This window comes from Alphaproteobacteria bacterium (assembly GCA_005883305.1).
Taxonomy (GTDB): domain Bacteria; phylum Pseudomonadota; class Alphaproteobacteria; order Sphingomonadales; family Sphingomonadaceae; genus Allosphingosinicella.
The window spans coordinates 338966-396636 of sequence record VBAC01000001.1 but is presented as its reverse complement, the minus strand read 5'-3'; the positions used below and the strand labels follow the sequence as shown (position 1 = coordinate 396636).

The following is a 57671-nucleotide window of genomic DNA, read 5'->3' as shown; positions in this document are numbered from 1 at the left end:
CAGAGCATGTACCTCTATCAATCGGGGTCGGCCGGGACGGTGGTCGTGATTCTCGGCGACCATTCGGAGACCTTCACCAGCACCGGATCCGGATACACGTCCGCCCAGGGCAATGGAGCGAGGCTGACCAGCGCCAGCCAGGGCGACTATACCTATACCCGCGCCGACGGCGCGACGATCGCCTTCGGGGCGCCCGTCGACGACCGGAACGGCGCCTCCAACCTGTGCAGCCACGTCAACGCCAACCAGAACGGGTGCTACTCGCTGGCGCTGAGCCTGGCCCAGCCCGACGGCATGACGGTCACCTTCGGCTGGGACGTGAATCAAAATTGCGCGACCGTGTTCAATCCCGACGGAAGCCTCGACTGCACCTATGCCTGGCGGCTCGACACGGTCGCCAACAGCTTCGGCTACGCGGTCGATTTCTCCTACGCCTCGAACAGCGTCCCCCTCCACCAGAACCCTTCGCCGACCTGGTACAAGCGCAGTGGCGAGGTGCTGAGCAACGGCAGCGCGACCCGCACGGTCAGCAACAGCTTCGTCTCCTCGACGGTGACGGACGTGACCGACGCCGACGGCCGGACCTGGCGGATCACCAACGGCACCAACGCGCTCGGCATCCGCCGCCCGGGCTCGACCTCGGACGACATCAGCGTCACCTTCTCGGGCGGGATCGTGACCCAGGTGGTGCGCGACGGAATCACCACCGGCTATTCGCGGAGCGTCAGCGGCAGCAGCGCGACGACGACGATCACCGACGCGCTGAGCCATACCTCCACCGTGGTGGCCAATACCGCCATCAGCCAGATCACCTCGACGACCGACCAGCTCGGCCGCACGACGAGCTATACCTACGACACCAACGGCCGGCTGACCCGGGTGACCCGGCCGGAGCTCGATTACACCGCCTATACCTATGACGGCCGCGGCAACGTGACCGAGGTCCGCCGGGTGGCAAAGCCAGGCTCGGGCTTCGCCGACGTGGTGACCAGCGCCACCTATCCCGGCTCGTGCGCTACGCCGGCCTGCAACCAGCCGCTGACGACGACCGACGCGCGCGGACACACGACCGACTACACCTATGACGGCACCCATGGCGGAGTGCTCGCCGTCACCCGGCCGGCGCCGTCGGGCTCGGGCACGCGCCCGGAGATCCGCTATAGCTACACGCTGACCAACGGCGAATATCTGCTGACCGGCATTTCGAGCTGCGCGACCGGCGCCGCGCCGTCCTGTCTCGGCACGTCCGACGAGTCGCTGACGGTGATCGGCTACGACGCCAACGGCAACGCAACGTCGGTCACGCGCCGGGACGGAACCGGCACACTGACGGCGACGAGCACGATGACCTATGACGGCCTCGGCAATTTGCTGACCGTCGACGGGCCGATCTCGGGCACCGCCGACACCACGCGCTACCGCTACAATTCGGCGCGGCAGGTGATCGGCGTGGTCGGCCCCGATCCGGACGGCACCAGCGCGCTGCATCACCGCGCGCTGCGGGTGACCTACGGCGCGGACGGCCAGCAGACCAGGGCCGAGCGCGGCACAGTCAACAGCCAATCCGACGCCGACTGGGCCTCGTTCAGCCCGCTCGAAGAGGTGCAGACCGAATATGACACCCATCACCGCCCTTGGATCCGGCGGCTGGCATCCGGAAGCACGGCCTATGCGCTCGCGCAGACCGGCTATGACAGCATGGGCCGAGTCGAGTGCGTCGCGCAGCGGATGAACCCTGCCGAGCTGGCCACGACGTCGCTCCCGACCGACGCCTGCTCGATCGACACGCAAGGGAGCTACGGCCCCGACCGGATCACCCGAACGACCTACGATTATGCGAGCCAGCCGACGCAGGTGCAGACCGGCTATGGCGTGAGCGGCGTCACCGCGAACGAGGTGACTAGAACCTATACGGCCAACGGCCTGCCCCAGGCAGTGACCGACGCCAACGGCTATTCGAGCTATTTCCACTATGACGGGCTCGACCGGCTGCAATATTGGGTGATGCCGAGCGCCACCGCCACCGGCACCTGGAACTGGTCCGATTACGAATATTACGGCTACGACGCGGCCGGCAACAGGACCCTGGTGGTTCGCCGCGACGGCTCGCAGATCGCCTTGCAGTATGACGATCTCAACCGGGTCACGCTCAAGAACCTGCCGGGCTCGGAGCTCGACGTCAGCTATGCCTACGATTTGCTCGGACGGCTGACCGGCGCTTCGCAGACCGGACAGAGCCTGACCTTCGCCTGGGACGCACTCGGCCGAATGACCTCCGCCGGCACCGGCCTCGGCGGAACGACCAGGACGCTCTCGTACGAATATGACGCGGCCGGGCGCCGCACCCGGATCACCCACCCGGACAGCGCCTATTTCACCTACGGCTACGACTGGGCGGGACAGGTGACGATGGTCCGCGAAAGCGGAGTCAACTGGCTGAACGCCTTCGCCTACACCGACCGGGGCACGGTTTCGGACCAGTCCTACGCCCTCACCTTCGTTTCGAGCTACGGCTACGACGCGGTCGGGAGAGTCAGCGCGACGACGCACAATCTGGCAGGCACCGGCCAGGATCTGCAACTGACCTTCGGCTACAATCCGGCGAGCCAGATCGCCTCGCAGACTCGATCGAACGACTCTTATGCCTGGACCGGCCATTACGCGATCAACCGCAACTACACGGCCAACGGGCTCAACCAATATACCGCGGCGGGCGGCGCCAGCTTCACCTACGACGCCCGCGGCAACCTCACTTCGGACGGCTCGACCACCTACGTCTACGATTCGGAGAACCGGCTGGTCTCGGCGAGCGGTGGGCATTCGGCGACGCTCGCCTACGATCCGCTGGGCCGGCTGTCGCAGGTGACGAGCGGCGCCGGCACGACCCGCTTCCTCTACGACGGCAACGCGCTGGTCGCCGAATATGACGGATCGAACGCGATGACCCATCGCTACGTCCACGGGACCGGGATCGACACGCCGGCCGTAAGCTACGACACGTCGAGCCTTTCCTCGCCGCACTTCCTGCTCGCCGACGAGCGCGGAAGCGTGATCGCGATCTCGGACGCCAGCGGCAGCGCGAGCGCGATCAACAGCTACGACGAATATGGAATCCCCGCCGCGGGCAATAGCGGCCGGTTCCAATATACCGGCCAGGCCTGGCTGCCCGAGCTCGGCATCTATTATTACCGCGCGCGGATGTACTCGCCGACGGCGGGCCGGTTCATGCAGACCGACCCGATCGGTTTCGCCGGGGGGATGAACATCTATGCCTACGTCCACAACGATCCGGTGAACTTCATCGATCCGACGGGGCTCGACGAGGACGACACGATCACCGTTACCGGCCGGCGCCTCTGCCCGCGTGGAACGGCCGTGACCTTCAATGGCGGCTGTACCCAAGACAATAAGGATCTGATTCCGACTCAGCAGCCGACGTCCTACACCAACCTGCCGAACGGCGGCGGTGGGCCTCCTGCCCGACCGCCTCAGCCGCCCAGTCCGCCCAGGCCTGCGTCGCCGCCGTCTCCGCCGCCGCCTGAGAATCCGAAATGCAAACAGATCTCCGACCTCGGAACAGGCTTGCAAGGAGCCGCTGCGATAAATGAAGTTGGGGCGGCACTGACAGGGGAGGTAACGCCGCCAGCGATCGCTTTTCATATTTCGGCGCTTGTCACGGGCGGACTGGGCATAGCCTTGAACATCTATGGAAGCATCTATTGTAGATAGAGGGACGCCATGACAGATATCCTCGATTCCCCGATACTTTCCTTCGCTCTCGGGATTCTATTTTTCGTTTTTTCCTACATAAATTATCGAAACAGACGGCGATCGAAAATAATAAAGGCCTGTTTCGTGGGCTTTGCTATTATCGGCGCCCTGATTTTCTGTAATTTAGTCTATCAATCGGTCTAGACAGGTTCATGCAGGCCGATCCGATCGGAATGCGCGGGGGGGGGCCAGAATGGAAAGAAAATGAATTTGGAACCTGGCCGATGGACGAATGCGATAGCATGTGTGCTATTCATTGGACTTGGGATATTATTTTCATCGGTATTTTTCCAAGCAAAGCTGGCCGCCATGTGCGGATTCTTCGGCGGCTATTTCGCCTCCAAAATCGAATTCCGGGGATCGCGGTGAGTCATGGAATTACCTGGCCGGCGCGAGAAGCGACGCCATTGTCACTCTCAGTTACGCCGCGCCTGGATGAACTGACGTGAAGAAAAAAAGCTCGGGGCCGCAATGCGTCCCGGCGCCCCTCGGGGCATGAACGTCCCCGGCCGCGCGGCGACCCCCGGGCGGATCAGGCCGCCGGGTCGGGGAGCGAGAAGTCGACGCCCTGGGCGAGCGGCAGATCGCGGCTGTAATTGACGGTGTTGGTCGCCCTCCGCATATAGGCGCGCCACGAGTCCGAGCCGCTTTCCCGCCCGCCCCCGGTCTCCTTCTCCCCGCCGAACGCGCCGCCGATCTCGGCGCCCGAAGGACCGATATTGACGTTGGCGATGCCGCAATCGGAGCCGGCGGCGGAGAGGAACAGCTCGGCCTCGCGAAGATCGGTGGTGAAGATCGACGAGGCGAGGCCCTGCGGCACATCGTTCTGAAGCGCGATTGCCTCCTCCATGTCGCGGCATCGCAGGACGTAGAGGATCGGCGCGAAGGTTTCCCGGACCATCACCGCGCTCTGCGCCGGCATCTCGACGAGGGCCGGACGGACGAAACAGCCCCGGATCGGCTGTCCCCCGTGGATCGTCCCGCCCTGCCCGGCCGCCTCGGCGAGCGCCGCCTGCATGGCTTCGACCGCGGCGGAATCGATCAGCGGCCCGACGAGCACGCCCTCCTGGAGAGGGTCGCCGATCGCCACGCCCGCCCAGATGCGGATCAGGCGGGGCACCAGCCGGTCGTAGACGGCCTCGTGGACGAACAGGCGCCGCAAAGTGGTGCAGCGCTGCCCGGCCGTTCCCATCGCCGCGAAGGCGATCGCCCGCTCGGCCAGGCCGAGATCCGCGGACGGGGCCACGATCATCGCATTGTTGCCGCCGAGCTCGAGCAGCGAGCGGCCGAAGCGCCGCGCCACGCGTGGACCGAGCGAGCGCCCCATGGCGGTCGATCCGGTCGCCGAGACCAGCGGCACGCGGGGATCGTCGGCCAGCGCCTCGCCGACTTCGCGCCCGCCCTGGATCACCTCCAGCAAGCCGGCGGGCGCCTCGTCGAATCCTTCCGCGGCGCGGGCGAACAGGCCGGCCACCGCCTCGGCGCATATCGGGGTCTTCTCCGACGGCTTCCACACGACGCTGTCGCCGCAGACGAAGGCGAGGCAGGCGTTCCACGCCCAGACCGCGACCGGGAAGTTGAATGCGGAGATCACCCCGACGGGGCCGAGCGGATGCCAGGTCTCCATCATCCGGTGGCCGGGCCGCTCGGTCGCGATGGTGAGGCCGTACAATTGGCGCGAGAGTCCGACCGCGAAATCGCAGATGTCGATCATCTCCTGAACCTCGCCGAGGCCTTCGGAGAGGATCTTGCCGCACTCGCGGCTGACGAGGCGGCCGAGCGCCTCCTTCTCGGCGCGCAGAACGTCGCCGAACCGCCGGACCAGCTCGCCCCGGCGCGGCGGCGGGACGAGGCGCCAGGCGAGGAAAGCCTTGTGGGCGCGGCCGACGGCGGCGGCGACGGCCTGCGAGTCCGCCGTCTCGACCGCGCCGAGGATCGAGCCGTCGATGGGAGAGAAGGATTCGAGCTTCACAATCGCCTCGCGAGCGCCTCGGCGGCGAGCGGATTGCGTATCTTCGCCGCGCTGATGAAAAAGACGAAGGCGTCCCGGGGCACCGCCTCCGCGGGGACGTCGCCATGATAATCGAGGCCGGCCGGACTCTCTCCGGCTGCCCATCCCGTCGCGACCTTCGCCCAGCGATCGAGCGCGGCCTCGCCATAGCCCAGCGGCTCCGCCTCGCCCGCGCACTGCAGGCGCGCATAGACGAAATCGGCGGTGAGATCGGCGATCTGCGGATAGGTCTCGTGCTCGGCAATGACGATCGCCACCCCTGCGGCGCGCGCCAGGGCGACGAACTCGGCGCACTTGAAGCTTTCGTGCCTCGGCTCGAGCGCGTGGCGAAGCGCCACGCCGTCCTGGCTCGCCGGAAGCAAGGCCAGAAAGGCGCGAATGTCGTCCGGATCGAATGGCTTGGTCGCCGCGAACTGCCACAGGATGGGGCCGAGCTTGCCGCCCAGCGCGCTGAGGCCCTGGGCGCAGAATTTGCCGACCGCCTCGCCCGCCTCGCCGAGCACCCGGCGGTTGGTGCAAAAGCGCGAAGCCTTGACCGCGAACTTGAAGCCCTCGGGCACCATGGCAGCCCAGCGCTCGAACAATGCCGGGGATTGCAGCTTGTAGTAGGTCGCGTTGATCTCCGTGGCATTCAGTCGCGAGGCGAGATGCTCCAGCTGCCGCGCCTTGGGCAGCCCCGCAGGATAGAAGGTTCCGCGCCAGGGATCGAAATCCCAGCCGCCGACTCCGACGTATATGCTCCCGCGCTCTTCGCCGCTGTCCATGGCGTCGCTCTAGCAGGTGCGCCGGCCCTGCACAGCATCCGCGGCGGGGGCCGGGTTGAACGCTTGGCTGGGGCGGCAGGATTCGAACCTGCGAATGCCGGTACCAAAAACCGGTGCCTTACCACTTGGCGACGCCCCAGCAGGCGTGTCGACGCGCGGCTATATAGCTGGCCGCGGCGGAACGGAAAGCCGTTAGCTGTTGGATATCCGGCGGTTGACCAGATCGAGATAGTCGCTCCTCAGCTGAAGCGTCAGATCGCCGATCTCGAAATTCCACGGGCCGGCCGAGGCGACCGGAGCGACCTCGACGGCGCTGCCGGTGATGAACATCTGCTCGAAGCTCTCCAGCTCCTCCGGCCAGATCGCCCGCTCGATCACCGGAATGCCGCGCCGCCTCGCCAGGTCCATCACGGTCTGGCGGGTGATTCCGTTGAGGAAGCAATCGGGCGTCGGCGTGTGCAGCGCGCCGTCGCGGACGAAGAAGGCGTTGGCGCCGGTCGCCTCCGCCACCTGCCCGCGCCAATCGAGCATCATCGCGTCGTCAAAGCCCTTGGCCTGGGCGCTGTGGCGGGCGAGCGTGCAGATCATGTAGAGGCCGGACGCCTTCGATGCGGTCGGCGCGGTGTAGGGCGCCGGGCGGCGCCAGGAGGAGATGTCGAGCCTGAGGCCTTTGCGGACCGATTCCTCGGTGAAGTAATTGCCCCATTCCCAGCAGGCGATGGCGAGGTGGATCTTCGTGCGCTGCCCGGAGACTCCCATCTGCTCCGACCCGCGCCAGGCGAGCGGGCGCATATAGGCATCGCGAAGCCCGCTCGAAGCGAGCACCTCGCGGCAGGCCGAGTCGATCTCGTCGGTGCTGTAGGGGATTTCGAAATCGAGCAACTGGCCGCTGCGCCGCAGCCGCTGGCTGTGCTCCGACAGCTTGAAGATCTCGCCGCCATAAGCGCGTTGCCCCTCGAACACCGAGGAAGCGTAGTGAAGGGCGTGGGTGAGGACGTGGACATTCGCCTCGCGCCAGGGGACGAGACGGCCGTCGAACCAGATCGTGCCGTCCCGATCGTCGAACGTGCGCTGATCGGTCATGGCGGGCGGGATAGGTCCGACCGATCGGTCGGTCAATCGCGCTTACTGCGCGCTTCCGCAGCCATCTCCAGCCCTCGAGTCCGCGACGCCGCCAGGGTGCGCTCGACCAAGGCGAAGAGCGCCCGGTCGGCGTCGAGTATCTTGAGGCCCGCTTCGGTCGTGCCGCCTGGGCTGGCGACGCGCCGGGCGAGGCGCTCGGGGTCGTCGTCGGATGCCGCTGCGAGCGCGGCGGAGCCCTCGACCATGCAAAGCGCGAGGCGCTGCGCCTGATCGAACGGCAGGCCGAGCCGCTCGGCCGCGGCGGCCAGAGCGTCGATGAAGCGGAACAGGAAGGCCGGGCCGGCGCCGGTGAGGTGGCCGGCGAGCTGGAAGCCCAATTCCTCCTCGAACCATTCGGCGTGGCCCAATGTAGCCATGAGGCCGGTCAGCAGGGCCTTGGCGGCGAGGTCTTCGCTGTCGCTGGTGAGGCAGACCACGCCCTTGCCGACCCTGACCGGCAGGTTGGGCATGGCGCGGATGATCGTGCGCGGCCGCGCGAAGCGGGCGCGGAGCGAGGCGAGCTCGACCCCGGCGAGGATCGAGACGAGGATCGTCTCCTCGTCGAGGATCGGAGCGAGCAGCGGCGCCACTTCGTCGAGCTGATAGGGCTTCATGCCGAGCAGGACGATCGCCGGCACTTCGTCCTCGGGATAATCGGTGGTCACCCGCACGCCCTCGCCCGCGGGGCGGCCGCTGGGGCGGATCACGCTGACATGGGAGGGATCGACGCCCTGCTCGATCCAGCGAGCGAGCATCGCCCCCGCCATGTTGCCGCAGCCTGCGAGCCAGAGGGGGCCGGGAAGGAGCGGATCAGCCATGGCCGCCTCCTTAGCGGATCGCGCCCAAAAGAGTCATCCCGGCGAAGGCCGGGACCCATGAACACCGTGATTGGAATCAGGGCGACAGCCTATCGCCTAGCCTTCGAGCTCCGTGTTCAAGGGTCCCGGCCTTCGCCGGGATGACCCGCGCTTAGGCTTCCCCTTGGGTCTCGATCAGCGCCGCGGCGATCGCTTCCTGCGGGGTCTTGTCGGCCCACAGCACGAACTGGAAAACCGGATAGAAGCGCTCGCACTCCTCGATCGCCGCCTCGACCAGCGTCTCGGCCTGCTGCAGGCTCAAGGTGCCGCTGTCCTCGCCGGTCTCGAGCAAGGCGGCGTGGCGGAACAGGACCAGGCCCGAGGCGGACCACAGCTCGAAATGGCCGAGCCAGAGCTGCTCGTTGATCAGCCCGATCGTCTCGTAGGTCGCGGCGCGGCGCTCCGCCGACACGCGGATGTCCGGAAGGGCGAGGAACTGGAGCACCTGATCCTCGGCGCGCCAGATCGCGCGAAGCTCGTACTGGGTCCAGCTCCCCTGGAAGCTGGAGACGATCTCGTCCTCGCCGTTGCGCTCGAACGCCCAGCCGAGCGCGCTGAAATAGGTTTCGAGCATGTCGATGGGGGCGCTGGCCTCCCGCTCAAGCTCATACTCATCCATGTCCATGAAGCGGTCCCCGGTCCTCTTCCGTTCCGCGCGAATCTGCCGTTTCCCGCGTAAAAGCGCAAGGAAGCGGGTTAGGCGCGATCCACAAAGTTGTGGATAGTCAGCCCGCCGTCCCCGGCTTCGGCCTTTTGGGGGCGGCCGTTTTGCGCGCCGTTTCGAGCGCCGCGATGCGGGCGGCGAGCCGGTCATTCTCCTCGCGAGCGAGGACGGCCATCGCCTTCACCGCCTCGAACTCCTCGCGCGAGACCAGATCGAGCCCGCCGATCCATTCGCGCGCGCGCTCGCGCATCGCCGCCTCGGCTTCGCGGGTCATCCCCGCGATCGTTCCGGCGGCGCCGTTCATCACCTTTACGAAATCGTCGAACAAGCGGTTCTGGGACTGCATCGCGAGTCCTTTCCTAAAAGCGAGGTCAGAGCGGGATATCGGTATGCCCGGCCTCGGGTGCAACCGTGGAGGCCTCAGGATTGAGGGTCATGATCTGGAAGGTGAGCGTCCCTGCGAACGTCAGCCAGGCGAGATAGGGGTAGAGCAGCAGGCCGGCGAGCGGCCGGATCCGCCAGGCGACGAGGATCAGCGCGAGGGTGCCGACCACCATGGCCGCGATGATCGACAGCGCCGGGCCGATCCGGTGAAAGGCGAAGAAGACCGGCGACCAGGCGAAGTTCAGGGCGAGCTGGGCGGCGAAGAGCGCGAGCGCGCGGCTGCGCCTTTCCGCCCCCCGCGCGTGGAGAAGCATGGCCAGCGACAGACCGAGGAGGATGTAGAGGATCGTCCAGGCCGCGCCGAACACCCAGCCGGGGGGCATGAGATCCGGCTTGCGCAGAGCGTCGAACCAGGGATTGCCGTAGCCCGAGCCGGACAGCTGCCCGGAAAGCGTCCCGAGCAGCAGCACGCCGGGGACGGTGAACAGGGCGTAGCGAAGGAAGCTCATGCGCAGCTGCGATTTGGAGGCGATCCCGGTCATGCTCTCTCCTTATTCGGCCGGCTGCGGCTGTTCCGGCCCGGCCAGCTGTCCTTCGAGCCTGCGGGTCACGGCCAGCGGCGAGCCCGTGTAGCGCGCCAGCCTCGAATAGAGGAGCGGGATCAGGAACAGGGTGATCACGGTCGCGATCGAGACGCCCCAGACGATGACCACGCCGATCGCGGTTCGCGCCGCGGCGCCCGCCCCGCCGGCGAGCATCAGCGGGACCGCGCCGGCGACGGTGGCGATCGAGGTCATCAGGATCGGCCGCAGGCGCCGGCGCGCCGCCTCGCGCACCGCGGTGCCGATGTCGCGGCCGGAGTCGCGCAGCTGGTTGGCGAACTCGACGATCAGGATGCCGTTCTTGGCGGCGAGGCCGACCAGCATGACGAGGCCGACCTGGCTGTAGAGATTGACCGTCTGGCCCATCACCGCGAGCCCGATCAGGCCGCCCGCCACCGCCAGCGGCACGGTGGTGATGATCACGCCCGGGTGGACGAAGCTTTCGAACTGGGCGGCGAGCAACAGGTAGACGACGAGGATGGTCAGCGCGAAGACCAGGTAGATCGATCCGCCGGCCTCGCGGAAGGCCTGGCTTTCGCCGCGATAGCCGACCGCCATCACCTCGGGCGCCTGCGCCGCCTGTTGCTCGAGGAAGGTGAGCGCCTCGCCGAGCGAATAGCCGGGCGCGAGGCCGCCGGAGAGGGTGATCGCCCGCAGCTTGTTGTAGCGGCCGAGGTCGCGCGCGCCTGCAATGCCGTTGGTGGTGACGAGGTTGGAGAGCGGGACGAGCGTTCCGGTGCGGCTGCGCACGTAGATCGCGGCGAGATTGTCCTCGGTGGTTCGGGCGTTTGCCTCGGCCTGGACGACGACCCGATATTCGCGGCCCCGGTCGACATAGGTCGAGACCCGCCGCGAGCCGAGCAGCGTCTGAAGCGCGTTGGAGACGTCGGCGACCGAGACTCCGAGATCGCCGGCGCGGGCGGTATCGACCTGGATCCGAAGCTGCGGCTTGTTTTCCTTATAGTCGCTGTCGAGGTTGACGATTCCGGGGTTGCTCGCGGCGGCGGCGATGATCCTGTCTCGGGCGCGGGCGAGATCGGGGTAATTGGCGCCGGCGATGACGAAGTTGACCGGCTGGCCGCGGCCGCGGTTGAGCGAGCTCCTGATCTGCGCGTTGCCGCGGATCGCGGGAATCTGGGCCAGCTCGCGGTTGATCCGCGCGGTCATCTCGGCGGTGGTGATCGTGCGGTCTTCCCAGGGCCTCAGGAAGATGCTCATCGCGCCGTTGTTGAAATCGTCGCTCGGGCCGAAGCCGCCCGGCGTGCGGATGATCAGCGAGCGCACCGCGCCCTGGCCGACCATCGGCAGAAGCCGCGCCTGGACCTCGGTCATGTAGCGGTCCATCTGATCGAAGCTGGTGCCTTCGGGCGCGGTGATGCTCGCCTGGAGGATGCCCGTATCCTCGCCCGGCACGAGCTCCGACTTGAGGAAGGCGAACAGGACGCCCGAAGCGACCAGGAACAGGCCGACGACGACCAAAGGAACGAGCGGCTTGCGCAGTGCCCAATCGAGCCGGCGGGCATAGCCTTCCTCGATCCGGCGGAAGATCCGGTCGATGCGCAAGGCGAGGCCGCGCCGCTCGACATGCCGAAGCAGCTTCGAGCAGAGCATCGGCGCGAGCGCGAGCGCGAAGAAGCCGGAGAAGGCGACCGCGCCGATCATCGCCGCCGCCAGCTCGCGGAACAGGAGGCCCGTCTGGCCGGCGATGAACATGATCGGCACGAACACCGCGCAGACGACCATCGTCGTCGAGATGATCGCGAAGCCGACCTGTCGAGCGCCGTTGAAGGCCGCGGCGAGCGGGGGCTCCCCCTCCTCGATGCGGTGGTAGATATTCTCCAGAACCACGATCGCGTCGTCGACGACGATTCCGATCGACAGGACCAGGGCGAGCAGGGTCAGCAGGTTGATCGAGAAGCCGACCGCCCACAGGACGGCGAAGCTGGCCAGCAGGCAGAGCGGCACGGTGACCGCCGGAATGAGCGTCGCGCGCCAGCTCCCCAGGAACAGGTAGATGACGAGCACGACGAGGACCGCCGCCTCGGCCAGGGTCCCCCAGACCTTCTCGATCGCCCGGCTGATGAACTGGCTGTCGTCGGAGCCGACGGTGATCTCCATCCCCTCGGGCAGGGTCGGGCGCACCTGATCGGCCATCGCCTTGGCGGCGTCGGCGACCGCGAGAGTGTTGGCGCCCGACTGGCGGATGATGGCGAGGCCGGTCGCCGGATTGCCGTTCATCCGGAACGAGGCGTAGGGATTTTCCGGCCCCTGCTCGACCCGGGCGACGTCGCCGAGCCGCACGAGATAGCCGTCCTGCCCACGCCCGACGACAAGGGTGCGGAACTGCTCGGGCGTGGCGAAGGACCGTTCGACCCTGAGCGTGACATTCTGCTGCGCCTCGAGCCGGCCGGCGGGAAGCTCGACATTCTGCCGGGCGAGAGCGCCTTCCACGTCGCCCGGAGTGAGACCGAAGCCGGCGAGCCGCTCGGGCTGGAGCCAGACGCGCATCGCCGGGCGCGCCTCGCCGGCGATGAACACCTGGGCGACTCCGTCGATCGCCCGGAAGCGGTCGGCGAGGTTGCGGTCGACCCAGTCGGTCAGCTGGAGCGGCGACCAGCCGGGCTTGGAGATGACCAGGAACATGATCGGCGAAGCGTCGGCATCGACCTTTCGCACCACCGGGGGATCGATCTCCTCGGGCAGCGAGCGGGCGGCGGCGCCGACCCGGTCGCGCACGTCGTTCGCGGCGCTGTCGACGTCGCGGCCCGGCGTGAACTCGATGGTGATGTTCGATTGGCCGTCCTGCGATCGCGAGGTGATCGTCTGAAGGCCCGAAATGCCTGCGAGCTGCTCCTCGAGCACCTGCGTGATCCGGGTCTCGACGATGTTCGCCGCGGCGCCGATATATTGGGTCTGGACCGAGACGACCGGCGGATCGACGTCCGGATATTCGCGCACCGACAAGGCGAAGAAGCCGATGATCCCGGCGACGGCGACGAGCATCGCGACCACCGCCGCGAAGACCGGCCGCTTCACCGACAGATCGGAAAGCTGCATATCCTAACGCCCCGCGGCCCGGCCGCCGCCTTGCCCCGCGAGCCGCACCTGCATCCCGTCGGCGACCTTGATGATCCCCTCGGTCACCACCTTCTGGCCCGGCCTCAGCCCGGCGAGGATCTCGACCCGCCCGCCGAGATGGGCGCCGGTCCTGACCGGCATCCGGTGGACCCGACCGCCCGGGCCGATCGCGAATACGTAGCGCGCGTCGCCCTCGCCGAGCACTGCGAGCTCGGGCACCGACAGGCCCGATCGGCTGGCGCTTTGGATCGCCACCCGCATCATCATCCCCGGCCGAAGCAGCCGATCGGGATTGGGCAGGCGGGCTCGGACGGTGACCGCGCGGGTGTTGGGATCGATCACCGGGTCGATCGTCTGGATGATTCCGTGGAAAGGCCGGCCGGGATAGGCGGCCGATAGCGCCTCGATCGTCAGTCCCTCGCGGATCGCGGCCAGCATCGTCTCGGGAACGGTGAAATCGAGCTTGATCGTCGAAAGGTCGCTGACCGTCGCGATCTCCGTGCCCTGGCCGGCGATCGCTCCGACCGAGATGGTGCGAAGGGAAACCCAGCCGGAGAAGGGCGCGCGGATCACGCGGTCGCCGATCTGCGCCTGGATCGCCTGCTGCTGGGCCCGCGCCGCGGCGGCGGTGGCGACCCTCGTGTCATAATCGGAGCGGGTGGCGAAGCCGCGGCCCTTGAGCTGCTCGATCCGCTGGAGCTGCTGCTGCGCCTCGCGCGCCCGAGCATTGGCCTCGCTCAGCTCGGCGGTCTGCTCCGCCTGGCGAAGCACGGCGATCACCTGGCCCGAGCGGACGAAGGCGCCGTCGTCGAAGTTGAGGCGGACGATCCGCTCGGTGACCGGGGCGGAGAGAGTCACCTGCTCGTTGGCGCGGGCGGTGCCGACCGCCTCGATCCGATCGACGAAGGTCATCGTCGCCGCCGGCTCGGCCTTGACCAGCGGCGCCTGGCGGTCGCGCTCCTTGGCGCCGCCGCCGCTGCACGCCGCGGCGAGTGCGGCGAGGAGGAAAATGAAGACAGTGCGAGTCACGCTTGAACCTTCTTTGCGCCGCTCAATCACGAATTTTCGGCGGCTGTCGAGAGGGGGCTTGTATCAAAGTGTCTCAGCTTGCCCGCCTTTTCGCGCCGCGATCAGGAACTCGACATTGCCTTCCGGGCCGGTGATCGGGCTCGGCACCACGCCCTCGACCTCCCAGCCGCGCGATCGGAGCCAGTGCGCGACCTCGGCGCAGACCCGCTCGTGCACCGCGCCGTCGCGCACCACGCCGCCCTTGCCGATCTCGGCGCGCCCGGCCTCGAACTGCGGCTTGATCAGGGCGATCAGCCGCCCGTCCGGCCTGGCGAGATCGAGAGCGGTGTCGAGCACCTTGGCCAAGGCGATGAAGCTCGCGTCGCACACGATGATGTCGACCGGCTCGGGGACCGTCTCGGCCGTGAGATAGCGGGCGTTGGTCTGCTCGTGGACGCTGACTCGCGGGTCCTGCCTAAGCTTCCAGGCGAGCTGGTTGGTGCCGACATCGACCGCGAACACCTTCGCCGCGCCCTTGTGCAGAAGCACGTCGGTGAAGCCGCCGGTCGAGCTGCCGACGTCGAGCGCGGTCGCGCCGGAGACGTCCCAGCCGAAGTGATCGAGCGCATGAGCGAGCTTGATCCCCCCGCGCGAGACCCAGGGATGCTCCTTGCCGCGCACCTCCAGCGGCGCGTCGGCGGCAAGCGGCTGCCCGGCCTTCTCGATCTTGCGCTCGCCCGAATAGGCGAGCCCCGCGAGGATCAGCGCCTGCGCCTTCGCCCGGCTCTCCGCGAGGCCGCGGTCGACGAGCAATTGATCGGCGCGATGCTTGACCACGGCCGAGCCTATCCGCTTCCGGGCGAACTCGGCAAGCGTTGCCGCGGTCAGGCTTCGTCGGTCGAGAACTTACCATTGCTGCCCAGGAGGTAAGGCTTCACCGTCGCGGGCTGGACATTGTACGGCGGACGCCTCACGGCGCGCAGCCGCGTTTTCGCAATCTCGGCGAAAGTCACGGTATCGGAGGTGTTTCCGCCAAGCACGTGAAAGCTTGCCTGGCTCTCGCCGATGTAGAGGCCGACATGGCCCCCTTCCGGCCGGATGAACGTCAGCACGTCCCCCAGCATCGGCTGCCCGGCCTTGGTGCCGAAATGGCCCCAGTTGAGCGCCCACAAGGGCTTTTCAACGCCAGGCTTCCCCGCTCTCTTGGCGACGACGGCCATGAACAGGCCGCACCAGGCGACGGAATCTGCGGTGTAGACCGACTTCACGTCCGGGTCGCCAAGCTCTTTGACCCACGCCATGATGACGGGATTGTCTCCCGGACCCGGCTGTTCGTCCGTGTGATACAATTCCAGGGCCTTTTGGATCATTTTGGGAAGAGGATCGAGCTTATTCAGGAAGTTGTACTTGACGTCCTTACCTACGAAGTCGGTCATCGTTCCGCCCTTTCCCGAAGATGGAGAAACCACCGTAACAGAATTTATCGGCTGCGGGCAGGAATCCCAGTTCGCTCTACTATGCCCGGCGGGTTTGAGCAGCCAGCCGACGCCACCGTTGACTCCCGCGCCGCAGGGCGTGGCATAGTCGCGCGCCGTGGTTCGCTTTGACGTGGCGATAGCCGCCCCGGTCAATATTCCCCAATAGAAAAGGCGGCCCGGATCGCTCCGGGCCGCCCGATCTGTGTCGTCCAGAACGCCTTAGCGCTTCGAGAACTGGAAGCTGCGGCGGGCCTTGGCCTTGCCGTATTTCTTGCGCTCGACGACTCGCGGATCGCGGGTGAGGAAGCCCTCGCGCTTGACCGTCGTGCGCAGCGCCGGCTCGTAGCGGGTGAGGGCGGTCGAGATTCCGTGGCGGACCGCGCCGGCCTGGCCGGAAAGGCCGCCGCCCGAGACCGTGGCGACGACGTCGTACTGGCCCTTGCGGTCGGCGATGTCGAACACCTGGTTGATGACCAGGCGAAGCGTCGGACGGGCGAAATAGACCTCCTGGTCGCGGCCGTTGACGATGATCTTGCCGGTGCCGGGCTTAAGCCAGACCCGGGCGACCGCGTCCTTGCGGCGGCCGGTGGCATAGGCGCGGCCCTGCTTGTCGAGCTGCTGCTCGCGAAGCACCGCCTGGATCTGCGGGCCTTGGGTGAGGACTCCGTCCTTGTTCTCGTCCTCGGGCTTCTCGCGGCGGCCGCGGCCGTCACCGCGATCGTCGCGGCCTTCGCGGGCCGGAGCGGTCTCGGCGGCGGCCGGCGCCTCGGGAGCCTCGGCGGCCTCGACGGGCGCGGGGGCCTCGGCAGCCTCGGCGGCGGGAGCGTCGGCGGCTTCGGCCGCGGGGGCCTCGGCGGCGGGCGCCTCCGGCTCGGCCGTCAGCTTGGCGAGGTCGGACAGGGATTGACGATTGTCGGACATCAGGCACCCACCTTGTTCTTGCGGTTCATCGCCGCGACGTCGAGAGTTTCGGGGTTCTGGCCGCCGTGCGGATGCTCGGTGCCGTTGTAGAGATGAAGCGCGCGCATCTGGTCGCGCCCCAGCGGCCCGCGAGGGATCATCCGCTCGATCGCCTTTTCGAGCACGCGCTCGGGGAAGCGGCCCTCGAGCACCTTGCCGGCGGTGATCGACTTGATTCCGCCGGCATAGCCGGTGTGCTTGTAATAGATCTTGTCCTGCAGCTTCTTGCCGGTGAAGCGCACCTTGTCGGCGTTGACGATGACGACATGGTCGCCGCAATCGACGTGCGGGGTGAAGCTCGGCTTGTGCTTGCCGCGCAGGATGTTGGCGACGATCGAGGCGAGACGCCCCACGACCAGCCCGTCGGCATCGATCAGATGCCATTTCTTCTCCACCTCGCGCGGCTTGGCCGACTTGGTGGTCTTCATCAGCGCCTTCATGGGGCCAGACCTCTTTTGAAATGAGCAGCGCCGCTCGATGCGAGCGGCGCGGACGGCGGGCATTTGGCTAAGGAGGGGGCGAAAGTCAAGGAAAAGCGGGCGTTTCGTGAGAGGTATTATGTTACCCTATGCTTTCGATCACCCAATCGCGATAGTCGTCCGGCGCCTCGCCGACGGGCCAGACCACCGCGGCCGGCACGTCGTAGCTGTGAAGCGCGGCGAGGCGGGCGATCAGCGCTTGCGCCCCGTCGGCGGCGGTCTTGAAGATCGCCGCGACCTCTCCCGCCTCCTCGATCTTCCCCTCCCAGCGATAGATCGAATGGCAGGCGCCGAGAATGTTCACGCAGGCCGCCAGCCGCTCCTCGACCAGCGTCCGGCCGATCCGCTTCGCCTCCTCCTCGCTGGGGAAGGTTGCGTAGACGCTGACGATCGAGCCACGCGCGAGATCGCTCATGCCCGCGCCTCCCCGAGCCGGTGGGCGGTGACCAGGGTCATCGCCAGCAGCAGCACGGCCATCGCCTGGTGGCTCACCGCGATCTCGATCATCACTCCGGAAACGAGCGTCAGGATTCCGAGCATCACCTGCGCGGCGACGGCCAGAGCCAGCGCGGTCGATTCCCACGCAAGGCGCGCTTTCCAGCCCCTGATCGCCAGCGCGATCGCCAGGGCAGCGACGGCGAAGGCGAGCCAGCGGTGGACGAACTGGACGGTGATCGGGTTGTCGACGAAGTTGCGGATCGCCGGGCTCATCCACTCCGCGCCGGCCGGATAGAGCGCGCCGCCCATCGTCGGCCATGTGTTGAACGCGTAGCCGGCGTCGAGCCCGGCGACATAGGCGCCGAACATGAACTGGAGAAACAGGGCGCACAGCGTCCAGATTCCGAGCAAGGGGATCCGCGAGCGCGCCTTCAGGTCCAGGGCCACCCAGATCAGGCCGGCGAAGATCGCCAGCGCGGTGAGCAGGTGGACGGCGAGGCGGATGTGGCTCACATCGGGCCGGTCGACCAGGCCCGAGGCGACCATCCACCAGCCGATCGCCCCCTGCAGCGCTCCCAGAGCCAGGATGCCGCCCAGCTTCCACGCCGCACCCGGCGGGATTGCGCGCCTCCAGGCGAACCAGGCGAAGGGCAAGGCGAAGGCGAGCCCGATCAGCCGGCCGAGCAGCCGGTGGAGATATTCCCAGAAATAGATCGCCTTGAAATCGCCGAGGCTCATCCCGCGGTTCATCTGCTCATATTGCGGGCTGGCTTTGTAGCGGTCGAACTCGGCCTGCCACTGCGCGCCGTTCAGCGGCGGCACCGCCCCCGAAACCGGCTCCCAGCGGACCATCGACAGCCCGGATTCGGTGAGCCTGGTGATCCCGCCGACGACGACCATCGCGAAGACCAGAGCGGCGACGATCAGCAGCCAGGCGGCGATGGCGCGCGGCCGGGGAGCGGGCGTATCGGGGCGTGCCAACATGCGCCGGCCTATGGCCGAGCGCCCGGCCCTTGCCAACCGGAGGCACGCCGTCCTCATTCAGCCAACCCCGCTGCAACCAATTCGAAAATGTAATGTTGTAACGTGCGTCGCCTGGCCGTATAGGCGCGTCAAGGATTCGAAAACGCATGTTCGCAAGCCTCACCGCCAATGGAAGGATCGACCGGCTGGCCATCGGCCTGTCGGGCCTGTGCCTCGTCCACTGCGTCGGAACCGCGGTTCTGGTGATGATGCTCGCCTCGGCCGGCGGCCTGCTGGTCGATCCGCGAATCCACGAAATCGGCCTGGTCATGGCCATGGCCCTCGGCATGATCGGCCTCGGCGGCGGAGCGATGCGCCACGGCTTCCTTCTGCCGGTGGCGATCGGAAGCCTCGGCCTCGGCACGATGGCCGGTTCGCTGACCTTCCCCCACGGCCTCGAGGAGATCGTCATCTCGGTGATCGGAGTCCTCGTCCTCGCCCTCGGCCACGACCTCAATCGCCGCGCGGTGATCTGATTCAAAGACGCGCGGTGATCTGATTCAAAGAAGAGTCATCCCGGCGAAGCATGTCCTGAGCGCCTGCCTTGGCAGGCAGTCGAAGGGGCCGGGACCCATAAACACCGTGCTCGAAGGAGAGACGCACACCGCCGTGCCGTCCCTCGGCCGCTTCGGTTCATGGGCCCCGGCCTTCGCCGCGCGGTGATCTTATTTAAGGGAGTCATCCCGGCGAAGGCCGGGACCTATGAACACCGAGTTCGAGGAAGAGACGCAAGCCGCCGTGCCGTCCCTCGACCGCTTCGGTTCATGGGCCCCGGCCTGCGGGGTCCCCGCAAAGTAATACTTTGCGGGGTGCCCCTTCGCCGGGGTGACTCCTATGATGCAGGAAACTCAGGCTACGCCGCTTGTTCCACCCCCCCTCAGCGACTACATTCCTCCTCCATGGCCCACGTCCACCACAGCCACTCCGGCGCAGACCTGTCCAACGTCGCCCAGGAGACGATGGAGAAAGCCGGCGAGCAGTGGACGGCGATGCGCTCCGCGGTGTTCGAGGCGCTGGCGAGCTTCGACAAGCCGGCCAGCGCCTACGACATCGCCGAGAAGGTGTCCGGCGATCAGGGCCGCCGAGTCGCCGCCAACAGCGTCTACCGGATCCTCGATCTGTTCGTCGGCGCCAATCTCGCCCGGCGCGTGGAGAGCGTGAACGCCTATGTCGCCAACGACCACCCCGATTGCCTTCACGATTGCATCTTCCTGATCTGCGACAGTTGCGGCCAGGCCAAGCATATCGACGACGACCGCCTCTCCGGCGGCGTGCGCGACGCGGCCAGGGCGGCCGGCTTCAAGGCCCAGCGCCCGGTGATCGAGGTCCACGGCACCTGCGGGGAGTGCGAGGGGGAATAGGCCTTCGCAAGGCCGTATCGACACGCAATTTCCATCGTCATTCCCGCGAAAGCGGGAATCCAGCTTCTGTAGGGCCAGGCGGGAGGAGGAAAGCTGGACCCCCGCTTTGGCGGGGGTGACGGAAAGGGAACGCCCCATTTCCACACAGAGAGCCGGCGGCTGAACATCCATTAGACCTAGGGTCGAGGCGCCCCGCCCAGCGCCCCCAGCACGATCGGACGGTTCGGGTCGCCCCCTTCGAAGGCGACCATCACCACGTCCTTGAGCTTGTAGGCGGGCGCCTTGCTACCTCCCGCCCGCAACGTCTCGGCCCAGAGCGAGGCCTCCCCGGTCATCTCTGGGACGACGATCTTCACCCGCCCGCGGCCGGCCGGGTCATTCGTGTCGACGATCTGGGCGCGAACGAGGTCAACCATCTCGGGGCTCCATCATGATGCTCGGCCGCTGACCGACGCATAGCGCATACACGCTTCGGCAGCTTTCCCCCAATCGTCATGCCCCGTCTCACCCGGCCAGCCCCCGCGTTCGTGCATGACCGGTTAAAAATTCTCACGCGCCTCTTGCCGATATCAACCTTTATGGTTCATAATATCGAATGACCGAGAACCGATTCGCATCTGACGATGCATCCGCCTTCGAGGCGGCGGCCGATGAGCCCGCCTCTCCTCCCAACCGATCCGGCGCGGACGCCCGCGACGCGCTCGCTTTCGCGCCCGTCCCGCTCCGCTATCGAAGCGACGGCCTCACGCCCGCAAAGCAGCGCGAGTTCGTCGAGGCGCTGGCGGACACCGGCCTGATCCACGTGGCTGCGCAGCGGATCGGCGTGTCCCCCCAGGCGGTGAACCGCACCCGCCGCCGCGCCGACGCCCGCTCCTTCGATCTCGCCTGCGCCGCCGCCCAGCGCTTCGGCGCCCGCGGCCTCCACGCCACCGCCTACGAGCGGGCGATCGAGGGCACGATCAAGCGCCATTATTATCATGGCGAGCTGAAGAGCGAGGAGAGGGTCTTCGACAACCGCCTGCTCATCTACCTGCTGGGCAAGACCGAGCATCTGCTCGACGAGCCGCCGGAGGCCGCCGCCGTCGCGGCCAATTGGGAGCCTTGGGTCGAGGCGATGGAGCACGGCACGCCGCTGCCCGACATCCGCCCCGCCTGGCAGAAGGAGCAGGACGAAAGGATGGCCGAGGACGCCGCCGCCGAGGATGAGGAGGAGGACGAGACCGGCGACGACGACGTCTGGGAGGACGAGGACGGAGGCTTTTGGTGGACCCGCTTCCCGCCGCCCGAGGATTTCGACGGAGTCGAGGACGGGGTCGTCGGCGAGGAGGAGTATCGCCGCTCGCTGACCGAGGCCGAGGAAGCCGCGATGAAGGGGCGGAGCGAGGAGGACGCTCGCGAGCGAGCCGAAGAGATAATCGGCGCCTGCGCCCGGCGCGATAGCTATTTCGGCTTCGCCGGAGGCCTCGACACCTCGATGCTGGACGAGGACATTCTGGAAGCGACGCTGAAGGCGGAGCAAGGCGGTTTTTTCTTCGCCAGGGAAGCGGAAACTTCGGAAACTTCCGCGCCGGACGCGCCGAACCCGGAACCCGATTCAGGGTCGTTCCAGCATCCAGCCACGAGCCTCGCGGCGGTGGAGAGCCGGGCCCCGAAACGCGTTCAGGCTGAGGGGAGTGCGCGAGGCGCGGGCGGCGACGGAAATTGCTCAGCTTTCCCTCATGACTTCGATGGCGGCGGCGCTTATGTGGGCCGGCAAGAGGAACAGCCATGAGCGATAGCCCCGCAACCCCGCTGCTCGACCGGGTCGAGACTCCGGCCGATATCCGCAAGCTCGACAGGGAGCAGCTTCGCCAGCTCGCCGACGAGCTACGCGCGGAGACGATCTCGGCGGTGTCGGTGACGGGGGGCCATCTCGGCGCCGGGCTCGGCGTGGTCGAGCTGACGGTCGCGCTCCATTACGTGTTCGATACGCCGGCCGACCGGCTGGTCTGGGACGTCGGCCACCAATGCTATCCGCACAAGATCGTCACCGGCCGCCGCAATCGCATCCGCACCTTGCGCACGGGCGGCGGCCTGTCGGGATTCACCCGGCGAAGCGAGAGCGAATACGACCCGTTCGGCGCCGCGCACAGTTCGACCTCGATCTCGGCCGCCTTGGGCTTCGCCGTCGCCAACAAGCTCGCGGACAAGCCGGGCCGGGCGATCGCGGTGATCGGCGACGGCGCGATGTCCGCCGGCATGGCCTATGAGGCGATGAACAACGCCCAGGCCGCGGGCAACCGCCTGATCGTGATCCTCAACGACAACGATATGTCGATCGCTCCGCCGGTCGGCGGCCTCTCCCACTATCTCGCCCGGCTCGTCTCCTCGGGCAAATATCTGACTCTTCGCGGCCTGGCCCAGAAGTTCGCCCGGATGCTTCCGCAGCGCCTCCACGTCATGGCCCGGCGGATGGAGGAATATAGCCGCGGCATGTGGACCGGCGGCACGCTCTTCGAGGAGCTCGGCTTCTATTATGTCGGGCCGGTCGACGGCCACAATGTCGAGCGGCTGGTCAAGATCCTCGAGAACGTGCGCGACGCCGACGAAGGGCCGATGCTGGTCCACGTCGTGACCCAGAAGGGCAAGGGCTACGCGCCGGCCGAGGCGGCGGCCGACAAATATCACGGCGTGCAGAAGTTCGACGTCATCTCCGGCGAGCAGGCCAAGGCCGAGCCGGGCCCGCCATCCTATACCGGAATCTTCGCCAGGGCGCTGGTCGCCGAGGCGGAGCGCGACGAGACGATCGTCGCCATCACCGCGGCGATGCCGGCCGGCACCGGGCTCGACAGGTTCCAGGCGAAATTCCCCGATCGCACCTTCGACGTCGGAATCGCCGAGCAGCACGCCGTGACCTTCGCCGCCGGCCTCGCCGCGCAGGGGATGCGCCCGTTCTGCGCGATCTACTCGACCTTCCTCCAGCGCGCCTACGATCAGGTCGTCCACGACGTCGCCATCCAGAATCTGCCGGTGCGCTTCGCCATCGACCGCGCCGGCCTGGTCGGCGCCGACGGCGCGACCCATGCCGGAAGCTTCGACGTCACCTACCTCGCGACCCTGCCCAATTTCGTCGTCATGGCCGCCGCCGACGAGGCCGAGCTGGTCCACATGGTCCACACCATGGCGCTCCACGACAGCGGGCCGATCGCCGTTCGCTATCCGCGCGGCAACGGCACCGGAGTCGCTCTTCCCGAGGCGCCCGAGCGGCTCGAGATCGGCAAGGGCCGGATCGTCCGCGAGGGCAAGAAGGTCGCCATCCTCTCGCTCGGCACCCGGCTCGCCGAGGCGCTCAAGGCCGCCGACGCGCTCGACGGCAAGGGCCTCTCGACGACGGTCGCGGACCTTCGCTTCGCCAAGCCGCTGGACGAGACGCTGATCCGCCACCTCCTCGCCACCCACGAGGTCGCGGTCACCGTCGAGGAAGCCTCGATCGGCGGCCTCGGCGCCCACGTTTTGACCATGGCCAGCGATGCCGGCCTGATCGACGCCGGCCTCAAGCTGCGCACCATGCGCCTCCCCGACGCCTTCCAGGACCACGACAAGCCCGAAAAGCAATATGCCGAAGCCGGCCTGGACGCCGACGCGATCGTCGAAACGGTCCTGAAAGCCCTGCGCCACAACAGCGCGGGGATGATCGAGGGGGCGCGGGCCTAAGGTGAGCGATGGCCTGGCCCGGCTTTCGGAGCGCGAACGCCAGGTTCTTCGGCTCCTGTCTCAGGGGCACGACGCGAAGAGCGCAGCGCGAAGCCTCGACGTCTCGGTCCATGCCGTGAACGAGCGGCTGCGCGAAGCACGGCGCAAGCTCGGCGTTACCAGCAGCCGGGAGGCCGCCCGCCTATTCGCGGCTGCCGGGCACGACCTCCCCAAATATTCTGTAGCCAAGAAAATGGAGGTTGGCAGCGAAGACGCCTGCGGCGTTGATGGAGTCGGGCCTGATCGAGAGGCCGCGAGCGGAAGCCGCTCGTTCTCTCCATGGAGCTTGGGGGCTTTTATGATCCTGCTCTTCGTTGCGGCCATAGGAGGCTGGACCATGATTGATGGTGAAGGGGCGACCTCGCATTCGCTGCCGGCCTCGCCGAGAGTGACTGCGACCTCGCCCGCGCAGGGCGCCGCCATAGCGCCGGGGCCGTTCGAGCTCTCGGTGACGTTCGACCGGCCGATGCAGGCTGGCAGCTATTCCTTCGTGCAGGTAGCGCCCGAGAGCTATCCGGACTGCGGCTCCTCGCGCCCCGCTCAGTCACGCGACGGTCGCACCTTCACCCTCCGCTGTGCCGCCGTTTCGGGCCGCTCCTACGAGGTCTGGCTGAACAGTCCTCCCTATATGAATTTCAAGAGTGTCGAGGGTGTGCCCGCCGGGCCTTACCAATTGCGGTTCCGGGCGGGGCGTCGATAGCCGTGACAGGGTCAACTTTGCCCGTCGAGACAGTCGGCAATTTGCTTGCGAACTGCCGCGAGCAGGTCCCCGCCCACGTCCAGCTCTTCGCTACGGACGCCCTAGTTTCGGTCCGAGAGTGCGTGAGAAAACAGAGATCAAGGTGTCTTCCCAGCCTCCCTGATGATAGTCAAACGCGTAGCGGGGGATTTTCTCCAGGTCGTCGGCGTCCAGATCGATTTCCCCAGTGGCGGTGTTCACCTTCTCCTGGAGGCTCACCAGGAGCTTTTGCCATCCCCCGTCCGACCTGGTCGAGGGGTCCTGCTGAAAAAGACGGGCGGTCTCAGCCGAGTTCAATGTGACTAGCATATCCACTCCCAAAAAGATGCGGCGACCCCGTTGTACTTTTCGCGAATCTGCGTACCGTGGGAAGCCCGCAGTGAAAGGGCACGCCATGGACTGGGAAGATCGTATCGCCAACTATGCCACAGAGACCGGTTTTCCCAAGTGCTTGTTCGTAGGCCCGGAGGGGCGCGTTGTCGGCACGTGGATCATGGGCAATGACTACCGGGTCAAATCCACTTATTATGGCGGCTACCCGGCCGGCTATCTGAAGCGGGTCAAGGCTCTTTTTCCCGATAAAAAGCGGGTGCTCCACCTGTTCAGCGGAATGGTCGACACATCCGTCTTTCCCGGCGACACGGTGGACATCAACCGGGAGCTCAAGCCCACCTACGTCGATGACGCGCAGACCCTTACCCGCGTGCCGCTGGAGGAATACGATCTGGTGCTCGCCGACCCGCCTTACAGCATCGAGGACGCGAACCATTACCAAACCACGATGATCAAGCGCAACGTGGTCATGCGAGCGCTTCAGCGCCTCCCGACGGGCGCTCACGTCGTATGGCTCGACCAAGTGCTTCCGATGTATCGAAAAGACGCCTTCGAGCAGGAGGCGACGATCGGCATGTGGAAATCGACCAATCACCGCTTCCGCGGGATCACCATCTTTCGGCGGCGCGATGCGCAGATGTCGAGAATCGTCGCTTCGGCTGCCCGGAAGAGGGAGCGTGTCGTCGCAATGAGCGATGTCTCCGTTCACCACGGATCAACCCCGTTCGGCTAGAGTCCTTAGCTTATGCGTACCCTTTTCCTTGCCGCTCCCCTCGCCCTGCTGCTCCAGGGCTGCCTCGCCCGGACGGCGATCGACGTGGTGACCCTGCCGGTGAAGGTCGCCGGCGCCGGGGTCGACGCGCTGACCACCAGCCAGGCCGAGGCCGACCAGCGCCGCGGCCGCGAGATCCGCGAGGCCGAGGAGCGCGAGGGGCGGATCGCCCGGCGCTGCGAGCGCCACCCGGACCGCGCCGAATGCCGCGGGCGGACGGCCCGCACGGGCGAGGCGCCGCAAGGCCGATAACCCCCTCCCCCGGCAAACAAAATCTTAAGGCGCGTGCGCTATGTGCGTCGCGCATGCCAGGCAGCCGAAGGTACCGAGATTCCGCACTGAGCGAGGCCGGGGAGACTCTCTCCTTTGCCGGGCTTTTCGTGCGCGACTTCCGCTCTCTGGAAGACGACGAGATGGGGGCCGCGCGCGAGCGAGTCCGGGCCCTCGACCAGGTTCCGTTCTTCGTGCTTCTCGCGCATCTCGTCGCCGCCGCGGCCATCGTGTACGATCTCGGAAGCGGAATTCCGCCGCTGGTCGCGGTGCCGCTGTGCCAGATGATCGGGCTCGACCTCTTCGCCTGGCTATGGTTCCGCAAGCGCAAGGTTTCGAGCCTCGTCCCCCACGTCGCGACCCGCGGGGCGGCGGCCTATGTGATCCTCGCCAACCTCCTTTGGGGCGCGGTCGCCTGGGCGGCCCCGGGCGCGGCGAGCGACCCGCTCGTCCTCGACATCGCGCTGGTCGGCGGGATCATCGCGCTCCCGGTAGCCTTCCTGACCTTTCCCGGCCTCACTTTGCTCGGCTGCCTCGGCTGCGGCCTCAAGATCTTCCTTCTGTCGCGCGATCCTCAGGCAGGAGTCGTGGCCGCGTCGCTTTCGGTCTGTCTCATCTGGCTGAGCCTCAAGCGCACCTGCGACCAGGCCGCCCTGCTGAAGCGGCGGATGGAGGTTCACTGGAACGCCCGGCGGGCGGCGCGCTTCATCGAGGAGTTCGAGCAATCGGGCCGCGGCTGGTTCTGGGAAACGTCCGGCCGCGGCGCGCTCTCCTACGTCTCGGAGCATCTCGCCGCCCACTTCAAGACCAGCGCCGACGACCTCATCGGCCGGCCCTTCACCGAGCTGATCGGCACCGACGACCGCGCCGATACCGACGCGTCGGAGCGGACCCTGGGCTTTCACCTTTCGGCGAGGCTGCCCTTCACCGACATCACCGTGCCGGCCAATACCAGCGCGGAAATCTGGTGGTCGCTGTCGGGCACGCCGAGCTTCGACGAGCACGGCCGATTCCTCGGCTTTCGCGGCATCGGCACCGACCTTACTCAGCAGCGCCGATCCGAGGACGAGATCAACCGGCTCGCCAAATACGATTCGCTGACCGGCCTGCCCAACCGCGCGCTGATGCGCCGGACGCTCGACGAGGCGCTGCAGAACCAGAAGCCGACCACCGCCGGCGGCTGCGCCCTGTTCCTGATCGACCTCGACCGGTTCAAGAACGTCAACGACACGCTCGGCCACCCGATCGGCGACGCCTTGCTCAAGCAGGTTGCCCAGCGCCTCACCAACGTGATTGGCGAGAAGGGGCAGATCGGCCGGCTCGGCGGCGACGAGTTCGAGGCCGTGCTTCCGACTTTGAGCGACGCGAGCAGCCTCGCGGCCCTGGCCGAGCGGCTGATCCAGCAGGTGTCGATGCCCTATTCGATTGAGGGACATAACATCTCGATCGGCGCCTCGGTCGGGATCGCCATCGCCCCGGCCGAGGGCTGCTGCGCCGACGCCCTGATCCGCAACGCCGACCTCGCGCTCTATTCGGCCAAGGCCGCCGGGCGCGGCACCTTCTGCTTCTTCGCGCCCGAGATGCACAGCGAGGCGCAGGACCGGCAGATCCTGGAGAACGACCTCAGGAAGGCGATCGGTCGCGGCGAGCTCCAGCTCGTCTACCAGCCGGTGGTCAACGCGCAGACCGAGGCGCTTTCCGGCTTCGAGGCCTTGGTCCGCTGGCACCATGCCTCGCGCGGCGTGATCAGCCCGTCGCTGTTCATCCCGCTCGCCGAGGAAAGCGGCCTAATCCCGCAGATCGGCGAATGGGTGCTTCGCACCGCCTGCACCGAGGCGAGCAAGTGGCCCGAGCATATCCGGATCGCGGTCAACCTCTCGCCGATCCAGTTCGTCGATCCGAACCTGCCGGCGATCGTGATGAGCGCTCTGGCCAATTCGCAGATCCAGCCGCGCCAGCTGGAGCTGGAGATCACCGAGGGCGTGTTCCTGGTCGAAAGCGAATCGACCGACGATATGTTCGCCAAGCTGAAGCAGCTCGGCGTTCGCCTCGCTCTCGACGATTTCGGCACCGGCTATTCCAGCCTCGGCTATCTCAAGAAGGCGCCGTTCGACAAGATCAAGATCGACCAGAGCTTCGTCCGCGGCGCCGCCAAGCAGGGCAGCCGCAACGCCGCCATCATCCGCGCCATCGTCACCCTCGCCGAGAGCCTCGGAATGGACACGACCGCCGAGGGCGCCGAGACCCACGACGAACTGACCCTGATACGCGAGCTCGGCTGCAGCCACATCCAGGGCTATATCTTCGGCCGGCCGATGCATTGCGACGAGGCCGGCAAGCTCGCCGCCCAGAACGAGGCGGTGACCGCCGATGGCTTCCAGTTCAATCGCCCGCCCCGCCAGGGCCTGCTCAAGGTCGCCAGCCTGCAGTGGAACGGGATGAACATCGGCGTCCGCGTGCGCAACATCTCGACCGGCGGCGCCCTGCTCGAGGGCGACCGCGTGCTGCCGCCGGGCTCGCAGGTCCAGCTCGATCTGCCTGGCTGCGGAAGCCTCGGCGCGGAGGTGCGCTGGGCCGAGGGCAAGCGGATGGGCATCCAGTTCGAGCAAGAGTTCGACCTTCGTCGCCTCGCGCCCGGCAAAGAGCGTACCTTCGGCGCCCGCCTCTCGGGCCAAGGCTATACCAACCTCAAATATGCCGACGGCGCCGCCGACAAGAAGGCGCTGAGCGCGAGCGACCTGCGCTACCGCTAGAGCGAGTCCACTGCGTGGATCGCTCTAGCTTTCCCGATCGCGATTTCCGAGCCGCCGGCTGTCCCAACCGGCTCGAAATCGCTCGATGCTTGCCGTCCGCGCGGCCCTTGCCTAGATGAAGGACGAAGCGGGTGTAGCTCAATGGCAGAGCAGAAGCTTCCCAAGCTTACGACGAGGGTTCGATTCCCTTCACCCGCTCCAGCGCGCTTCTCCAACCCAGCACCGTCATTGCGAGCCCCGTAGGGGCGCGGCAATCCAGTGCGGTCTGGATTGCTTCGCTACGCTCGCAATGACGAATGCCTAGCGCCGCCTGAGTAGGGATTCGACCGTCCGGCTGGCCTTGCGCTCCTTGTCCTTGCCGACGCCCGCTTCCTTCTCCAGCGCGCCGCGAATCTCCTCGAGCTGCTTTTCCGACAGATGCTCGATGCCGATGAACTCACTGCGCGCCCTGGTCACCGCGCGAAGCAGCTCATCGAGCTTGGCCTGCATCGCCGCGGCGTCGCGGTTGGTGCTGTTCTGGATGAGGAAGACCATCAGGAAGGTGACGATGGTCGTGCCGGTGTTGATCACCAGCTGCCAGGTGTCGGAGAAGGCGAAGAGCGGGCCCGTGACACCCCAGACCAGGATCGTCAGGACCGCCAGCACGAAGGCCAAAGGCTGGCCGGAGAGGAAGGAGATCTTGCTGGAGAACCAGGTGAAAGCGCGGTCCATGGAAATACCTTAATCTGTGTTATCGTCGCCCTAAACGACTTCGGCGACGACTTTTCTCCCCCCGGCCTCGAGCCGCCCTTGCAGATCTTCCCGGCAGGCGGCGATCAGCGCCGCCTCCACGCCCCGGATGACGAAATTGGCGCCGACCTGCCCCTCGCGGAAAAAGGGGTAGGAGCCGATCTGGCAACCGGGATGGGCGGCTTCGGTCTCGCGAAGCACGTCGGCCACCTCGCTCTCCGGCGCCCAGCAACCCACCGTCACCGAAAGCAGCGGCTTGCCGCCCTCAAGCCGGCCCGACAGCGCCTCCAGCATCAGCCCGGCGATATAGGGCACGCCCGCGAGGATGAAGATATTGCCGAGCCGGATTCCGGGCGCTCCGGACATCGGATTTTCGATCAGTTCGGCGCCTTGCGGCACGCGCGCCATGCGCAGCCGCGCCTCGGTGATCCCGCCGCGGCTTTCGTAATAGGCTTCGAGCGTCTCCCGCGCCTTGGGATGGACGATCACGTCGACTCCGAGCGCGGCGGCGATCGCGTCGACGGTGATGTCGTCGTGAGTCGGGCCGATGCCGCCGGTGGTGAAGACGTAATCATAAGCGGCGCGAAGCGCGTTCAGCGCATCGCCGATCCGCCCCATCTCGTCGCCGACGACTCGCACCTCGGCGAGCCTGATCCCCTGAAGGTTCAGCCACTGGGCGACCTGGGCGACGTTCCTGTCCTGGGTGCGGCCCGACAGGATCTCGTCGCCGATCACGAGAAGCGCCGCCGTCCAGATCCGCTCGGAAGTCATGACCAACCTCTAGCGGGTGGGTGCAAATTTACCACTCGCGGATTATATAGGCGGCATGGACACCCACCTTCTCGACACCGAATCCGCCGTCGTCGGCCGCCACGGAGCGATCAAGCTGCACGGTCCCGACGGCTTCGCGGGGATGCGCGCCGCGGGACAGCTGGCGGCATCGATCCTCGACGCGCTTGTCCCCCACGTCGTTCCCGGAGTCACCACCCAGGAGCTGGACGACATCGTCCACCGGATGACGATCGAAGCCGGCGCGGTTCCCGCGACTCTGGGCTATCGCGGCTACACCAAGAGCTGCTGCACCTCGATCAACCATGTCGTGTGCCACGGCATTCCCGGGGACCGGGCGCTGAAGGACGGGGACATCGTCAATATCGACGTGACCCCGATCCTCGACGGCTGGCACGGGGACACCAGCAGGATGTACCTGGTCGGCGACGTCGGCATCAAGGCGCGCAAGCTGGTCCAGGCCACCTACGAATGCCTGATGCTCGGAATCGCGCAGGCCAGGCCCGGCAACCGGCTCGGGGACATCGGCCACGCCATCCAGACCCACGCCGAGGCGCAGCGTTATTCGGTCGTGCGCGACTTTTGCGGCCATGGCCTCGGGCGAGTCTTCCACGACGCTCCGGAGGTGGTCCACGCCGGCCGCCCCGGCACCGGGCCCGAGCTTCGGCCGGGCATGTTCTTCACCATCGAGCCGATGATCAACATCGGCAAGTCCGCCTCCAAGATCCTCGACGACGGCTGGACCGCGGTCACCCGCGATCGAAGCCTTTCCGCCCAGTTCGAGCATTCGATCGGGATCACCGAGGACGGCTGCGAGATCTTCACCAGGAGCCCGGCCGGGCTCGATTCCCCGCCCTACGCCTGAGGCCCCGCGCCTTTCGCGACGCGGCGCCAAGCTCTCGCCGAGGCCTTGGGTGGGGTGAAGGTCCAACGCCGCAGGTGGCCGGTCCTTCGATACGCGTCTTCTCTTCGCCGGGCTCAGCCGCTACTCAGGATGAGCGGAATAAATAGCCCACAGCCACTCTAAAGCGCGGCGGCCACCGCCTCGGCCAGGTCGAGCGGGCCGTAGGGCTTGGAGATGACCTTGAACTCGCCCGCCGCGCCCTTGAGCAGGTCTTCGCTGTAGCCGGTGGCGAGCAGCACCGGCAGCCCGGCATGTTCGGCGCGGACCCGGCGGGCGAGCTCGATCCCGTTGGTGCCCGGCATGACGATGTCCGAGAAGACCAGATCGGCGCGGTTGCCGCCGAGCCAGTCGAGCGCCTCTTCGGCCGAACCGACGCTGGCGACCTCGTAGCCGAGATCGGCGAGCACCCCTTCGGCGAAATTGCGCACCAGATCGTTGTCCTCGACCAGAAGGATCGCCTTGCCGTGAATCCCGGCGGCGAGGGCGCGCTCCGGCTCGGCGGCGCCGGCGGCCTTTTCGGTGCTCGGCAGATAGACCCGGACCGTCGTCCCCCGGCCCGGCGCCGATTCGATCTCCGCCCTTCCCCCCGTCTGGGCCGCGAAACCGTGGATCTGGCTGAGGCCGAGTCCCGTGCCCTTGCCGACCGACTTGGTGGTGAAGAAAGGCTCGAAGGCGCGGTCGAGCACCTCCTGCTCCATCCCCTCCCCGGTATCGGTGACCGCCACGCAGACCTCGCCGGCCTTCTCGCAATTGGCGGTCGAAAGCGTGATCGTTCCGCCTTCAGGCATCGCGTCGCGGGCATTGATCGCAGCGTTGAGCAAGGCGGATTCGAGCTGCGCCGGATCGGCCTCCACCCGCCACAGGTCGCGCGCGAGATCGAGCTTCACCTCGATATGGCTGCCGAGCATCCGGCCGAGCACCTCGGCCAGCGCGTCGAGCCGGACGTTGAGGTCGATCACTTCGGGCTTGAGCGCCTGGCGGCGGCCGAAAGCGAGCAAATGGCCGGTGAGGGACGCCGCCCGATCGGAGGTCTCGACGATCGCCTCGAGATATCGCTCCCGCTTTTGCGGATCGAGATCGGGGCGCTTCAGCATTTCCGCGGACCCGCGGATGACGGTGATGAGATTGTTGAAATCGTGGGCGATGCCGCCGGTCAGCTCGCCCAGCGCCTGGAGCTTCTGCGACTGGAACAAGGCGGCGCGCGCCTCCTCCAGCTCCTCCTGGGCGCGCTTCTTCTCGGTGATGTCGCGGGTGATCTTGGCGAAGCCGGTGAGCTTGCCGTCGCCGTCGAAGATCGGATCGATGACCACGTGCGCCCAGAAGCGCGTGCCGTCCTTGCGCACGCGCCAGGCCTCGTTCTCGTATTTTCCCTCCCTCAGCGCCGTTTCGAGCGCGCGCTGCGGCATGCCGTCGGCGCGGTCCTCCTCGGTATAGAAGCGGGAGAAATGCTGGCCGACGATCTCCTTCTCGCTATAGCCCTTGATCGCCGCCGCACCGGTGTTCCAGTTCGACACGCGCCCGTCGGGATCGAGCATGTAGAGCGCATAATCGCGCACGCCCTGGACGAGCATTCGAAAGCGCTGCTCGCTCTCGAACAGGGCGCGCTGCGCGTCGAGCCGGTCGGTGACGTCGCGGGTGATCTTGGCGAAGCCGAGCAGCGCGCCGTCCTCCGCCCGGATCGGATCGACCACCACCTGGGCCCAGAAGCGAGTGCCGTCCTTGCGCACGCGCCAGCCTTCGGATTCGAAGCGGCCTTCCTCGGCGGCGGTGCGCAAAATGTGCCCGGGCAGACCGTTGGCGCGGTCCTCCTCGGTGAAGAACTGGGAGAAATGCTTGCCGATGACCTCGGCCGCCTCATAGCCCTTGAAGCGTCGCGCACCCGGATTCCAGGTCGCGATGTGGCCGGTCGGCTCGAGCATGTAGATCGCGTAATCGCTGACCGCGTTGATCAGCAGCTGGAAACGCGGATCGGCGACGTGCTGGTCAAAGCCTGGGCTCTCGGCCATTCAATATTCCGTCCTGCGCCGACAGTGCAGCCGGACGCGAATACAAAGCCACCCCGCGACGGCTCCTAGCGCGTTGAGATCGTGCGTCAACAAAGGCGCGGCCCGGCGCGGCTCGATTTGGGAGGGATCGGCGCTTGCTTGGGTCCGTACTGAACGAGAAAGTCCGGCTGCAGCTGCAAATCCAGGGAGTCATCCCGGCGAAAGCCGGGATCCATGAACCGAAGCGATCGAGGACTGGCGGCGGCGATCTCGCTTCACCTCGAATACCGTGTTCATGGGTCCCGGCTTCCGCCGGGATGACTCTGGTAATCGAACGAAAAACAACCCAGCCTGATTGATTCCGGACCCTAGCGGACGTCGCTGGTCTGGACCCGGCGGTAAGGCACGAAATCGCCGAGGAAGAGGATACCCGAATAAGCGTGCGATCCCTGCTCGATCAGGTCGACCGTGTCGGTGTTGCACAGCTGGGACGTGTAGAGCCGAGTCACCAGCATGTCCCACCGGTCGAGCGAGTCGGCGCCCGAATCGGGCCGGTTCACATAGAGGATGCTTCCGGCGTCATAGATCACCGCCGTTCCGGGAATGATCGTGCTGCCCCGGACCCGGTGCATGTCGATGCAGTGGACCGGCTCGCCCGCCACGCGGCCGTGGAGCGCACGCTCCAGCTCCGCCTCGCGGTCCGGCGCCGCCGCGGGCGCGGAGGCGGACAAAGCGGCAAGGCTCGCTGCAAGCAGGATCGACATCTTGCGCATGGCGCGGCTCCTCATATCTCTCGTTCGAATTGGCTCCTGCGGAGCCATTTACCGGCGCACCGATGAACGAGGCCTGACGCCTCTTTTTTATTGCGCGCGGAGACGCGGAGACCGCACAGAAGAAGGGATTGGAGATTCGCGTGAAGAAGATCGAGGCGATCATCAAGCCGTTCAAGCTCGACGAGGTGAAGGAGGCGCTTCACGAGGTCGGAGTGTCGGGGATCACGGTGATCGAGGCTAAAGGGTTCGGCCGCCAGAAGGGCCATACCGAACTCTATCGCGGCGCCGAATATGTCGTCGACTTCCTGCCCAAGGTGAAGCTGGAGGTGGTGGTCGAGGACGGGCTCGCCGAGCGCGTGGTGGAGGCGATCGCCGGCGCCGCGCATACCGGGCGCATCGGCGACGGCAAGATCTTCGTCTCGGCGATCGAGGAAGCGGTGCGGATACGCACGGGCGAGCGGGGGAGCGACGCGATCTAGTGTTTTCGCCGCCCCCGCGAAAGCGGGGGGTCCAGCTTGGGCACAGCCTTGGAGATGAAGAAGCTGGATTCCCGCTTTCGCGGGAATGACGAGTGTGGGTAAGCAAAAGCCATGGAAGACCCCCGCCTCGCCTCAATGTCCCCGGCCGAGCTGAAGGCGGCGATGCGCACGCTCGGCTACGAGACCCAGGCCGACATCGCCAACGCGATCGGGGTCAGCCGCTCGACCGTCAGCCTGTGGCTCGACGGCAAGGTCGGCGTGCCGCGGCCCGTGGCGATGCTTCTTCGGATGCTCGTCGCCGCCCGCCGCCGCCCCTACTGAGCTGTTGAATTATTCACCCGCCGAGTCGGGCGCTGGACGATGACGGCGCGCCGTCGGATGGAAGGCGCCATCACCAGGCATCCATCCGGGGGGCAGACGACATGGCGAACGACGCGGGCAAGATCCTCAAGAGCATCAAGGATGGCGAGATCGAGTGGGTCGACCTCCGCTTCACCGATCCCAAGGGCAAGTGGCAGCATCTCACCATGTGCGCGGGCGTGCTCGGCGAGGACGAGCTGACCGACGGGCTGATGTTCGACGGCTCCTCGATCGCCGGCTGGAAGGCGATCAACGAGAGCGACATGGTGCTCAAGCCCGATCTCGACGCCTGGTACGTCGATCCGTTCAGCGCGACCCCGATGGGCATCCTCTTCTGCGACATCGTCGACCCCGGCACCGGCGAGCTCTACGCCCGCGATCCGCGCTCGACCGCCAAGCGCGCCGAGGCCTATTTGAAGGCGACCGGAATCGGCGACGAAATCTATGTCGGCCCCGAGGCCGAATTCTTCATGTTCGACGACGTCCGCTTCGAGGACGGCTACGCCGCCTCCGGCTTCTCGCTCGACGATATCGAGCTGCCGACCAACACCAACACCAAATATGAGAGCGGCAATCTCGGCCACCGGCCACGCGCCAAGGGCGGCTATTTCCCGGTCGCGCCGGTCGATTCGGCGCAGGACATCCGCGCCGAGATGGTTTCGACGATGCTCGAAATGGGGCTGCCGATGGACAAGCACCACCACGAGGTCGGCGCCGCGCAGCATGAGCTCGGCCTCACCTACGGTTCGCTGGTGACCACCGCCGACCGGATGCAGGTCTACAAATATGTCGTTCACATGGTCGCCCAGGCCTATGGCAAGTCGGCGACCTTCATGCCCAAGCCGATCAAGACCGACAACGGCTCCGGAATGCACACCCACATGTCGATCTGGAAGGGCGGCAAGCCGCTCTTCGCCGGCAACGGCTATGCGGGCCTTAGCGAGACCTGCCTCTATTTCATCGGCGGCGTGATACGCCACGCGCGGGCCTTGAACGCGATCACCAACCCGACCACCAACAGCTACAAGCGCCTCGTCCCGGGCTACGAGGCGCCGGTGCTGCTCGCTTATTCGAGCCGCAATCGCTCCGCCTCGTGCCGAATCCCCTATGGCACCGGCGAAAAAGCCAAGCGCGTCGAGTTCCGCTTCCCCGATCCGCTCGCCAATCCCTATCTGGCCTATGCGGCGCTGCTGATGGCCGGGCTCGACGGAATCCAGAACCGTATCCACCCGGGCGATCCGATCGACAAGAACCTCTACGATCTACCGCCGGCCGAGCTCGAAACGGTGCCGACCGTCTGCGGATCGCTTCGCGAGGCGCTGATCGCGCTCGATTCCGACCGCTCGTTCCTGACCAAAGGCGACGTGTTCAGCGACGACCAGATCGATTCCTACATCGAATTGAAGTGGGAGGAGCAGATGCGCTGGGAGACGACTCCGAGCGCGGTCGAATACGACATGTATTATTCGAGCTAATGAACAGATCTCCACCGCTCATCCTGAGGAGCCCCTTCGACTGCCTGCCAGGGCAGGCGCTCAGGGTAAACTTGCGAGCTTGTCGAAACGGCGTCTCGAAGGACGGTCCTTCGAGGCGGGCCTTCGCGGGCCCCATGAAAGTATTACTTTCATGGGAACCCTCCCAGGCTCAGTCCCTCCTCAGGATGAGCGGTAGCCATAGTCCGAGCCGCCCCGGACCCTCCCAAGGAACATCGCGCCAACTCCTTGGTTTAACTGGCTGACAGCGATCGAGGGCGTCCCTTTTCGGTTCCCGGGGCGCCTCCTCGGATCATCGTCCGCCGGCTTCACCAGCTTCCGCGAGGCCGTACGGGCCAGGCTCGTCAAGAGCCGAACGTGGCCGCCCGGCCCTCCCTGACCGGGCGGCCATCGGCGTTTGGGAGCGCCCGCGTCAGTCCTCCGCGATCAGGCTGTGCCGCCTGGTGTCGCGCATCGTCACGTAGACGATCAGCGACAGGCCGATCATCGCCGTTACATACCAGTAGAACAGGCTCTCGACGTGGCGGTTTTTGAGCCACAAGGCGACCGTCTCCGCGGTGCCCCCGAAGATCGTGTTGGCCAGCGCATAAGGAAGCGCGACTCCGAGCGCTCGGATGTGCGCGGGGAAGAGCTCGGCCTTCACCACCGCGTTGATCGACGTGTAGCCGGTGACGATGACCAGCGCCGCCATGACCAAAGCGAAGGCCGCGTAAGGATCGCGCACGTGCGCCAGAGTGCCGAAGATCGGCACGGTGAAGAGCACCCCGAGCACGCCGAACGCGGCCATGACCGGCTTGCGTCCGATCCGGTCCGACAGCGCGCCGCCGAGCGGCTGGAGGCACATGAAGACGAAGAGGGCGGCGGTCGAGATACGGTTGGCCGTCTCGCGGTCGAAGCCCGACGTGTTGACCAGGAATTTGGGCAGATAGATGGTGTAGGCGTAGAAAGCGAGCGTTCCGCCGGCGGTCAGCGCCATCACCAGCGAAGCCTCCCTGGGATGCTCGCGGATCAGCCGCCAGCCGCCCGATTTGGGAGCGCCGGCCGCCTTGGCGTTCTTGAAGCTTTCGGTCTCGGTCAGGCGGCGGCGGATGTAGAAGACGACGAAGGCCAGCACCGCGCCGATCGCGAACGGAATCCGCCAGCCCCAGCCCTCCAGCGCCTCCTCCGTCATGGCGAATTGCAGGACGAGCAGCACCGCCGAGGCGATCAGCTGGCCCGAGATCAGGGTGACGTACTGGAAGCTGGAGAAGAAGCCGCGCCGGCGCTCGCCCGCCACTTCGCTGAGATAGGTCGCGCTCGATCCATATTCGCCGCCGAGGCTGAGGCCCTGCGCCATCCGCGCGAAGACCAGCAAAGCCGGCGCCCAAGCCCCAATCTGCGCGTAGCCTGGCGTCAACGCGATCATCAGCGAGCCGAGGCACATCAGGGAGACGCTGAGCGTCAGCCCGGCCTTGCGGCCCTTATGGTCCGAGTAGACGCCCATGATCCACGCGCCGACCGGGCGCATGACGAAGCCGACCGCGAACACCAGGGCCGCGCTCAGCAGCTCGGTCGTGCGGTTGCCGCTCGGAAAGAAGGAGGGCGCGAAATAGAGGGTGAAGGCCGAATAGACGTACCAATCGTACCACTCGACGAGATTGCCCGCCGAGCCGCCGATTATGTTGCGGATGCGATGCTCCTGGCTCACGCGCCCTCCCCTCAATAATCCCGCGAGACGCGGACGTTGACGCTTTCGCGGCCGATCGTCGAGATCGAGGAGAGGATCGAGAGCCAGCGGGTGATCTGGTACTCGACCGTGGTCGCCGAATAGCCGCGGCCGTCGGTGATCACCTCCACATAAACCCGGCGGCCGAGATATTTGCCGGCGGCGACCTGGGTGCCGATCCCCTGGGTCACGTCGGCGGGGAGGATGCGCAGGCGATCGAGGCCGATTCCGCGGCGCAGGGCGTTGATCGGGTCGAGCCCGCCGCGGGGATCGTTGAGGCTGGCCACCGCCGAGGCGAGCTGCACGGCCTCGGGCGCCGAGAGATTGGTGATCGAGGTGCCGAACAGGATTCGCGAGAGCAATTCGTCCTGCGGCAAAGCCGGAGTCGAGGTGAAGGCGATTTCGGGGCGCTGGCTTCGGCCGGTGACCCGGATCTGGGCGGAAAGGCCGCGCACGCGCGCCTCGGCGGCGATGTCGAGCTGCGGGTTGACCGGGGATTCGCCCTGGAAGCGGATGTTGCCCCGGATCAGATCGAAGCGGCGGCCGGCGAAATCGTAGGTGCCGTGCAAAAGGGTGGCGTCGCCGGTGATTCGCGGCTCGGTCACCGTGCCCGCCACCTGAAGCTCGGCCCGCCATTCGCTGTTCATGCCGAGGCCGGTGACATTCATTCGGTTTGGCGCGACGACTCCGAGCGCGAGACGCCAGGGCGCGACGTGGCGGACGGTGGGCGCGAGGTCCGCGGCCGCGCCGCCGACCTCGCGCACGTTGAGGCGGGCGATTTGGGCGGTCGAGGTGGCGCTGCCGAGGCGGAACCGGCCCGAAGTGACCCGGACGTCTCCGCCGATCGAACCGCCGGCGCCATCGGAGCGTATGGCGAGATCGCCGGTGACCGCGGCCTGGATGTCGTCGCGGTCGAGCAACCGGGCGTTCTCGGCACGGACGTCGAAGTTCATGCCGACGCCCTGCACGACCGCGAAATCGAGCGCTCCGGAGCCGGACACGGCTCCGCCGCCCGCGGTGCGGCCGCTGAAGCTGGTGATGCGCAGCTGCGAGCCGCCGAACTGCCCCGACATTGCGAGATTGTCGATGACCATGCCGGTCACCGCGCTTTCGAGGCGCGCACCGGTGGTGCGCACCGAGCCGTTGATGACCGGAACCGCGAGCGTCCCCCCCATGTTGGCGGCGATCGCGGCCGGGCCGGAAAGGTCGATCAGCTCGATCCCGGTCAGCCGCCAGAGCGTGTCGGCCGGTCCATTGTAGCGGAGCTGCGCCCGCATCGGCGCGTAGCTGAGGCGGGTGAGCAGGTCGCCCGAATTGCCGACCGACGCGATCCGGGCCTGGAGGCGGCCGATCGTTCGGCCCTCGCTGACCGCCACGGCCCGCAGCGCGGCTTGGCCGCTGTCGAGACGCGCGTTGAGGCCGAGATCGACGGGGCGCGAGGTCAGCACCAGGCCGGCGCGGGTCAGGCCGCGAACGCGAAGGTCCGCCGCGCCGGACGGCGGCGCATCGGGCGAGGCCGAGCGGTAGCGGACGCTCCCCGAGGCGATGCCCCCGAGGCCGAGATCGGGCCAGGCGATGTCGAGCACGGAGAGCGGCATCGCCTGGAGCTGGGCGTCGATCTCGGTGCGCAGGCCGAACAGGCCGGCGAGGCTTGCGCTGCCCCCGGCGAAGCGGAATTGGGTCGGCGCGAGCCGCCAGCCCTCCTCGCTCGCGGTCAGCATGGCCGGCGTGACGAGCTCGAGCGGGCGCCGGTCGAGCGTTCCGGAGCCGCTGACGCGGAATCGTCCCGGGGCGATGTCGGCGAGCGCGTCGAATGAGAAATCGCGGCCGCGCGAGCCGGCGATTCGGATTCGCGCTTGGCCGGTGCCGCCGCGCAGACTCGCCTGGGCGTCGAGGCTGGCGATCGACAGCGGCCCCCGGCTGACACCGCGCGCGACGATCCGTCCCTCGACCGAGGTTCCGCCGGGATCGAGCAGAACGACTCCCCGGATCGTGCCCCGCCGGATGACGACCGGCGGCGGGCCGACGAAGGCCGCGTCGTTGGCAGTGAGGTCAACGGCGATCCGCTGATTGCCGCCAACCGGATTGAACAGCAGGGTGCCTTCCAGCCCGCCGCCCGCGACCGCGAGCCGCCCGGTGAAGCCGTCGGCGTCGGAGCGCAGAGCGCCACTCGCATGCGTGCCGGAAACGTTGAGCGCCGCGACCTGGACGATCGCCGGCTGGCCCGGCGGGAGCAGGATCGAGCCCGCGCCGTTGAACGGACCGAGCGTCGATCCGCCCTCCGCGCGCCAGGCGAAGCCCGACGGATTGGGCTCGAGATTGAGCAGGACGTTGGCGAGGCCGAGCGAATCGACCGGCCGCTCAAGCCGGATGGCGAGGCGCGGCCGCTCGATCCGGCCGTCTAGCCCGAGCCGGAGCGGGCCGTAATCGGCATGGCGCCCCGCCCCCTCGAACTGGAACGTGCCGTCGATCCGCCGGATTCCGCTTCCCGTCAGCGTCAGCTTGGGGGCGACCAGGCGCAGGTTGGTGAAGCGGATGATCCGGTCGGGGCCGCGCGTCAGCTGGGTCTCCAGCCGCGGCAGGCCGCCCGCCACCCACCCCAGAAAGCGGTTGTCGAGCCGCCGGACCCAGGCCCGCGCCGTCCCCGTGACCAGGGTCCCGCGGCCGCCGGGCCCGGGCACCGCGCGAAGCTCGGACAGAACGTCGACCACACCGAAGCCGGGGATGACGTAGGTCCGCATTCCGCCGACCATCGTCACCGCATAGACGCCGCTGCGCAGGTCCACCGACAGGCTGAGCAGGCCGCGCAGCTTGTCCGAGCTGAGCATGAGATTGTCGCCGCTCAGGCGAGAAGCGGTGACGTCGAGGATGCCTTGAACCCGTAGGTTGGCCAGGATCCCGCCGGCGACTTCGCCGACGCCGGTGACTCGCCGAGCGGTGGCCAGGATCGGCACGCGGACCGGCGGACGAGACAGGCTGCCGCGCCCTTCGAGGCGGATGTCATCGAATCCGGTCTCATCGAAGGCGATGTGCGGGCTGGTCAAGCGATAGACGAAGCGCGCGCTGCCGAACGCGCCGTCCAGCATGGCCGCCACGCGGACCTGGCGCCCGGTCATATTGGTGAAGAGCGCCGGAGGCCGAAGGAGTTGGGCGGCGACCTGGACGTTCTCGTAGCGGCCGCGCCTGAGATCGACGAGGCCGCGCGCTTCAAGCCGAAGCGCGGGCGACAGCAACGATAGGCGGCCGTCGAACCGTCGGTCGGCGAAACGGCCGCTACCGCCGACGAGCACGCGCGGGGCGGTGAGCCGCTGCAGCTTGCCCGTCAGGAAGGGTGCGGGCGCTGCCCAGCCGCGCAGGCTGAAGCGGCCAGTTTCCATCCTGAGCTGAATCTCCGAGGTCCGGCGGCCCGAAACGTCGAGCTGGGCCGAGCCTAGCCAGCGGCCCCAAGTGCCGTCGCCGTCGAGGACGAGCCGGACGGGCCGCGCGGTCCCGAGCATCGCGCCGAGCACCGAGTTCGCCGGAGCGTCGATCCGCGCGTCGAGATCGAAGCGGTTGCGATCCGGCTCGGCGTCGAGCCGGACAAGGATCCGGTCGCCGCCGTCGCGCAACGCCGAATCGAGGGCGATCAGAGCGCGGCCGCTGCGGATCTCAGCCTCGCCATGGAGGCTGCCCGAGCGCTCGCGCCCGGTCACCGCGCGGCCGATGCGCAGCTGGCGGACGTCGAGCCTGCCGACATGGACGTCGTAGCTGGGCAGGATCGGCCTGGGCTCGCGCGAGGGGACGAGCTGAGGCAGGCGGTGGAGGATGACGAGGTTCGATTCCAGCCGGTGGATGCGCAGGCTGTTCCAGAAAAAATCGATCGGCCGCCAATCCATCTCGATCTCGGGGGATTCCGCGAACAGGCCGTCAGGATCGTAGAGCCGCACGTCGCGCAGCCGGGTTTCGCTCCAGATCGAGCCGTCGATGCGGCCGATGCGCACGCGCAGGCCCGAGGCGGGAGTCATGGCCGCGATCCGGTCGACGATCAGGCGGTGGCCGGGGCCGGTGTCGAGCAAGGCGAGCATCGCCGCGAACAAAGCGGTGAGGCCGAGCAGGAAACCGGTGACGAACTTGGCCAGCGCCGAGAGCCAACGCCGCCAGCGCGGCCGGCGGACCGGCTCGGGCGCCGCTTCGGTTTCCTCGATGGCGATCTCGCTCATCGTCAGAAGGCTTGGCCGAGCGAGACGTAGACCGCCAGCCGGGGATCGCCGCTACGCGGGTTAATGGGGGTGCCGACGTCGACCCGGATCGGCCCGAAGCGCGTGTGGTAGCGCACCCCGAGTCCGGCGCCGAATTGCAGGTCGCCGAGGCCCGGGAGCGAGGAATCTGCGATGTTGCCGGCGTCCACGAAGGGCACGATCCCGAAATTGCCGAACCTGATCCTGGCTTCGAGCGCGAATTCGAGCAGGCTTCGCCCGCCGATCGGATCGTCGAACACCGGATCGTGCGGCCCAAGCGCCTGGAAGGTGTAACCCCGCACCGAGCCTCCACCGCCGGCATAATAGCGCCGCGAGGGCGCGATGCGGTCGCGGCTGGCGCCGAAGATGGTGCCGAGGCGGGTCCGGCCAGCGATGGTCACGGTGCTCGTCGCCGGCAGGTAGAAGCTGCCGTCGAGCTGGCCTCGGGCGTAGAAGAAGCCGCCGTTCTGGAGCGAGGCCTCGGGCGAGAGGCGGGCGGAAAGGCGGAAGCCGCTGGTGGGATCGAGCAGGTCGTTCGATCCGTCATAGCCGAGATAGGCCGGAAGCGCACCGATGAAGAAGGTCCGCCGCCGCGTCGTGCCGGTGGCGAGATCGACGTCGCGCTCGTCCGACGCGGTGAGCTCGGCGCCGAGCGACCAGGTCCACGCCTTCTGCCAGACGATGTTGGTCTGCCGCTCGATTCCGCCGACGAGAGTGAAGGTGCGGGCGTCATAGGCGGGCCGATCGAGATGGCCGGCGGCGACCGCGGCGTTCAGCACCTGGTCGCGGCGCATGAAGTTGCTGCGCCTGAGGACCGCCGAGAGGAGTTGCTCGCGGGTGCCGGCGATGCCCCGGAAGGTCACCGCGCCTTCGGGCGGGAGAAGGTTGCGGTGCTGCCAGGAGAGTTCGAAGCGCATCCCCTCGCCGGTGCCGTAGCCGGCCTCTCCCGCGATCGTCCGCATCGGCGCCGGCTCCAGCGCGACCGCGACGTCGACGAGGTCGCTATTCTCGCGGGCGACGGGGCGGATCGCGACCGAGGAGACGAGGCCGGTGGCGACCAGAGCCTGGCGAAGATCGTCGATCCGGTCGGCACGCCACGGATCGCCCTCGCGGAAGCGGGCGATCGTTTCGAGATGGTCGGCGCTGAATAAGGGCCGCCCTTCGACGAGGATGTCGCCGAAGCGCCGAGCGCCGGCGGGCTGGACCGGCAGCACGAGCGTCGCGCTGCGCGTGTCGTGATCGACGACGACATCAGGTTCGCCGACCTCGGCGAAGGCGTAGCCGCGCCGGCCGAGCTCGGCGCGAAGCGCGGCCTGGGCGTCGAGCACGGTCTGGGCGTCGACCGGGTCCTCGGGATCGACCGCGAAGCTCTGGCGCAGGGGCTCCGAGTCGGCGCCCAGCGCCGAATCGAGGCCGGGCAGCTCGACCCGGGCGAAATGATAGAGGGGGCCGGGCTGGGCAGTGAGGGTGACGGCGAAATCGCCGCCGTTCGGCGCGGCGACGTCGGTGGTCACCAGCGCGTCGTAATAGCCGTAGGAGCGAAGCAGCTCGCCGAGCATCCCGGCGTCGGCCCGCGCGCGGCGGTCGATCTGTGCCGCGTTGGCCGGATCGCCGCGATATTCCTCCAGCGTCGAAAGCGCGCGGAAGCGCTCCAGCAAGGCCGGCGTCTGCGCCTCGCTCAACCCCTCGATCACGTAGGAATAGCCGCGCGCGGCTGCGGCGTCGGCGACGTTGGCGGCGGCGTCCGGCCGGTCGGCGATCGCCTGGTCCGGCGCACGCTCCATGTCCGGCCAGTCGATTCCGAGATCGGGCCATTCCTCCATCGGCGCCGACGGGTCGAGCGGGGGCGGCTCCGGCGGCGGATCGGCCGGCTGGGCGCGGGCGGCGCTGGCACAGATGATGAGGGCAAGAGCGGCCGCGAGGGCCGCCGCACGCCGCCCCGCAACGACTTGCAACATGTTGAAGAGGCTAGCTGGCCGGGCGGGGCCGCGCCAGAGCGTTGTTAGGGGCGCGCCCTCAGTGGACCGTAGCGTCGGCCCGGTCGAACGAGGAGAGGAGCGCGATCATCCGCTCGATCTCGCGCCAGCGGCAGAAATGGACGACGTTGCCGAGATCGCGGCTGCGGTCGGCCCGCGCCGCCGCCTCGCTGGCCGCGAAAGCGCCGAAGCGGGCGATCAGATCGGCCGCGTCGGCGGCGGCCGACGCGTCGGACAGGTAAACGGGGGTCTCCAACGCTTTCCTCGTTTCTTCTTTTTCGTTGTTCGGTTTCCTAACATCGGATGCTTTCGAAAAGGGCCAACGGCCATCGTCAACGCCGCGTAAACCAGGATGCTGGCGCATGGCGGCCGGGGCTGGCATTGGAGGGCCATGAAGCCCAGGAGACGATTCACCCGCGCCGGCGGCTGCCTGCTCGCGCTTTCGCTGATCGGCGGCGTCATCGTCGGCGCCTGGGCGCACGAATCGAGCATCGGCTTCCTGGGCGGACTCGGCGTCGGGCTGGCGCTGCTGCTGGCGGTGTGGCTGATCGACCGGCGGGGGTAAGGCCACACGCAAGAGTCATCCCGGCGAAGGCCGGGACCTATGAACACGGAGTCTTGGGTGCGCGTTGCGGCGGCGGAGCTGTACTCCAGCGCTTCGGTTCATGGATCCCGGCCTTCGCCGGGATGACTCCGCGGGGTGTCGCCCCTACCCGATCCGCCTTCCCGCCCAGACCACCCGGCCGACGATCTCCACCGCCGAGGGGTCGCAATGCGGCCAGGTCGGGTAGGCGGGATTGTCGCTGCCGATGCTGAGCGTGCGCGCCACCGGATTGACCGCGAGGCGCTTGACCACCAGCGCGCCTTCGATCCGGAGCACGTAGACTCCGTCGCGCAGGCGATCGGCGCAGTCGCCGCGGTCGACGAGGATGTCGTCGCCGTTGACCAGGGTCGGCATCATCGAATCGCCGTCGACGCGGATGATCGAAAGCTGGTCGGGACCGCTGCGGGCGATCCGCCGAAGCCAGGCCGGATCGAAGGCGATGTGCGATTCCGCCCGCTCGGCCCCGTCGAACGCGCCCGCGCCGGCCGCAGCGCCGACGTCGAGCCGGGGGACGGGACGCAGATGGCCCCCGCTGTGCCCCGAGGGCCCGCCGAGCCGCGCCTCGTCGACTCCGAAATAGCGCGCCAGAAGCCGCCGGTCGCGCTCCGCCAGCCGGCGCGGGCTGCCGCGCTTGATATACTGCTGGACGTAGGCCGGGTTGCGGCCGAGCAGGCGCGACAGGCCCGAATAATCTTCGGCGCGCTCCTCGATCAGGCCGGCCAGCGCGGCCCTCGCCTCTTCGTCCGTCATTGAATTTCCATAGCTGTAAGATTTTTCCTAGACAAGTAGGAAATATCCGCTCATTGTGAACATATAGGGAATGCGATTCGGAGCGTGCATCATGAGCCTTCAACGGAGGATCGAGCAATATTTGAAACGGACCGGGACTACACCCTCCTTCCTCGGCCGAATGGCGCTCAACGATTCGAACTTCGTGTTCGATCTGAGGAAAGGACGGAAAGCCGGTGAAACCACCGTCCGTAAGGTCCATCGCTGGCTGGACCGCCAGGGTGCGCGGAGATGAGCGCGGCGGCCGAAGCCTTGCTGCGCGCCTTGTGCCCGCAAGCCACCGCCGGGCGGGCGACCAGCCGCCCCTGGGCGAGCGCCGACATGTGGGGCGAGCGCCATCGGTTCGAGCTCACGCTGTCGGAACAGGCGGCGGATTCGCTGCTCGACGGCCTTGGCGAAAGGCAATTCGCTCTGAACGACCACATCGTCGCGGACATCGCGCTGGTCGCGCGGGAGCGGACTTCGGGAGAGGTGCGAGTCGTGATCGACGCGCTTACGATAGCGCCGGATTAGTCGCGCGCGGCGAAGCGCTGGAGGCTTTCTATGGCGTTCTGGAGACGGTCGTCCGCTTCGTGGCGGACCTCCTCGGCGGCCGTGGCGGGCGCCGGGGCGGGCTCGGGGGCCGGTTCAGGCCGGGCGCGGCGCGCCAGGCCCTGCTCGAGGCGGGCCATCAACGCGTCGAGGCTCGCGGACTGCGTATCCGCCGATGGCGGCGCTGCCGCCTGGGGCGATGGCTGGGGCAGCGGCACGGCTTCTGCACGCGGCTCCGATACATGGCTGGGCACATATTCGTCCCGGTATTCGGGTTCCGGCTCCGGCTCCGGCTCCAGATCGCCGAGCAGGAGAGGCGGCGGCTCGAACGCGGGCTGGGGCACCGGCTCCGGTTCCCAGCCCGGCGGGGCCGGCGCTTCCGGCCAGGGCGAGGCGATCGGCGGCTGGGGCGGAGCCGGCTCGCCGAGGTCGCGAATGGCGGATATGGGACGGCGCGCGGGGGCGTCGGGATGGAAGTCGCGGCGGCGCAGGCGGGGCGCCTCCTCGGGCTCCTCAATCTCCTGCGGCTGGTAGCGGGGCTCAAGGCGGGGCTCCGGCCTGGGGCGGCGCGCTTCGAAGCCGGTCCTGTCGAGCAGCCTCAAAAGAAAGAGCACGATGCCGAACGCGGCCACGGCGCCGATCAGGCTGACTCCGAGGCGCGCCTTGAGGCCGAGCGGCGGCGCCGCCGCGCTGAGCAGGCTCGGCAGCCCGCTGGCCTCGACCAGCCGGGCCATGAGGTCGCCGGGCATGGCGAAGGCGGCGAAGGCGACGGCGACCGCGGCGAGCGCCGCGACCGGCAGATCGAGCGCGCTTCGCCCGAAGCCTGGGGTGAAAGTCTGGAAGGGCCGCGAAGCCATCTATGAAGCCTTGCCGGTAAGCCGTTGGTAGACAGGCGCATAACGGGAAATGTTTGACGACCAGTTACGCTCGCGCTCGACGAAGGCACGCGCGGCATTGCGGCGCTCGTCCCAGTCGCCGCGCCGCTCGAACAGATCGGCGAGAGCGGCGGCCAGCGCCTCCGGATCGCCGGGCGGAAACAGGGTGCCGGTGACTCCGTCCTCGATCAGCTCGCGGTGGCCGCCGACGTTGGAGGCGACGACCAGCTTGCGCTGGGCCATCGCCTCCAGCGGCTTGAGCGGCGTGACCAGCTCGGTGAGGCGCATCGCCTTGCGCGGATAAGCGAGGACGTCGATCAGCGCGTAATAACGCTCGACCTGGTCGTGCGGGACGCGGCCGACGAAGTGGATGCGCTCCGCCGCCGGCGAATTCGCGGCCTGCGCCCTCAGCGCCGCCTCCATCGGGCCGCCGCCGACGAGGAGCAGATGGGCCTTGGGCCGGCGTTCGATCAGGCGCGGCATCGCCGCGATCAGATCGTCGAGCCCCTCATAATCGTAGAAGGAGCCGATGAAGCCGACCGTCTCGGCGCCCTCGAGCCCGAGGCTGCCAGCGAAGGCGGCGTCGGCGCCGAGAGGCGCGCCGAACAGCTCCATATCGACGCCGTTGGGCGAGACGAGGATCTTGTCGGGGGAAATGCCGCGCCGGATCAGGTCCTGCCGAAGGCCTTCGCAAATCACCGCCACCGCGTCGGCGCGGCGGGCTGCCCAGGTTTCGAGCAGGCGGGTGAGCCTGTAGCGGGCCGATCCCTCCCGGCCCGTGCCGTTGCCGACCGCTGCATCCTCCCAGAAGGCGCGGATCTCGTAGACGAGCGGAACGCCGCGCCGCCGCGAGACGGGCAGCGCGGCCAAGGCCGTGAGCACCGGCGAATGGGCGTGAAGCTGGTCGGGCTTCCACTCCGCCACCAACCGGTCCAGCCGCTCCGACAGGGCCCTGATCTCGCGATACTCGCCGAGCGGCGCGGGCGCCGGATCTGGCCTTCCGGTGCGGTAGAAGGTGATTCCGTCCACGATCTCGCCGTCGGGGCCCTCCGCCGAATGGCGCGGCCCGGTGAGGCAGGCGACCTCCCACCCCCGCGCAAGCTGCGCCTTGACGATCGCCCGGGTGCGAAAGGTGTAGCCGCTCTGCAGCGGCAGCGAATGATCGAGGATGTGCAGGATGCGCATGAAGCGCCCTTTGCCAGAGCAAGTTTAATGGGCCGTCAACCGCGATTGGATAAGAGGAGGCCGATGACCCGGCTCAAGCTCGCCTTCCTCCCAGCGCTGATCCTCACGGTCCCTCTGGCCGCGCAGGATCGCGGCCGGGCGTTCACGGTCGTCGAGACCGGCCAGGGCTTCGGCACGCTCGCCGACGCGATCGCGGCGATAGCCGGCGGCGAGGGCACGATCCGGATCGCCCCGGGCCGCTATCGCCAGTGCGCGGTGCAGGAGGAGGGACGGATCGCCTTCGTCGCGGAAACGCCCGAGACGGCGATCTTCGACGGGGCGATGTGCGAGGGCAAGGCGGCCCTCGTCCTTCGCGGGCAGGCGGCGCGAGTCGACGGGCTCGTGTTCACCCATATGCGCGTCGACGACGGCAACGGCGCCGGAATCCGGATCGAGCGAGGCGACCTCCAGGTCGCCCGGACCCGGTTCGTCGACGGCCAGTGCGGAATCCTTTCCGCCGCCGACCCGAACGGCAGGATCTGGATCGACGGCTCGACCTTCAGCGGGCTCGGCAAGCATCCTGACGGGCACGGCGCCCATTCGGTCTATATCGGGCATTACGGGGCCGTGCGGGTCACCAACTCCCGCTTCGAGCGGGGCACCGGCGGCCACTACGTCAAGAGCCGAGCCCTTCGCGCCGAGATCGTCGGCAACAGCTTCGACGACAGCGCGGGGCGGGACACAAATTACATGATCGACCTGCCCGAGGGCTCGGTCGGACGGATCGCGGGGAACGTCTTCGTCCAGGGGCTGGGCAAGGAGAATTACGGCACCCTGATCGCCGTCCACGCCGAGGAAGGCGACCATCCGAGCGCCGGCCTCGTCATCGAGGACAATGTGGCGTCGGTGGCGCCGGGATTTCCGTGGACCACGGTGTTCGTCGGCGACTGGAGCGGCGAGGCTTTGGTGGTTCGGAACAACCGGCTTGGGCCGCGGATCACCGCGTTCGAGCGGCGGTAGGAGGGAATTCGTCGGTCCGCATGCGGTTCCCCGGCGAAGGCCGGGGTCCAGGCCCGGCGCTCGCCGGGGGTCAACGCGATAACCGAGCGAAAGCCTTCGGCTCCTGGACCCCGGCCTTCGCCGGGGAACGATTTAGGATGACGAAATGGAAAGTCGCTCCGCCAGATATTCGAGATTGGCGATCCGGCGCATCATGCCGCTGTCGGTGATTCGCTCCGGGCGGAAGAAGCGGCGCATGACCGGATAATCGAGGTCGACGACCCGCCCCATATAGTCTGGCGAAAGCAGACCGCCATGTTCGTCGGCGACTGGGCCCATTCGGCGGCGCACGGCGTAGCTGCGCTGCCTTAGCGCCACCGGGCGCGCCCGCGTCGACCATTCGGCGAAGCGGTGCTTCAAATCCGGCGGGCCCGCGAAATCGTGGCCGTAGGCAGACGGCAGCCGGGCCAGCGCCGGATCGATCGCGTTCAGGAGCATCGCCTCGAACCGGCCGGCATTCTTGAGATCGAGCGGCAGCCTCATCGCCTCGGCGACAACGTTCTGGTCGAGGAAGGGCATCAGATAGGCGCCGCAGCGCGCCTCGATGCTGATCTCGCGGCCGAACAAAGCGCGGCAGCGGATTCGCGGATAGATCTGCTCGACCAGCGGCCGCGGCAAAGGCGAGCGGTCCCCTTCCCTGCCGAGCGCCGCCAGCATCTTGTCCTCGATCGCGCGCAGGAAAACGCGCTCGTCGAACAGCCCGCTTACATCCCCCTTCGCGTAGCGGGCATAGAAGGTCCGCGCGACGGCGGCGGCGCTGAACCGTCGGTCGGGGAGATAGAAGAAGTTGCGAAAGATTTCGCCGCAGCCGCCGGAGACCGAGAGCGCGCCGCCTTGGTGGCGGGCCGCGCGCGCGTGAGCGTTGGCGCCATTTTCGAACAGCTCGCCATAATTTGGCAGCCCGTCGTAGAGTTCGAAATTGCGGGCGACCAGCTCGGAAAATTGATCGGGCTCGGGCGCGGCCCAGGCTTCCTTGTCGAGCCAATCGAGCGCGAAGCCCTCGGCAGCGGCGATCTCGCGGGCGATGCGGACATCTTCGCTGTCCGGCCCCCCGTAGACGTAGATGTTCGGCGACGCGCCTGCCGCCCGGAGGGCCGCCAGCACCAGCCGGGAATCGAGACCGCCCGAGAGCGGGCAGTAGATCTTGTTTCCGAACTGGCTGACATGGGCCGAGACCACCGCCATCAGCCGATCGCGATGCGCCGCGATCCGATCCTCGAGCGGCATCGGCTCGGCGTCCGGCAGCGGCTTCTCGACCGTCTCCACAGCAGCGCCATGCGTCCGCAACGTCACGATCCGATCAGGGCCCAGCGTCTTCAGCTCCGCGAACACGGTGTCGTCGCCGATCGGCACGACATTGAAGGCGAATTCGTAGACGCCCTGGGGGTCAAAGCTGAGCCTCGGCAGCGCGCGGGCGGCGCTGAGCAGCGACGTGGAAAACAGCCGCATCTGCGGATCGTGGAACAGCTGGAACGCGCCGAAATAATCGGTGAACAGCCGGGTCCGACCGGAGCGGTGGACGAGCGCGACGAACTGGCCGCCAGTGCGGCTCCAGTCGGGGGAGTCCATCGCCAGTAGCGCCTCCAGCGCCTCGGCGCCCATCTTGCCGTCGCAGGTGAAGGTCCCGGCCACGGCGGCGAAATCCTCGCCCTTCGCGAGGAAGGTTTCCGGTCCGCCCGACTCGTAAGGCGCGTGGAGAACTCGCCAGCCGTCGAACGCGCGCTCGGTGCCGGCGCCGAAGCCGTGCCGCGCGAATTGCGCGCGCGCGCCGGCCATGGCGGCGTCCGCGAAGGCGGGATCGCGCGCGTGCACGAGGAAGAGGCCGGCCATGAAGTCGCACTAGCCGATCAGGCTTAACGGCGCGTCAACCGCGCGGCGCTACAAGGCGGCATCAACGGCGCGGCGAAAGGACGGCCCAGGTGATCGACAATTTCGCGCTCGGCCTGACCCACGGCCTGATGCTGCTCGCCGCCTGGCGCTTGCTGTCGCGCGGCGACCTCGACGAGGACGGCGCGCCCCGGACGGCGCGAAAAGGCTGGTTCCGCAAGGATGCGTGATCTCGCCTTCGTCGCCTTCCTCGCGGGCTTGCTGACGCTCGGCCTCAAGCGGCCGTTCCTGTTCACGCTCGCCTATATCTATGTCGACACGGTCTCGCCCCAGCGCCTCTCCTATTTCCTGCTGAACTCGATTCCCCTGTCGATGATCGTCGCATTGCTGGCGATGGGCGGCTGGGCGATCGGCGACAGGAAGGACAATCTCGCCTTCACCGGCCGCCAGGCGCTGATGCTCGTTCTGCTCGTCTATTGCGGAGTGACCACCCTCCACGCCGACTTCCCGACCGACGCGCTGGAGAAGTGGGACTTCGCGTGGAAGGCGGTCGCCTTCGCCTTGTTCCTGCCGCTGACGCTGCGCTCGCGGCTTCGGATCGAAGCGGTGCTCCTGTTCCTCATCCTCTCGGTCGGCTCGATCGCGATCGTCGGGGGGATCAAGACGATGCTGGCGGGGGGCGGCTACGGCGTGCTCAACCTGATGGTCGACAACAATAGCGGGCTCTATGAGAGCAGCACGATCTCGACCGTGGCGATCGGGATCATCCCGATCATCCTGTGGTTCACCAAGTTCGGGACGATCTTCCCGCCGGACTGGCGCGTGAAGCTGTTCGCGGCCGGGCTGATCTTCTCCTGCCTGCTGATCCCGATCGGGACCGAGGCGCGCACGGGGCTGGTCTGCATCGGCGTGCTCGGAATCCTGCTGCTTCGCAACGTCAAAAGGCGGATCCTCTACATGACCGGCGCGGCCTTGCTCGCTCTGGCCTCCGTCCCCTTCCTCCCCGCCTCCTTCACCCAGCGGATGGACACGATCCAGAACATCCAGGCCGATCAATCGGCGGGCACCAGGCTCGCCGTCTGGGCGTGGACCTGGGATTATGCCAAGGCGCACCCCTTCGGCGGCGGCTTCGGCGCGTACCGGTCGAACCATATCCAGGTGCAGACGGTCGCGACGCAAAGCGCCGGCGACGTTCAGGTCGTCACCGCGCAGACCGAGGCGGACGAGGCGCGCGCCTATCACAGCTCCTATTTCGAGATGCTCGGCGAGCAGGGCTTTGCGGGCCTTTTCCTCTATCTGCTGATCCAGGGGATCGGCCTCGCTCGGATGGAGATCGTGCGGCGCCGCTACCGCAAGGCGGAAGGCGAGGAAGCCTGGATCTCGCCGCTGGCCATGGCGCTCCAGCATTGCCAGCTCATCTACCTGATCGGCTCGCTCTTCGTCGGAATCGCCTTCCAGTCGTTCGGCTGGCTGATCCTCGCCATCCAGATCGGCTTCGACCTGCATTGCACCCGGCGCGAACGGCGCGCGCGCAAGGCCGCCATGCTCCCCGCCACGACCCTGACGGCCTTAATTTTCCCGCCGCGATAACCACTTCTCAATCCGCCCGGCTTATCGAGAGACGCAGGGCCTCTAGCTCAACAGCCAGAGCAGACCGCAGATTACGGTCAGGTGCAGGTAAGAATCCCGCGGGGCCCACCAGCCTACGCTAAAGCTTCGGCTGGCAAGCCGGTGCTTTAGCGTAGGCTGCCCGCCGTAGCCTTGGCGAAGGAGGGCTACGGTTCGAGGGGAACCTTAGCCCACTCGCCGGCCTTTAGGCGTCATGGCCGGCGCGCTTTGCTATGTCGATGACCAGACGCCGGGCATCAGCCGACGGCGGCGCGGCCGCTATTGGCAATATTTCGACGCCGACGGAAAGCGGATCACCGACCGCGACGAGATCGACCGGCTGAACGCGGTCGGCCTGCCCCCCGCCTATCGCGACGCCTGGTACTGCCCCAAGGCCGACGGCCACATCCAGGCGATCGGCTATGACGACCGCGGCCGCAAGCAATATCGCTACCACCCAGGCTTCCGCGATCGGCAGGAGGCGGCGAAGTTCGACCGCTGCCTCGATTTCGGCAAGGTCCTGCCGAAGCTCAGGAAACGGGTCGATGCGGACCTTCGCAAGCGCAATCTCAGCCGCGATACGGTGATCGCCGCGATCGTGCGCCTGCTCGACACGGGCCGGATCCGGGTCGGCAACGAGGTCTATGCGGAGGCGAACAAGAGCTACGGCGCGACCACCCTGCGCAACCGCCACGCGAAGGTGCTCGGGCGGACGGTGAAGATGCGGTTCAAGGCCAAAAGCGGGATCGAGCGGGAGCTCAGCATCACCGATTCGCGCCTCAGCCGGATCGTCAAGAAATGCCAGGATCTGCCCGGCCAGCACCTGTTCCAATATGTCGACGAGCGAGGCGAAGCGCGCCCGGTCAGCTCGACCGACGTCAACGACTATATCCGCGAGGCGACCGGCGAGGATTTCACCGCCAAGCATTTCCGCACCTGGAGCGCCAGCGTGATCGCCTTCGAGCAGATCTGCGGAGCGGGAGAGGCGGGAGTCGGTCTCAAGGCGATGCTCGAGCCGGTGGCGGAGACGTTGGGGAATACGCCCGCGATCAGCCGCAAATCCTATGTCCACCCGGCGGTGATCGAAGCCGTGACCGGCGCGCCGCGCAAGCGGCTGGGCTTGCAATGTCCGCGCGCCACGAAATATCTGTCGAGCGCCGAGCGCGGCCTGATCGCGTTCCTCGCCAAAGCCGCCCGAAGGAAAGGCCGAACCTCCAGATCATGATCCGAACCCAATCGCTTTCCACCCAGGCCCAATTGCTGTGGGCCGACATGATCGCCTGGCTGACCGGCCATAGCCTCCAGATCCTGCTCGGAACCGCCGCCGCGACCCTTATCGTCCTCCTCCTGCTGGGGGTGAAGTGGCTCGGCATGCGCATCTGCCGCACCGACGAAGAGCTGGTAAGCTGGCGAACGGTGATCGGGCGAGTCCTCGCCGGCACGCGCCTGTGGTTCATGATCGCGCTCGCGGCCCGGCTGGTGGCCGGCTACGCACAGGCGCCCGAGGCGGTGGCCGAGACGATCGGGGTGATCTTCGTCGTGGCGATGACTCTGCAGGTCGCTTTGTGGGCGCGCGAGCTCGTGCTCGGAGTGATCGAGCATCGCGCCGGCGGGGTCGAGGAAAGCAGCGGACTGGGCAGCGCGGTCGGACTGATCCGCGTGCTCATATCGGTGGCGATCTTCATCATCGCGGTGGTCGTCGTGCTCGACAATCTGGGCGTCAACGTCACCGGGCTGATCGCGGGCCTCGGAATCGGCGGAATCGCCATCGGCCTCGCCGCGCAGGGAATCTTCGCCGACCTCTTCGCGGCGCTGGCAATCATCTTCGACAAGCCGTTCCGCCGCGGCGATTCGATCCGCTGGGACACGACCTCGGGCACGGTCGAGAATATCGGCCTCAAATCGACCCGGGTGCGCGCGATCACCGGCGAGGAGGTGGTGATCTCCAACACCAATCTGCTCGGCAAGGAGCTTCACAACATGGCGCGGCTCAACCGCCGCCGGATTCAGCAGAGCGTCGGAATCATCACCAACACGCCGCCGGACCTGTGCGCGCGAATCCCCGCCATCGTGAAGGAGGTGATCGACGGCGTCGACAAGTGCACCTTCCTGCGCTGCGGGATGACCGGATACGGCGCGTCGAGCCTCGATTTCGCCTTCGAGTTCGACGTGAAATCAGAGGTCTGGCAGAAGGTGTTCGACGCTCGAAGCCAGGTGCTGATCGCGGTCCTTCAGCGCTTCAACGAGGAAGGGATCCAGTTCGCGAACCCGACCCAGACGGCCTTCACCGCGGCCCCGGACGGGACCTTGATCATGCCCTACCCGCAGGAGCCGCCGAAAGAGGATTCCAAAGCGCCCGGCGGTCGATCATAAGCCATCGTTCAACCGAGGGGGCAGTGTCGAAAATGAAGAGATTGTTGGCGGCCGCCGGCGCCGCGACTCTGGCCTTCTGCGGCGGGGGAGCGCTTGCGCAGGAGACTCGAGACTTCTGCCCCGACCGGCCCGGGCTCGGCACGCCCGCCTGCACGATCGACCGCGGCCACATCGCCCTGGAGCTCGGTCTGCTCGACTGGACCCACGATAGCGACGGCGCGGACGAGAGCGACGAGATCGCCACCGGCGACGTTCTGCTCCGCTACGGAGTCACCGGCAGCCTCGAAGTCCAGCTCGGCTGGACCGCCTACACGCACGTCCGCACCCGCTCGGGGATCGTGGCGGACAGCACCGACGGGGTCGGCGACCTGCTCGTTGCGGCGCGCCAGAACCTGCTTCATCCCGACGGCTCCGGCTTCTCGATCGCGCTCATGCCTTTTGCGACCCTGCCGACCGGCAGCGACGGAATCGGCGCGGGCGATTGGGGCGGCGGCCTGATCGTGCCGATGAGCTACGAACTTCCAGGCGGCTTCTCGCTCGGCGTCACCGCCGAGGCCGACGCGGCGGTCGACGAGGACGGCGACGGCCGCCATTTCGCCTATAGCGGGATCATCGGCCTCGACATCCCGCTCACCGACGCGCTCGGCGCCACGATCGAGCTGTCGGCGGGGCGGGACGAGGACCCTTCCGGCCATTCCACCGAGATGCTGGCGGGCCTTTCGGCGGGCTGGATGCCGAACGACGATCTGCAGCTCGACGTCGGCGCGAATGTGGGTCTCAACGAGGAGGCGGCCGACGTGCAGCTCTACGTCGGCATCGCCAAGCGGTTCTAGCCCCTCCCGTCATTGCGAGGAGCGTAGCGACGCGGCAATCCAGGGGACTCCGGGGCCGCACTGGATTGCTTCGCTTCGCTCGCAATGACGGCGTTGGGCTATGACCCTCAATCCCGCGCCAGCACGATCACCCTGTCGTTTGCGCTGTAGGCGATCCGCTCCGCGCGCGGCGGGTTGATAACGATGCCGCCCATCCGCCGCGAGTCGTTGGCATCGACCTCGCCCGGCCGGTGGTGGCCGATCGCCACCTCGCCGCGCGCCCGGGCGGCCTCGGCGACGTCGTAGAAGGTCAGAGTCTCGCCGACCGGAACGTAGTCCGACGCCGGACGAAGGCAGATTTCCGAGCCTTCCTCGTCGAGCAGGTCCTTGAAGATTTCCTCGAGGTGCTCGTTTTCCGACGCCTGGGCGAGCATCAGGCTGACCAGCTTGTTGCTGACCACGAAATCGTCGATCCGGGCGACCTCGGCCAGCTCGCGGTTGCGGACGTCGATCATCTCGCTGACGACGCTGATCCGCTTTCCCTGGTCCTCGGCGATCCGCCGCAGGTGGAGCAAGGTGACGAGCGTGCGCGTGTCGGCCGGCTGCGCGGCCATCGTGTCGCTGTAGCCGAGGACGAGAATGTGATCGTAGCCGGCCGGATCGAGCGCCTCGATCTCCGAGCGACGGCTGGTGTCGGTGCGCTTGAGCTCGACCCGCATATTGTCGCTGGCGAGCACGAGCGATTCGAAATCCTGCTCGATCTGGGGCGTGTCGGCGGCGATGGTCAGCAGCGATCCCGGGGCGACGTAACGCGACAGCTCGAGCGCGATCATCGGCCCGCGGCGGTTCCAGCCGAACATCAGGGTTCGCTCCGGAGCGGCCAGCGACGGGGCCGGCGCCTGCGCCGCGAGCACGGCGGACGCCCGGCGCTCCTTGGTCTCGATCTGGTCGTCGTCCTCGGCGATGATGATCGCCTTCATGCCCTCCTTGATCATCGTGTCCATCGGCGGGTTCAGAGTCACCGCGCCGTCGGCGCTGCACAGTCCCAGCAGAGTGCTGGTCTCGTAGGAGAAGAGCGCATCGCCGAACGTCTTGCCGACGAGGTCCGGCTGCTCGGTGGTGTAGATTTCGCAGCCGTCGAAATCGAGCAGCTCGGTATAGACCGCGCTGAGCCCCGGCTGGCGCATCGACTGAGCGACGATCCGCGACAGCAGGTCGTCGGCGAGCACCAGCTGGACCTCCCTTCCGCCGACCACGCGCGCGACCTCGGCATTTTGCGCCTCGCGGATCTCGGCGGCGATGAGATAGGGCTCCGGCCGCCGATTGGGATCGTTGACCAGCGCGAGGATCGTCTTGATCACCCGCGAATCCGCGTCGTCCGAATCGGGGGAAAGGACGATGACCGAGCGGCAGGTCTGCGGGTTGACGATGCCGATGTCGTAAAGGTCGGTCGGGTCGCCGTTGCGGCAGATGATCCGGGTGTTCTTGAGGTCGGGCACCTTGGCCGCGATCTCGTCCTCCATCTCGACCTTGTCCATCTCGGACATGACGACGATCCGGGGCTTAGACCGGCTCTCGTTGGCGATGACCAGCTCGGAGATGACGTCGAAGATCGACGGCGACCAGTTGAAGATGATCGTATGCTCGTTCTCGAGCACGACCGAGCGGCCCTTGCGCAGCTCGTCGAGCTTGCTTTCGAGGCCGGTCGAAAGGACGCCGATCAGCGCCGAGACGACGAAGATGCCGGCGAGCGTCACCATCAGCATCACGATCCTGAAACCCCAGCCCGCGTCGCCGCCCATCGTGCCCGAATCGAGCGTTCGCATCAGCGAGGCCCAGGTCGCCTCGATGAAGCTCATCGGCCCCTCGCCCTCGGGCGCGATGCTGGTCAGCGCGAGGAAGCCGCCGGCGATGGCGATCAGCACCAGCGAGACGAGGCCGAGCCAGCCGATCAGGGCGATCGTTCCGCCCGCCATGCTCTTGTCGAAAGCGTAGCGCAGCCGCGCGCTCAAGGTCGGCT

The 57671-nt window shown here is 67.4% G+C and carries 50 protein-coding genes, 3 tRNA genes and 1 pseudogene (2 of these 54 running past the window's edge); 22 read left to right on the top strand and 32 right to left on the bottom strand.

The window, feature by feature from the left end; all coding sequences use genetic code 11:
* Positions 1–3729: the 3' portion of an RHS repeat-associated core domain-containing protein gene (locus tag E6G92_01845; GenBank protein ID TMJ18608.1), read on the top strand. It extends 237 nt beyond the left edge of the window; only the last 3729 of its 3966 coding nucleotides appear in the window; its start codon lies off the left edge, out of view; the stop codon is at positions 3727–3729.
* Positions 3730–3923: 194 nt separating this feature from the next.
* A complete protein-coding gene (locus tag E6G92_01840; protein ID TMJ18607.1) occupies positions 3924–4220 on the top strand; it encodes a hypothetical protein in 297 nt (98 codons plus the stop codon).
* A gap of 83 nt (positions 4221–4303) precedes the next feature.
* Here the strand turns inward: E6G92_01840 and E6G92_01835 are convergent, their stop codons facing one another.
* The 17 genes and pseudogenes from E6G92_01835 to E6G92_01755 all read right to left on the bottom strand — a co-directional run bounded on the left by E6G92_01835 (position 4304) and on the right by E6G92_01755 (position 18558).
* Positions 4304–5746, bottom strand: a complete 1443-nt coding sequence (locus E6G92_01835; GenBank protein TMJ20657.1) for an aldehyde dehydrogenase family protein — start codon at positions 5744–5746, stop codon at positions 4304–4306.
* Complete coding sequence (locus E6G92_01830; GenBank protein ID TMJ18606.1) at positions 5740–6546, bottom strand: DUF72 domain-containing protein; 807 nt, start codon at positions 6544–6546, stop codon at positions 5740–5742. Before E6G92_01830 ends, E6G92_01835 begins: the two co-directional genes overlap by 7 nt.
* A gap of 64 nt (positions 6547–6610) precedes the next feature.
* Positions 6611–6685: transfer RNA gene (locus E6G92_01825), tRNA-Gln, on the bottom strand.
* Between the two features lie 53 nt (positions 6686–6738).
* Entirely contained in the window at positions 6739–7629 is an 891-nt protein-coding gene (locus E6G92_01820; GenBank protein ID TMJ18605.1) for a branched-chain amino acid aminotransferase, read from the bottom strand.
* A gap of 32 nt (positions 7630–7661) precedes the next feature.
* Entirely contained in the window at positions 7662–8486 is an 825-nt protein-coding gene (locus E6G92_01815) for a pyrroline-5-carboxylate reductase (GenBank protein TMJ18604.1), read from the bottom strand.
* A 151-nt stretch (positions 8487–8637) separates the two neighbouring features.
* Entirely contained in the window at positions 8638–9150 is a 513-nt protein-coding gene (locus E6G92_01810; GenBank protein ID TMJ18603.1) for a hypothetical protein, read from the bottom strand.
* A 100-nt stretch (positions 9151–9250) separates the two neighbouring features.
* Positions 9251–9535: an accessory factor UbiK family protein gene (locus E6G92_01805; GenBank protein TMJ18602.1), complete on the bottom strand. Its 285-nt coding sequence runs from the start codon at positions 9533–9535 to the stop codon at positions 9251–9253.
* Positions 9536–9560: 25 nt separating this feature from the next.
* Entirely contained in the window at positions 9561–10115 is a 555-nt protein-coding gene (locus E6G92_01800; GenBank protein ID TMJ18601.1) for a tryptophan-rich sensory protein, read from the bottom strand.
* 9 nt (positions 10116–10124) lie between these two features.
* On the bottom strand, positions 10125–13232 hold the full coding sequence (locus tag E6G92_01795) for an efflux RND transporter permease subunit (GenBank protein ID TMJ18600.1): 3108 nt from the start codon (positions 13230–13232) through the stop codon (positions 10125–10127).
* Positions 13233–13235: 3 nt separating this feature from the next.
* Positions 13236–14282, bottom strand: coding sequence for an efflux RND transporter periplasmic adaptor subunit (locus E6G92_01790; protein TMJ18599.1), 1047 nt, complete (start codon positions 14280–14282; stop codon positions 13236–13238).
* A 63-nt stretch (positions 14283–14345) separates the two neighbouring features.
* A complete protein-coding gene (locus E6G92_01785; GenBank protein TMJ18598.1) occupies positions 14346–15098 on the bottom strand; it encodes a TlyA family RNA methyltransferase in 753 nt (250 codons plus the stop codon).
* Between the two features lie 47 nt (positions 15099–15145).
* Positions 15146–15697, bottom strand: a complete 552-nt coding sequence (locus E6G92_01780; protein ID TMJ18597.1) for a TIGR02594 family protein — start codon at positions 15695–15697, stop codon at positions 15146–15148.
* 261 nt (positions 15698–15958) lie between these two features.
* The gene (rpsI, locus tag E6G92_01775; GenBank protein TMJ20656.1) at positions 15959–16381 is read right to left on the bottom strand and encodes a 30S ribosomal protein S9; all 423 of its coding nucleotides are present in this window, start codon (positions 16379–16381) and stop codon (positions 15959–15961) included.
* 171 nt (positions 16382–16552) lie between these two features.
* Positions 16553–16660 (bottom strand): annotated as a pseudogene (locus E6G92_01770) (30S ribosomal protein S9).
* Positions 16660–17139, bottom strand: a complete 480-nt coding sequence (gene rplM, locus E6G92_01765; GenBank protein ID TMJ18596.1) for a 50S ribosomal protein L13 — start codon at positions 17137–17139, stop codon at positions 16660–16662. Before rplM ends, E6G92_01770 begins: the two are co-directional and overlap by 1 nt.
* Before the next feature lie 121 nt (positions 17140–17260).
* A complete protein-coding gene (locus E6G92_01760) occupies positions 17261–17593 on the bottom strand; it encodes a divalent-cation tolerance protein CutA (GenBank protein TMJ18595.1) in 333 nt (110 codons plus the stop codon).
* The gene (locus tag E6G92_01755) at positions 17590–18558 is read right to left on the bottom strand and encodes a heme A synthase (GenBank protein TMJ20655.1); all 969 of its coding nucleotides are present in this window, start codon (positions 18556–18558) and stop codon (positions 17590–17592) included. Before E6G92_01755 ends, E6G92_01760 begins: the two co-directional genes overlap by 4 nt.
* 188 nt (positions 18559–18746) lie before the next feature.
* Between E6G92_01755 and E6G92_01750 the strand changes: the two genes are divergently transcribed.
* Positions 18747–19115, top strand: a complete 369-nt coding sequence (locus E6G92_01750) for a MerC domain-containing protein (GenBank protein ID TMJ18594.1) — start codon at positions 18747–18749, stop codon at positions 19113–19115.
* A gap of 423 nt (positions 19116–19538) precedes the next feature.
* Entirely contained in the window at positions 19539–20000 is a 462-nt protein-coding gene (locus E6G92_01745; protein TMJ18593.1) for a transcriptional repressor, read from the top strand.
* Between the two features lie 176 nt (positions 20001–20176).
* Here E6G92_01745 and E6G92_01740 read toward each other — a convergent pair whose 3' ends face one another.
* Positions 20177–20416, bottom strand: coding sequence for a hypothetical protein (locus E6G92_01740; protein ID TMJ18592.1), 240 nt, complete (start codon positions 20414–20416; stop codon positions 20177–20179).
* 179 nt (positions 20417–20595) lie between these two features.
* Between E6G92_01740 and E6G92_01735 the strand changes: the two genes are divergently transcribed.
* Genes E6G92_01735 through E6G92_01725 form a run of 3 tightly spaced genes read left to right on the top strand, consistent with a single transcriptional unit; the run spans position 20596 to position 24432 of the window.
* Entirely contained in the window at positions 20596–21771 is a 1176-nt protein-coding gene (locus tag E6G92_01735; GenBank protein TMJ18591.1) for a hypothetical protein, read from the top strand.
* Positions 21768–23693, top strand: a complete 1926-nt coding sequence (locus E6G92_01730) for a 1-deoxy-D-xylulose-5-phosphate synthase (protein TMJ18590.1) — start codon at positions 21768–21770, stop codon at positions 23691–23693. The genes E6G92_01735 and E6G92_01730 overlap by 4 nt, the downstream gene beginning before the upstream one ends.
* 1 nt (position 23694) lies before the next feature.
* Positions 23695–24432: a hypothetical protein gene (locus E6G92_01725; protein TMJ18589.1), complete on the top strand. Its 738-nt coding sequence runs from the start codon at positions 23695–23697 to the stop codon at positions 24430–24432.
* Between the two features lie 90 nt (positions 24433–24522).
* On the opposite strand, the gene E6G92_01720 is transcribed toward E6G92_01725, so the two are convergent.
* A complete protein-coding gene (locus E6G92_01720; GenBank protein TMJ18588.1) occupies positions 24523–24780 on the bottom strand; it encodes an aspartyl-tRNA synthetase in 258 nt (85 codons plus the stop codon).
* A gap of 85 nt (positions 24781–24865) precedes the next feature.
* Here E6G92_01720 and E6G92_01715 point away from each other — a divergent pair, with 85 nt between their 5' ends.
* The 4 genes from E6G92_01715 (at position 24866) to E6G92_01700 (ending at position 28800) form a co-directional block, all read left to right on the top strand.
* On the top strand, positions 24866–25537 hold the full coding sequence (locus E6G92_01715) for a hypothetical protein (protein ID TMJ18587.1): 672 nt from the start codon (positions 24866–24868) through the stop codon (positions 25535–25537).
* Between the two features lie 12 nt (positions 25538–25549).
* Entirely contained in the window at positions 25550–25828 is a 279-nt protein-coding gene (locus tag E6G92_01710; protein ID TMJ18586.1) for a hypothetical protein, read from the top strand.
* Positions 25780–28599, top strand: coding sequence for an EAL domain-containing protein (locus tag E6G92_01705; protein ID TMJ18585.1), 2820 nt, complete (start codon positions 25780–25782; stop codon positions 28597–28599). Before E6G92_01710 ends, E6G92_01705 begins: the two co-directional genes overlap by 49 nt.
* 127 nt (positions 28600–28726) lie before the next feature.
* A tRNA-Gly gene (locus E6G92_01700) sits at positions 28727–28800 on the top strand.
* Between the two features lie 99 nt (positions 28801–28899).
* Here E6G92_01700 and E6G92_01695 read toward each other — a convergent pair.
* Together E6G92_01695 and E6G92_01690 are read right to left on the bottom strand one after the other, a co-directional pair.
* Positions 28900–29310, bottom strand: coding sequence for a low affinity iron permease family protein (locus E6G92_01695; GenBank protein TMJ18584.1), 411 nt, complete (start codon positions 29308–29310; stop codon positions 28900–28902).
* A 30-nt stretch (positions 29311–29340) separates the two neighbouring features.
* Positions 29341–30099, bottom strand: coding sequence for a competence/damage-inducible protein A (locus E6G92_01690; GenBank protein ID TMJ18583.1), 759 nt, complete (start codon positions 30097–30099; stop codon positions 29341–29343).
* A 55-nt stretch (positions 30100–30154) separates the two neighbouring features.
* Between E6G92_01690 and map the strand changes: the two genes are divergently transcribed.
* On the top strand, positions 30155–30982 hold the full coding sequence (gene map, locus E6G92_01685; protein TMJ18582.1) for a type I methionyl aminopeptidase: 828 nt from the start codon (positions 30155–30157) through the stop codon (positions 30980–30982).
* 158 nt (positions 30983–31140) lie between these two features.
* Here map and E6G92_01680 read toward each other — a convergent pair whose 3' ends face one another.
* Positions 31141–33027, bottom strand: a complete 1887-nt coding sequence (locus E6G92_01680) for a PAS domain S-box protein (GenBank protein ID TMJ18581.1) — start codon at positions 33025–33027, stop codon at positions 31141–31143.
* Positions 33028–33374: 347 nt separating this feature from the next.
* Positions 33375–33779: a hypothetical protein gene (locus E6G92_01675; GenBank protein TMJ18580.1), complete on the bottom strand. Its 405-nt coding sequence runs from the start codon at positions 33777–33779 to the stop codon at positions 33375–33377.
* A gap of 140 nt (positions 33780–33919) precedes the next feature.
* Here E6G92_01675 and E6G92_01670 point away from each other — a divergent pair, with 140 nt between their 5' ends.
* From E6G92_01670 to glnA, 3 genes are all read left to right on the top strand, one after another.
* Complete coding sequence (locus tag E6G92_01670) at positions 33920–34258, top strand: P-II family nitrogen regulator (protein TMJ18579.1); 339 nt, start codon at positions 33920–33922, stop codon at positions 34256–34258.
* Positions 34259–34369: 111 nt separating this feature from the next.
* On the top strand, positions 34370–34579 hold the full coding sequence (locus E6G92_01665; GenBank protein ID TMJ18578.1) for a transcriptional regulator: 210 nt from the start codon (positions 34370–34372) through the stop codon (positions 34577–34579).
* Between the two features lie 101 nt (positions 34580–34680).
* The gene (glnA, locus tag E6G92_01660; protein TMJ18577.1) at positions 34681–36093 is read left to right on the top strand and encodes a type I glutamate--ammonia ligase; all 1413 of its coding nucleotides are present in this window, start codon (positions 34681–34683) and stop codon (positions 36091–36093) included.
* A gap of 430 nt (positions 36094–36523) precedes the next feature.
* Here glnA and E6G92_01655 read toward each other — a convergent pair whose 3' ends face one another.
* The 5 genes from E6G92_01655 to E6G92_01635 form a co-directional block, all read right to left on the bottom strand.
* Complete coding sequence (locus tag E6G92_01655) at positions 36524–37813, bottom strand: MFS transporter (protein ID TMJ18576.1); 1290 nt, start codon at positions 37811–37813, stop codon at positions 36524–36526.
* Positions 37810–42015 carry a translocation/assembly module TamB gene (locus tag E6G92_01650; protein TMJ18575.1) on the bottom strand — a complete coding sequence of 1402 codons (4206 nt, stop codon included), beginning with the start codon at positions 42013–42015 and terminating at the stop codon, positions 37810–37812. Before E6G92_01650 ends, E6G92_01655 begins: the two co-directional genes overlap by 4 nt.
* Positions 42016–42017: 2 nt before the next feature.
* The gene (locus tag E6G92_01645) at positions 42018–43991 is read right to left on the bottom strand and encodes an outer membrane protein assembly factor (protein ID TMJ18574.1); all 1974 of its coding nucleotides are present in this window, start codon (positions 43989–43991) and stop codon (positions 42018–42020) included.
* A 58-nt stretch (positions 43992–44049) separates the two neighbouring features.
* Positions 44050–44265 carry a hypothetical protein gene (locus E6G92_01640; protein TMJ18573.1) on the bottom strand — a complete coding sequence of 72 codons (216 nt, stop codon included), beginning with the start codon at positions 44263–44265 and terminating at the stop codon, positions 44050–44052.
* 453 nt (positions 44266–44718) lie between these two features.
* Positions 44719–45363 carry a S24 family peptidase gene (locus E6G92_01635; protein ID TMJ18572.1) on the bottom strand — a complete coding sequence of 215 codons (645 nt, stop codon included), beginning with the start codon at positions 45361–45363 and terminating at the stop codon, positions 44719–44721.
* 270 nt (positions 45364–45633) lie between these two features.
* Here E6G92_01635 and E6G92_01630 point away from each other — a divergent pair, with 270 nt between their 5' ends.
* The gene (locus E6G92_01630) at positions 45634–45915 is read left to right on the top strand and encodes a hypothetical protein (protein TMJ18571.1); all 282 of its coding nucleotides are present in this window, start codon (positions 45634–45636) and stop codon (positions 45913–45915) included.
* Here the strand turns inward: E6G92_01630 and E6G92_01625 are convergent.
* A complete protein-coding gene (locus E6G92_01625) occupies positions 45912–46790 on the bottom strand; it encodes a hypothetical protein (protein TMJ18570.1) in 879 nt (292 codons plus the stop codon). The genes E6G92_01630 and E6G92_01625 overlap by 4 nt on opposite strands.
* Positions 46791–47993, bottom strand: coding sequence for a glycosyltransferase, exosortase A system-associated (locus tag E6G92_01620; protein TMJ18569.1), 1203 nt, complete (start codon positions 47991–47993; stop codon positions 46791–46793).
* A 63-nt stretch (positions 47994–48056) separates the two neighbouring features.
* Here E6G92_01620 and E6G92_01615 point away from each other — a divergent pair, with 63 nt between their 5' ends.
* Positions 48057–48992, top strand: a complete 936-nt coding sequence (locus tag E6G92_01615) for a right-handed parallel beta-helix repeat-containing protein (GenBank protein TMJ18568.1) — start codon at positions 48057–48059, stop codon at positions 48990–48992.
* Between the two features lie 132 nt (positions 48993–49124).
* Here E6G92_01615 and E6G92_01610 read toward each other — a convergent pair whose 3' ends face one another.
* Entirely contained in the window at positions 49125–50861 is a 1737-nt protein-coding gene (locus tag E6G92_01610) for a hypothetical protein (protein TMJ18567.1), read from the bottom strand.
* Positions 50862–51080: 219 nt separating this feature from the next.
* Here E6G92_01610 and E6G92_01605 point away from each other — a divergent pair, with 219 nt between their 5' ends.
* The 5 genes from E6G92_01605 (at position 51081) to E6G92_01585 (ending at position 55672) form a co-directional block, all read left to right on the top strand.
* Positions 51081–52448 carry a putative O-glycosylation ligase, exosortase A system-associated gene (locus E6G92_01605; GenBank protein ID TMJ18566.1) on the top strand — a complete coding sequence of 456 codons (1368 nt, stop codon included), beginning with the start codon at positions 51081–51083 and terminating at the stop codon, positions 52446–52448.
* 36 nt (positions 52449–52484) lie between these two features.
* Positions 52485–52559: transfer RNA gene (locus E6G92_01600), tRNA-Ile, on the top strand.
* Between the two features lie 121 nt (positions 52560–52680).
* Positions 52681–53691 carry a DNA topoisomerase IB gene (locus E6G92_01595; GenBank protein ID TMJ18565.1) on the top strand — a complete coding sequence of 337 codons (1011 nt, stop codon included), beginning with the start codon at positions 52681–52683 and terminating at the stop codon, positions 53689–53691.
* Positions 53688–54839, top strand: a complete 1152-nt coding sequence (locus E6G92_01590) for a mechanosensitive ion channel (protein ID TMJ18564.1) — start codon at positions 53688–53690, stop codon at positions 54837–54839. Before E6G92_01595 ends, E6G92_01590 begins: the two co-directional genes overlap by 4 nt.
* A 32-nt stretch (positions 54840–54871) precedes the next feature.
* Positions 54872–55672: a transporter gene (locus E6G92_01585; protein ID TMJ18563.1), complete on the top strand. Its 801-nt coding sequence runs from the start codon at positions 54872–54874 to the stop codon at positions 55670–55672.
* A 107-nt stretch (positions 55673–55779) separates the two neighbouring features.
* On the opposite strand, the gene E6G92_01580 is transcribed toward E6G92_01585, so the two are convergent.
* Positions 55780–57671, bottom strand: the 3' portion of a protein-coding gene (locus tag E6G92_01580) for a hypothetical protein (GenBank protein TMJ18562.1). 7 nt of this gene lie beyond the right edge of the window; the window shows 1892 of its 1899 coding nt (coding positions 8–1899); the start codon falls outside the window, past its right edge; the stop codon is at positions 55780–55782.

Bases quoted from the DNA above. Each gene is read 5' to 3' on its own strand.
- E6G92_01840 (TMJ18607.1), top strand. From the start codon at position 3,924: ATGCAGGCCGATCCGATCGGAATGCGCGGGGGGGGGCCAGAATGGAAA.
- E6G92_01830 (TMJ18606.1), bottom strand. From the start codon at position 6,546: ATGGACAGCGGCGAAGAGCGCGGGAGCATATACGTCGGAGTCGGCGGC.
- E6G92_01820 (TMJ18605.1), bottom strand. From the start codon at position 7,629: ATGACCGATCAGCGCACGTTCGACGATCGGGACGGCACGATCTGGTTC.
- E6G92_01815 (TMJ18604.1), bottom strand. From the start codon at position 8,486: ATGGCTGATCCGCTCCTTCCCGGCCCCCTCTGGCTCGCAGGCTGCGGC.
- E6G92_01810 (TMJ18603.1), bottom strand. From the start codon at position 9,150: ATGGACATGGATGAGTATGAGCTTGAGCGGGAGGCCAGCGCCCCCATC.
- E6G92_01805 (TMJ18602.1), bottom strand. From the start codon at position 9,535: ATGCAGTCCCAGAACCGCTTGTTCGACGATTTCGTAAAGGTGATGAAC.
- E6G92_01800 (TMJ18601.1), bottom strand. From the start codon at position 10,115: ATGACCGGGATCGCCTCCAAATCGCAGCTGCGCATGAGCTTCCTTCGC.
- E6G92_01795 (TMJ18600.1), bottom strand. From the start codon at position 13,232: ATGCAGCTTTCCGATCTGTCGGTGAAGCGGCCGGTCTTCGCGGCGGTG.
- E6G92_01780 (TMJ18597.1), bottom strand. From the start codon at position 15,697: ATGACCGACTTCGTAGGTAAGGACGTCAAGTACAACTTCCTGAATAAG.
- rplM (TMJ18596.1), bottom strand. From the start codon at position 17,139: ATGAAGGCGCTGATGAAGACCACCAAGTCGGCCAAGCCGCGCGAGGTG.
- E6G92_01760 (TMJ18595.1), bottom strand. From the start codon at position 17,593: ATGAGCGATCTCGCGCGTGGCTCGATCGTCAGCGTCTACGCAACCTTC.
- E6G92_01750 (TMJ18594.1), top strand. From the start codon at position 18,747: ATGTTCGCAAGCCTCACCGCCAATGGAAGGATCGACCGGCTGGCCATC.
- E6G92_01745 (TMJ18593.1), top strand. From the start codon at position 19,539: ATGGCCCACGTCCACCACAGCCACTCCGGCGCAGACCTGTCCAACGTC.
- E6G92_01740 (TMJ18592.1), bottom strand. From the start codon at position 20,416: ATGGTTGACCTCGTTCGCGCCCAGATCGTCGACACGAATGACCCGGCC.
- E6G92_01735 (TMJ18591.1), top strand. From the start codon at position 20,596: ATGACCGAGAACCGATTCGCATCTGACGATGCATCCGCCTTCGAGGCG.
- E6G92_01730 (TMJ18590.1), top strand. From the start codon at position 21,768: ATGAGCGATAGCCCCGCAACCCCGCTGCTCGACCGGGTCGAGACTCCG.
- E6G92_01720 (TMJ18588.1), bottom strand. From the start codon at position 24,780: ATGCTAGTCACATTGAACTCGGCTGAGACCGCCCGTCTTTTTCAGCAG.
- E6G92_01715 (TMJ18587.1), top strand. From the start codon at position 24,866: ATGGACTGGGAAGATCGTATCGCCAACTATGCCACAGAGACCGGTTTT.
- E6G92_01710 (TMJ18586.1), top strand. From the start codon at position 25,550: ATGCGTACCCTTTTCCTTGCCGCTCCCCTCGCCCTGCTGCTCCAGGGC.
- E6G92_01705 (TMJ18585.1), top strand. From the start codon at position 25,780: ATGCCGCGGGCGGACGGCCCGCACGGGCGAGGCGCCGCAAGGCCGATA.
- E6G92_01695 (TMJ18584.1), bottom strand. From the start codon at position 29,310: ATGGACCGCGCTTTCACCTGGTTCTCCAGCAAGATCTCCTTCCTCTCC.
- E6G92_01690 (TMJ18583.1), bottom strand. From the start codon at position 30,099: ATGACTTCCGAGCGGATCTGGACGGCGGCGCTTCTCGTGATCGGCGAC.
- map (TMJ18582.1), top strand. From the start codon at position 30,155: ATGGACACCCACCTTCTCGACACCGAATCCGCCGTCGTCGGCCGCCAC.
- E6G92_01680 (TMJ18581.1), bottom strand. From the start codon at position 33,027: ATGGCCGAGAGCCCAGGCTTTGACCAGCACGTCGCCGATCCGCGTTTC.
- E6G92_01675 (TMJ18580.1), bottom strand. From the start codon at position 33,779: ATGCGCAAGATGTCGATCCTGCTTGCAGCGAGCCTTGCCGCTTTGTCC.
- E6G92_01665 (TMJ18578.1), top strand. From the start codon at position 34,370: ATGGAAGACCCCCGCCTCGCCTCAATGTCCCCGGCCGAGCTGAAGGCG.
- glnA (TMJ18577.1), top strand. From the start codon at position 34,681: ATGGCGAACGACGCGGGCAAGATCCTCAAGAGCATCAAGGATGGCGAG.
- E6G92_01650 (TMJ18575.1), bottom strand. From the start codon at position 42,015: ATGAGCGAGATCGCCATCGAGGAAACCGAAGCGGCGCCCGAGCCGGTC.
- E6G92_01645 (TMJ18574.1), bottom strand. From the start codon at position 43,991: ATGTTGCAAGTCGTTGCGGGGCGGCGTGCGGCGGCCCTCGCGGCCGCT.
- E6G92_01635 (TMJ18572.1), bottom strand. From the start codon at position 45,363: ATGACGGACGAAGAGGCGAGGGCCGCGCTGGCCGGCCTGATCGAGGAG.
- E6G92_01630 (TMJ18571.1), top strand. From the start codon at position 45,634: ATGAGCGCGGCGGCCGAAGCCTTGCTGCGCGCCTTGTGCCCGCAAGCC.
- E6G92_01625 (TMJ18570.1), bottom strand. From the start codon at position 46,790: ATGGCTTCGCGGCCCTTCCAGACTTTCACCCCAGGCTTCGGGCGAAGC.
- E6G92_01620 (TMJ18569.1), bottom strand. From the start codon at position 47,993: ATGCGCATCCTGCACATCCTCGATCATTCGCTGCCGCTGCAGAGCGGC.
- E6G92_01615 (TMJ18568.1), top strand. From the start codon at position 48,057: ATGACCCGGCTCAAGCTCGCCTTCCTCCCAGCGCTGATCCTCACGGTC.
- E6G92_01610 (TMJ18567.1), bottom strand. From the start codon at position 50,861: ATGGCCGGCCTCTTCCTCGTGCACGCGCGCGATCCCGCCTTCGCGGAC.
- E6G92_01605 (TMJ18566.1), top strand. From the start codon at position 51,081: ATGCGTGATCTCGCCTTCGTCGCCTTCCTCGCGGGCTTGCTGACGCTC.
- E6G92_01595 (TMJ18565.1), top strand. From the start codon at position 52,681: ATGGCCGGCGCGCTTTGCTATGTCGATGACCAGACGCCGGGCATCAGC.
- E6G92_01590 (TMJ18564.1), top strand. From the start codon at position 53,688: ATGATCCGAACCCAATCGCTTTCCACCCAGGCCCAATTGCTGTGGGCC.
- E6G92_01585 (TMJ18563.1), top strand. From the start codon at position 54,872: ATGAAGAGATTGTTGGCGGCCGCCGGCGCCGCGACTCTGGCCTTCTGC.